General features: G+C 61.0%; 49 protein-coding genes and 8 pseudogenes (2 of these 57 cut by a window edge). 33 read left to right on the top strand and 24 right to left on the bottom strand.

Annotated elements, in window-relative coordinates; genetic code table 11:
* The 6 genes from WDB91_RS16660 to WDB91_RS16635 all read right to left on the bottom strand — a co-directional run.
* On the bottom strand, positions 1 to 291 hold the beginning of the coding sequence (locus WDB91_RS16660; protein WP_339114738.1) for a hydantoinase/oxoprolinase family protein. 1731 nt of this gene lie to the left of the window's left edge; the window shows 291 of its 2022 coding nt (coding positions 1-291); the start codon lies at positions 289 to 291; its stop codon lies beyond the left edge, outside the window.
* 21 nt (positions 292 to 312) lie between these two features.
* Positions 313 to 1605, bottom strand: a complete 1293-nt coding sequence (locus WDB91_RS16655) for a TRAP transporter large permease (RefSeq protein ID WP_339114737.1) — start codon at positions 1603 to 1605, stop codon at positions 313 to 315.
* Positions 1602 to 2108 carry a TRAP transporter small permease subunit gene (locus WDB91_RS16650; protein WP_339114736.1) on the bottom strand — a complete coding sequence of 169 codons (507 nt, stop codon included), beginning with the start codon at positions 2106 to 2108 and terminating at the stop codon, positions 1602 to 1604. The genes WDB91_RS16655 and WDB91_RS16650 overlap by 4 nt, the downstream gene beginning before the upstream one ends.
* Before the next feature lie 67 nt (positions 2109 to 2175).
* Entirely contained in the window at positions 2176 to 3168 is a 993-nt protein-coding gene (locus WDB91_RS16645; protein WP_339114735.1) for a TRAP transporter substrate-binding protein, read from the bottom strand.
* Positions 3169 to 3196: 28 nt separating this feature from the next.
* A complete protein-coding gene (locus tag WDB91_RS16640) occupies positions 3197 to 4306 on the bottom strand; it encodes an FAD-dependent oxidoreductase (RefSeq protein ID WP_339114734.1) in 1110 nt (369 codons plus the stop codon).
* A gap of 93 nt (positions 4307 to 4399) precedes the next feature.
* Positions 4400 to 5200 (bottom strand): IclR family transcriptional regulator, encoded by an 801-nt coding sequence (locus WDB91_RS16635; protein ID WP_339114733.1) that lies wholly within the window; start codon positions 5198 to 5200, stop codon positions 4400 to 4402.
* An 87-nt stretch (positions 5201 to 5287) separates the two neighbouring features.
* Here WDB91_RS16635 and WDB91_RS16630 point away from each other — a divergent pair, with 87 nt between their 5' ends.
* Positions 5288 to 7417, top strand: coding sequence for a malate synthase G (locus WDB91_RS16630; protein ID WP_339114732.1), 2130 nt, complete (start codon positions 5288 to 5290; stop codon positions 7415 to 7417).
* A 15-nt stretch (positions 7418 to 7432) separates the two neighbouring features.
* Positions 7433 to 7858 carry a heme-binding protein gene (locus tag WDB91_RS16625; RefSeq protein ID WP_339114731.1) on the top strand — a complete coding sequence of 142 codons (426 nt, stop codon included), beginning with the start codon at positions 7433 to 7435 and terminating at the stop codon, positions 7856 to 7858.
* A gap of 27 nt (positions 7859 to 7885) precedes the next feature.
* Here WDB91_RS16625 and WDB91_RS16620 read toward each other — a convergent pair whose 3' ends face one another.
* Positions 7886 to 8812 carry a LysR substrate-binding domain-containing protein gene (locus WDB91_RS16620; RefSeq protein WP_339114730.1) on the bottom strand — a complete coding sequence of 309 codons (927 nt, stop codon included), beginning with the start codon at positions 8810 to 8812 and terminating at the stop codon, positions 7886 to 7888.
* A gap of 110 nt (positions 8813 to 8922) precedes the next feature.
* Between WDB91_RS16620 and WDB91_RS16615 the strand changes: the two genes are divergently transcribed.
* The 10 genes and pseudogenes from WDB91_RS16615 (at position 8923) to WDB91_RS16570 (ending at position 18316) form a co-directional block, all read left to right on the top strand.
* Positions 8923 to 9954 (top strand): ABC transporter substrate-binding protein, encoded by a 1032-nt coding sequence (locus WDB91_RS16615; RefSeq protein ID WP_339114729.1) that lies wholly within the window; start codon positions 8923 to 8925, stop codon positions 9952 to 9954.
* A gap of 104 nt (positions 9955 to 10058) precedes the next feature.
* Complete coding sequence (locus WDB91_RS16610) at positions 10059 to 11135, top strand: ABC transporter ATP-binding protein (protein WP_339114728.1); 1077 nt, start codon at positions 10059 to 10061, stop codon at positions 11133 to 11135.
* The gene (locus tag WDB91_RS16605) at positions 11132 to 11992 is read left to right on the top strand and encodes an ABC transporter permease (RefSeq protein ID WP_339114727.1); all 861 of its coding nucleotides are present in this window, start codon (positions 11132 to 11134) and stop codon (positions 11990 to 11992) included. Before WDB91_RS16610 ends, WDB91_RS16605 begins: the two co-directional genes overlap by 4 nt.
* Positions 11989 to 12789 (top strand): ABC transporter permease, encoded by an 801-nt coding sequence (locus WDB91_RS16600; RefSeq protein WP_339114726.1) that lies wholly within the window; start codon positions 11989 to 11991, stop codon positions 12787 to 12789. Before WDB91_RS16605 ends, WDB91_RS16600 begins: the two co-directional genes overlap by 4 nt.
* Positions 12786 to 13925, top strand: coding sequence for an FAD-dependent oxidoreductase (locus WDB91_RS16595; RefSeq protein WP_339114725.1), 1140 nt, complete (start codon positions 12786 to 12788; stop codon positions 13923 to 13925). The genes WDB91_RS16600 and WDB91_RS16595 overlap by 4 nt, the downstream gene beginning before the upstream one ends.
* Positions 13897 to 14199: a (2Fe-2S)-binding protein gene (locus WDB91_RS16590; RefSeq protein WP_339114724.1), complete on the top strand. Its 303-nt coding sequence runs from the start codon at positions 13897 to 13899 to the stop codon at positions 14197 to 14199. The genes WDB91_RS16595 and WDB91_RS16590 overlap by 29 nt, the downstream gene beginning before the upstream one ends.
* Positions 14196 to 15593 (top strand): (2Fe-2S)-binding protein, encoded by a 1398-nt coding sequence (locus WDB91_RS16585; protein ID WP_339114723.1) that lies wholly within the window; start codon positions 14196 to 14198, stop codon positions 15591 to 15593. Before WDB91_RS16590 ends, WDB91_RS16585 begins: the two co-directional genes overlap by 4 nt.
* Positions 15590 to 16711 carry an FAD-dependent oxidoreductase gene (locus tag WDB91_RS16580; protein ID WP_339114722.1) on the top strand — a complete coding sequence of 374 codons (1122 nt, stop codon included), beginning with the start codon at positions 15590 to 15592 and terminating at the stop codon, positions 16709 to 16711. Before WDB91_RS16585 ends, WDB91_RS16580 begins: the two co-directional genes overlap by 4 nt.
* Positions 16712 to 16752: 41 nt before the next feature.
* A complete protein-coding gene (locus tag WDB91_RS16575) occupies positions 16753 to 17103 on the top strand; it encodes a RidA family protein (protein ID WP_339114721.1) in 351 nt (116 codons plus the stop codon).
* A 112-nt stretch (positions 17104 to 17215) separates the two neighbouring features.
* Positions 17216 to 18316, top strand: a pseudogene (locus tag WDB91_RS16570) (IS3 family transposase).
* Here the strand turns inward: WDB91_RS16570 and WDB91_RS16565 are convergent.
* The 6 genes and pseudogenes from WDB91_RS16565 to WDB91_RS16540 all read right to left on the bottom strand — a co-directional run bounded on the left by WDB91_RS16565 (position 18284) and on the right by WDB91_RS16540 (position 25761).
* Positions 18284 to 19006: pseudogene (locus tag WDB91_RS16565) on the bottom strand (bile acid:sodium symporter). The pseudogenes WDB91_RS16570 and WDB91_RS16565 overlap by 33 nt on opposite strands.
* A gap of 213 nt (positions 19007 to 19219) precedes the next feature.
* The gene (locus tag WDB91_RS16560) at positions 19220 to 20812 is read right to left on the bottom strand and encodes a gamma-glutamyltransferase family protein (protein WP_339114720.1); all 1593 of its coding nucleotides are present in this window, start codon (positions 20810 to 20812) and stop codon (positions 19220 to 19222) included.
* A complete protein-coding gene (locus tag WDB91_RS16555; RefSeq protein WP_339115114.1) occupies positions 20812 to 21807 on the bottom strand; it encodes a TRAP transporter substrate-binding protein in 996 nt (331 codons plus the stop codon). Before WDB91_RS16555 ends, WDB91_RS16560 begins: the two co-directional genes overlap by 1 nt.
* A 63-nt stretch (positions 21808 to 21870) precedes the next feature.
* Positions 21871 to 23715: a TRAP transporter large permease subunit gene (locus tag WDB91_RS16550; RefSeq protein ID WP_339114719.1), complete on the bottom strand. Its 1845-nt coding sequence runs from the start codon at positions 23713 to 23715 to the stop codon at positions 21871 to 21873.
* Positions 23716 to 23725: 10 nt separating this feature from the next.
* Positions 23726 to 24865, bottom strand: coding sequence for an LLM class flavin-dependent oxidoreductase (locus WDB91_RS16545; protein WP_339114718.1), 1140 nt, complete (start codon positions 24863 to 24865; stop codon positions 23726 to 23728).
* Positions 24866 to 24906: 41 nt separating this feature from the next.
* Positions 24907 to 25761: an ABC transporter substrate-binding protein gene (locus tag WDB91_RS16540; RefSeq protein WP_339114717.1), complete on the bottom strand. Its 855-nt coding sequence runs from the start codon at positions 25759 to 25761 to the stop codon at positions 24907 to 24909.
* Positions 25762 to 26044: 283 nt separating this feature from the next.
* Here WDB91_RS16540 and WDB91_RS16535 point away from each other — a divergent pair, with 283 nt between their 5' ends.
* Positions 26045 to 26407, top strand: coding sequence for a metalloregulator ArsR/SmtB family transcription factor (locus WDB91_RS16535; RefSeq protein ID WP_339114716.1), 363 nt, complete (start codon positions 26045 to 26047; stop codon positions 26405 to 26407).
* A gap of 596 nt (positions 26408 to 27003) precedes the next feature.
* On the opposite strand, the pseudogene WDB91_RS16530 reads toward WDB91_RS16535, so the two are convergent.
* Positions 27004 to 27685 (bottom strand): annotated as a pseudogene (locus WDB91_RS16530) (integrase core domain-containing protein); the annotation flags it as partial.
* A gap of 450 nt (positions 27686 to 28135) precedes the next feature.
* Between WDB91_RS16530 and tnpB the strand changes: the two are divergent.
* Complete coding sequence (gene tnpB / locus WDB91_RS16525) at positions 28136 to 28453, top strand: IS66 family insertion sequence element accessory protein TnpB (protein ID WP_339115113.1); 318 nt, start codon at positions 28136 to 28138, stop codon at positions 28451 to 28453.
* Between the two features lie 180 nt (positions 28454 to 28633).
* On the opposite strand, the pseudogene WDB91_RS16520 reads toward tnpB, so the two are convergent.
* A pseudogene (locus tag WDB91_RS16520) lies at positions 28634 to 29655 on the bottom strand (IS110 family transposase).
* Positions 29656 to 29921: 266 nt separating this feature from the next.
* On the opposite strand from WDB91_RS16520, the gene WDB91_RS16515 reads away from it, so the two are divergent.
* A complete protein-coding gene (locus tag WDB91_RS16515) occupies positions 29922 to 31403 on the top strand; it encodes an IS66 family transposase (RefSeq protein WP_339115112.1) in 1482 nt (493 codons plus the stop codon).
* 28 nt (positions 31404 to 31431) lie between these two features.
* Here the strand turns inward: WDB91_RS16515 and WDB91_RS16510 are convergent.
* A pseudogene (locus WDB91_RS16510) lies at positions 31432 to 31857 on the bottom strand (transposase); the annotation flags it as partial.
* A 142-nt stretch (positions 31858 to 31999) separates the two neighbouring features.
* On the opposite strand from WDB91_RS16510, the pseudogene WDB91_RS16505 reads away from it, so the two are divergent.
* Positions 32000 to 32573: pseudogene (locus tag WDB91_RS16505) on the top strand (integrase core domain-containing protein); the annotation flags it as partial.
* Positions 32574 to 33436: 863 nt separating this feature from the next.
* Complete coding sequence (locus WDB91_RS16500) at positions 33437 to 33697, top strand: PepSY domain-containing protein (protein ID WP_339114715.1); 261 nt, start codon at positions 33437 to 33439, stop codon at positions 33695 to 33697.
* An 808-nt stretch (positions 33698 to 34505) separates the two neighbouring features.
* Here the strand turns inward: WDB91_RS16500 and WDB91_RS16495 are convergent.
* The 5 genes and pseudogenes from WDB91_RS16495 to WDB91_RS16475 form a co-directional block, all read right to left on the bottom strand.
* Complete coding sequence (locus WDB91_RS16495; protein WP_339114714.1) at positions 34506 to 35804, bottom strand: SLC13 family permease; 1299 nt, start codon at positions 35802 to 35804, stop codon at positions 34506 to 34508.
* A 24-nt stretch (positions 35805 to 35828) separates the two neighbouring features.
* A complete protein-coding gene (locus WDB91_RS16490; RefSeq protein ID WP_339114713.1) occupies positions 35829 to 36656 on the bottom strand; it encodes an amidohydrolase family protein in 828 nt (275 codons plus the stop codon).
* A gap of 77 nt (positions 36657 to 36733) precedes the next feature.
* Positions 36734 to 37465 (bottom strand): GntR family transcriptional regulator, encoded by a 732-nt coding sequence (locus WDB91_RS16485; RefSeq protein ID WP_339114712.1) that lies wholly within the window; start codon positions 37463 to 37465, stop codon positions 36734 to 36736.
* 284 nt (positions 37466 to 37749) lie between these two features.
* A pseudogene (locus WDB91_RS16480) lies at positions 37750 to 38515 on the bottom strand (transposase); the annotation flags it as partial.
* 80 nt (positions 38516 to 38595) lie between these two features.
* The gene (locus tag WDB91_RS16475; protein ID WP_339114711.1) at positions 38596 to 39513 is read right to left on the bottom strand and encodes a LysR substrate-binding domain-containing protein; all 918 of its coding nucleotides are present in this window, start codon (positions 39511 to 39513) and stop codon (positions 38596 to 38598) included.
* Between the two features lie 239 nt (positions 39514 to 39752).
* Between WDB91_RS16475 and WDB91_RS16470 the strand changes: the two genes are divergently transcribed.
* The 10 genes and pseudogenes from WDB91_RS16470 to WDB91_RS16425 form a co-directional block, all read left to right on the top strand.
* A complete protein-coding gene (locus WDB91_RS16470; protein WP_339115111.1) occupies positions 39753 to 40586 on the top strand; it encodes a transporter substrate-binding domain-containing protein in 834 nt (277 codons plus the stop codon).
* A 93-nt stretch (positions 40587 to 40679) separates the two neighbouring features.
* The gene (locus WDB91_RS16465; RefSeq protein WP_339114710.1) at positions 40680 to 41342 is read left to right on the top strand and encodes an amino acid ABC transporter permease; all 663 of its coding nucleotides are present in this window, start codon (positions 40680 to 40682) and stop codon (positions 41340 to 41342) included.
* Positions 41342 to 42145 carry an amino acid ABC transporter ATP-binding protein gene (locus WDB91_RS16460; protein WP_339114709.1) on the top strand — a complete coding sequence of 268 codons (804 nt, stop codon included), beginning with the start codon at positions 41342 to 41344 and terminating at the stop codon, positions 42143 to 42145. The genes WDB91_RS16465 and WDB91_RS16460 overlap by 1 nt, the downstream gene beginning before the upstream one ends.
* A 3-nt stretch (positions 42146 to 42148) precedes the next feature.
* Complete coding sequence (locus WDB91_RS16455) at positions 42149 to 43312, top strand: enolase C-terminal domain-like protein (RefSeq protein WP_339114708.1); 1164 nt, start codon at positions 42149 to 42151, stop codon at positions 43310 to 43312.
* Positions 43313 to 43418: 106 nt separating this feature from the next.
* Positions 43419 to 44681 carry an FAD-dependent oxidoreductase gene (locus WDB91_RS16450; RefSeq protein WP_339114707.1) on the top strand — a complete coding sequence of 421 codons (1263 nt, stop codon included), beginning with the start codon at positions 43419 to 43421 and terminating at the stop codon, positions 44679 to 44681.
* 82 nt (positions 44682 to 44763) lie between these two features.
* Positions 44764 to 45759, top strand: a complete 996-nt coding sequence (locus WDB91_RS16445; protein ID WP_339114706.1) for a D-2-hydroxyacid dehydrogenase — start codon at positions 44764 to 44766, stop codon at positions 45757 to 45759.
* 10 nt (positions 45760 to 45769) lie between these two features.
* A complete protein-coding gene (locus WDB91_RS16440; RefSeq protein WP_339114705.1) occupies positions 45770 to 46996 on the top strand; it encodes a pyridoxal phosphate-dependent aminotransferase in 1227 nt (408 codons plus the stop codon).
* Positions 46993 to 48345 (top strand): hypothetical protein, encoded by a 1353-nt coding sequence (locus WDB91_RS16435; RefSeq protein WP_339114704.1) that lies wholly within the window; start codon positions 46993 to 46995, stop codon positions 48343 to 48345. The genes WDB91_RS16440 and WDB91_RS16435 overlap by 4 nt, the downstream gene beginning before the upstream one ends.
* Before the next feature lie 19 nt (positions 48346 to 48364).
* Entirely contained in the window at positions 48365 to 50011 is a 1647-nt protein-coding gene (locus WDB91_RS16430) for an NAD(P)/FAD-dependent oxidoreductase (RefSeq protein ID WP_339114703.1), read from the top strand.
* A 33-nt stretch (positions 50012 to 50044) separates the two neighbouring features.
* A pseudogene (locus WDB91_RS16425) lies at positions 50045 to 50265 on the top strand (transposase); the annotation flags it as partial.
* A gap of 3 nt (positions 50266 to 50268) precedes the next feature.
* On the opposite strand, the gene WDB91_RS16420 reads toward WDB91_RS16425, so the two are convergent.
* The 3 genes from WDB91_RS16420 to WDB91_RS16410 are packed head-to-tail and all read right to left on the bottom strand — an operon-like array spanning position 50269 to position 51678.
* Positions 50269 to 50760, bottom strand: coding sequence for a nitronate monooxygenase (locus tag WDB91_RS16420; protein ID WP_339114702.1), 492 nt, complete (start codon positions 50758 to 50760; stop codon positions 50269 to 50271).
* 29 nt (positions 50761 to 50789) lie between these two features.
* Positions 50790 to 50915, bottom strand: a complete 126-nt coding sequence (locus WDB91_RS16415) for a hypothetical protein (RefSeq protein ID WP_339114701.1) — start codon at positions 50913 to 50915, stop codon at positions 50790 to 50792.
* A gap of 28 nt (positions 50916 to 50943) precedes the next feature.
* Positions 50944 to 51678, bottom strand: a complete 735-nt coding sequence (locus WDB91_RS16410) for a class II aldolase/adducin family protein (protein ID WP_339114700.1) — start codon at positions 51676 to 51678, stop codon at positions 50944 to 50946.
* A 176-nt stretch (positions 51679 to 51854) separates the two neighbouring features.
* On the opposite strand from WDB91_RS16410, the gene WDB91_RS16405 reads away from it, so the two are divergent.
* The 6 genes from WDB91_RS16405 to WDB91_RS16380 form a co-directional block, all read left to right on the top strand.
* Positions 51855 to 52235 carry a hypothetical protein gene (locus tag WDB91_RS16405; RefSeq protein ID WP_339114699.1) on the top strand — a complete coding sequence of 127 codons (381 nt, stop codon included), beginning with the start codon at positions 51855 to 51857 and terminating at the stop codon, positions 52233 to 52235.
* On the top strand, positions 52232 to 53089 hold the full coding sequence (locus tag WDB91_RS16400) for an alpha/beta hydrolase (RefSeq protein WP_339114698.1): 858 nt from the start codon (positions 52232 to 52234) through the stop codon (positions 53087 to 53089). The genes WDB91_RS16405 and WDB91_RS16400 overlap by 4 nt, the downstream gene beginning before the upstream one ends.
* 11 nt (positions 53090 to 53100) lie before the next feature.
* A complete protein-coding gene (locus WDB91_RS16395; RefSeq protein ID WP_339114697.1) occupies positions 53101 to 54246 on the top strand; it encodes a muconate/chloromuconate family cycloisomerase in 1146 nt (381 codons plus the stop codon).
* Between the two features lie 458 nt (positions 54247 to 54704).
* Positions 54705 to 55163 (top strand): type II 3-dehydroquinate dehydratase, encoded by a 459-nt coding sequence (locus tag WDB91_RS16390; protein WP_339114696.1) that lies wholly within the window; start codon positions 54705 to 54707, stop codon positions 55161 to 55163.
* A complete protein-coding gene (locus tag WDB91_RS16385; protein WP_339114695.1) occupies positions 55156 to 55983 on the top strand; it encodes an amidohydrolase family protein in 828 nt (275 codons plus the stop codon). The genes WDB91_RS16390 and WDB91_RS16385 overlap by 8 nt, the downstream gene beginning before the upstream one ends.
* 127 nt (positions 55984 to 56110) lie before the next feature.
* Positions 56111 to 57043: the 5' portion of an MFS transporter gene (locus WDB91_RS16380; protein ID WP_339114694.1), read on the top strand. 399 nt of this gene lie beyond the right edge of the window; the window shows 933 of its 1332 coding nt (coding positions 1-933); the start codon lies at positions 56111 to 56113; the stop codon falls past the right edge of the window.

Below are 57043 nucleotides of genomic sequence, written 5' to 3'. Positions count from 1 at the left end.
GCGCCCGATCTCCAGCACGTCTCGCGCGCCTTTGGTGGTAATCAGGCCGGTGGGCACGCCGCGACGCTCGATCACCATATTGGTGGCGACCGTCGTGCCATGGCCCACGAACTCAAACTCGGTCGCGGGGATGCCCAGATCCTCGACGAAATGGCGAAGCCCGGTTTCGATAGCCTCCGACGGGTCATGCGGTGTCGAGGAGGTCTTGAAATGGGTGGCTGCGCCGCTGGCCGTGTCGATTGCGGTGAAATCGGTGAAGGTTCCGCCGACATCAAAGCCGATACGATACATGAGAGTGCGTCCTTATATTACTTACTTCTGCGCCACAGGCATCAGGAGATCTGGCAGGAAGAGGGTGATTTGCGGGATGAAAGCGACCAGGATCGCGGCCACGATCATCGCAAGATAGAAGGGCAGGAGCGAGCGCACGAGTTCGCCCATCCTGATCTTGGCGACATTCATCACCGTATAGAGCACAAGGCCCACAGGCGGGGTGATTGTGCCGATCATCATGGTCACGACAACCATCACGCCCAGATGCACAGTATCGATCTCGAAACTATGTGCGATATTGAGAAGGGTGGGGGTCAGAAGCACCAATGCGGCCAGCACCTCCATGAACATCCCCACGATCAGCAGGATGATGATGATCAACGCAATGGCGGCCTCTTTCGAGACAAACATCCCCTGCATCGCATCAACCAGTTGAACGGGGATCTGCTGGATCGAGATGATCCAACCGAAGACGGCCGAGACCGCGATGATGAACAGCGTCGAAGCTGTAGTGCGCGCGGTATCTTCCAGCGACTTGAGGATGGTCCTGAGATCAAACCCCAGCGAAATGGAGCCGATAATCAGGATATAGATCACCACAACCACGGAGGCCTCGGTCGGTGTGAATATTCCCGCAAGGATGCCGCCCAGCAAGATGACAGGCGCCATCAGCGCGGGCAGGGCACGGAGGAAGGCGGTGCCCACCTCGCCTGCCGAGGCCCGCGGCAGCCGCGGCGCGCTCTCACGGCCGGTCTTCACGAGCACATAAACGATGCCCATCAGCGCCAGCCCAACCAGAAGACCGGGGAGCGCGCCACCAAGAAACAGCCTGCCGACGGATTCCTCGGACAGAAACCCATAGACCACCAGCGTAATCGAGGGCGGGATGATTGGCCCGATGGTGGCGGAAGCGGCGGTGACCGCGGCCGAGAAGCGCGTGGAATAGCCGTTCTGCTCCATCGCCTTGATCTCGACCGCGCCAAGCCCGCCGGCATCGGCGACAGCCGAACCGGACATGCCCGCGAAGAGGATTGAGGCCACCACATTCACATGGCCAAGGCCGCCTGTTACATGGCGCACCAAAACACCCGCAAAGTTGAAGATCCGTTCGGTAACGCCCAGGCCGTTCATCAGGTTGCCGGCAAAAAGAAACATCGGGATCGCTAGCAGCGAGAAGCTTTCGACCCCGCCCGAGGCCCGCAATGTCAGCTGCAGGTCGGGCAGGCCCGCGATCAGCATATAGACCGCCGAGGTCACCAGCATTGTATAGGCCACCGGAAGACCCAGCCCCAGAAGTCCGAAGAAAAGCATGAGGAAAATGATCGTGGTCATTCGGCAGTTCCTTTCACCGGCAGGGCTTTGCCCGTGATCTCGCGCCAGATCCCTTCCAGCGCAAAAAGAATGGTCAGGCCCGCGCCCACGCCGAATGGTAGCAGGATCAGGGTGAATTTCGTGGTCCATAAGGTTTTGGGCACTGTTCCCACCTCAAGGCGCGACATCAGCGGATAGAGGTGCTGGACGTGGAAGAGCACTTCCACCATCACGGCCACCACCAGCACATGCTGACTGATATGGACGGCGCGGCGGATCGCGGCGTTCTTCATACTGGCGATGATTTCCACGCCGATATGGCCTTTGTCACGATAGACGATGGCTGCGCCCATGAAGGTCAGCCAGACCAGCGAGATTTCGGCGATATCATCGGTCATATGCACCGGTGCGTTGAACACGTAGCGCGAGACGATCTGCACCGAGAGCGCGCCGATGATTACGACCACCAGAGCGCAGCACAGCACCAGCAAGACGCGCTGAAGCAGGGTAAGAAGGGTTGTCACAGCGGGTCCCGTTCAATGGTCAAAGGGAAGGCGAGGGCGCATCCGCCCGCCGCCTGTTATCTGTGGCTTATTGCATCGCCTGGATCTTATCCCACCAGCCTTTGGGGATCAGGCCATTGGCCTCGAATTCAGGTACCGCGACGGAGACTTTTTCCTGAAATGCTGCGCGTGCCTCGGGGGAGAGTTCGCAGAATGTGACACCCGCATCCTTCATCTTCTGGCGATTAGGCGCATCCGCCTCCTGCACCAGTTTGACAAAGTAATCGCCCGCATCCTCGGCCGCTTTGGTGACAATCGTCTTGTCTTCATCCGACAGCTGTTCGTAGGAGCTTTCGGCGATATAGACCGAGTTTTGCGGATACATCATCTGTGCATCGGTTACATAGGGAAGAACTTCGTAGAATTTCGAGGAGTAGACTTGCTCGCCAGCGCTTTCGGTCATGTCTGCTAGACCCTGCTTCAGGGCCATATAGGTTTCGCCATAAGAAACGGTGACCGGCACGGTGCCGATGGCCTTCCAGCCTTCGACAAACATCGGCAGGTTCGGCGCGCGCGAGCGTTTGCCCGCAATATCTTCGGGGCCGGTGACGCAGGCATCTTTGGTCAGGAAGACACGCGGCTCGCGGAACCAATTGGTTGCGAGAATGCGGACGTTATATTCCGCCTGCAATTTCTCGTTCAGCCCCTTGGCAATGTCCGAGTCCATGAACTTCAGGAAGTGTTCTTTACTTTTGAACAGGAACGGCGTGTCGATAACGCCATATTCTTTTACGAGGTTCGAGGCGTTAGAGCCGGAGGAGATATAACCGTCCTGTGCGCCCACGGCCATCGCCTCGATCTGCTGCGGGCCAGAGCCCAGCTGCGAGCCCTCGTAGAAATCGACATGCACGCGACCTTCAGTGCGTTTGTCGACCTCTTCCGCGAACCATTTCGAGGCTTTCGTGACTGGGGCATCAGGGGGATTGATACCGCCAAATTTCAACGTCACATCAGCGGCATAGGCACCGCTTGTAAAGGTGGCAAGGGCCAATGCGGATGCAAGGGTAAGGCTGCCTTTCATATCATTCTCCTGTTGGGTCTTTGTTTTTTTATTTATTGAAACGCTGCGCCCCGAAGGACGCGAATTCGGGCGGTTTCTGGCCGTTCAGGATCCATTGCGCCAGAGGTCCACGATGGGCGGGGGCCAATGTGACAGCGGAATGGGTGGTAGCCACGAAAACGCCGGAATGGGTGGGGGATTCGTCATAGACGGGAAGGCCGTCAAAGCTCAAAACCCGTAGCGCCCCCCATGAGCGCACGATACGTAGCTTGCCGATCTCGGGCAGGGCATCGGTTGCACGGCGGGCAAGCTGCATCATCGAGGGCGCGGTCGAGCGGTCATCCAGTCCGACCTCTTCCTTTGTGTCGCCGATCAGGATCGTGCCTTCGGAGGTCTGGCGTAGCCATGAGGTGACACAGGGCAGCATCGGTTTGGCGCGTTCGGTCACAAGGATCTGGCCACGCTGCGGACGTACCATGGGCGGAAAGCCGAAAGGGGCGGCCAGTTCGTTATTGGCCACGCCCGTCGCCAGTAGGATCTTGGTGGCGCGCAACCTGCGTACGCCCGCGATGACCTCATAGCCGTCATCTAACGGATGGATCGCCGTGACCGGCGTATTGGGGAAGAGTTTCGCGCCTTTGGCCTGTGCCCCCTCGCTCAGGCCGCGATAAAGCGAAAGCGATTGGCAGGCGCCATCAAGCGAGGAAATCGAAGCACCATACACTTTTGGGCCGATCTGAGGCATGATCTCGGCCACCTGCTGGCGGTCGATCATACGGGTATCATCGCCTGCAATATTATGGCCCGCAACGCCTTCGATGATTTTGGCGCGGGCGTGGTATTCCTCTTCGCTCAGGCAAAGATGCAGCCCCATACCGCTTTGTAGATCGGTTTCGACGCCGGTCAGTGCGCGCAATTCGTCCTGCAGCCACGGCCATGCGGTCACAGCGCTGCGTGTCCATGTGGCGTAATCGCGGCTGTTCGCGCCCTTGCTCTGGGCCCAGACCAGCCCGAAATTGCCGCGCGATGCGCGGAAATTGATGTCACCTGCATCCAGAATGGCTACGCTCGCGCCCAAATCGGCCATGCCGAGGGCTGTGGCAGTGCCCACCAGCCCGCCGCCGATTACAGCTACATCGAATGTTCCGAGGTCTTCCACGTCGCGCGCCTTGCTTGAATGTTCTTGGGCCTATCAGGGGGCGCATCCGATCATAATGCAAATAGCAATGTATTTAGTTGATATGTGAAAATGTTATACCACTGCCTCGGGGGCTGTGCCGCCCAAAGCCTGTGTCAGCTGGTGTGCGGCCTGCCGGACAAGTTGGCCGATCTGGTCCAGATCCTGCTCGGGCAGGCGTGCGGCCAGCCCCGAGATGGAAATCGCGCAGACGGGCTCGGCCTGCGCCGACCATACCACAGAGGCCACGCAGCGCAGACCGGTGATATGTTCCTCGTTATCCACCGCATAGCCCCGCTGCCGGCAGGCCGCCAGATCCGCGAGCACCGCCTCGGGGGTGGCGAGGCTGCGGGCGGTGATCCGCGGCAGGCCCACGCGCCCGATCAGCGCGCGGATCTGGGCCTCCTCCCATGTCGACACGATCGCCTTTCCCATCCCCGAGCAGAAGACCGGCGCGGTGCCGCCGGGCGGCGAGATGGCGCGCATGATCTCGCGGCTTTCCACCTGTGAGACGGTCACCAGCCGGTCACCCTCGAGGATCCCCAGATTGGCGGTCTCGCGGGTGGCATCGCGCAGGCGGCGCAGGAAGGGCAGGGCGGGGGCCACGAAATTGCGCCTGCGCCCGAAGGTCGCGCCCACGGCAAAGGCCTCGCGCCCGACATGCCAGAGCATCGTGGCACTGTCGAATTGCGCAAATCCCGACAGCTCGAGCGTGGTCAGCAGCCGGTGCGCCGTGGAGACCGCAAGCCCCGTCTCCTTTGCCAGATCGCTGACGCGGCGGCCCTCTTCCGCGCGCGCCAGCGCCCGCATCAGATCGAGTGCCCGGGTGACGGATTGCACGCCCCCCTGTGTCTCGGATTTGGCAATCGGGCCCATCTCTTTTCCATATCGTGAAAAGTATTTTTCCATTTCTATCGCGCGCTGCGCCGGAACGCTAGTCAGGAGCAAAGACAGGAGACCCCCATGCCCTATGTGACCCGCCACGGTCTTGCCGTGGATGCCGAACTGGCCCATCTGACCGAGACCGAGATCCTCAGGGATATCACCCCCGACCGCTTCTGGGCCGGGTATGCCGCGATCCTGCGCGATCTGATGCCGGTGAATGCGGCCCTTCTGGCACGTCGTCAGGCGCTTCAGGCGCAGATCGACGCGTGGCATATCGCCCGCAAGGGCCAGCCCCACGACCAGAGTGCCTATCTGGGCTTCCTGCGCGAGATCGGCTATCTGGTCGAGCCGCCCGCGCCGTTCGAGGTGAGCACCGGGAATGTGGATGACGAGATCGCGAAGGTCTCGGGGGCGCAGCTTGTGGTGCCGATCACCAATGACCGCTTCGCGATCAATGCCGCCAATGCCCGCTGGGGCAGCCTCTATGACGCCTTCTACGGCACCGATGCGATCGAGGGGGCGCCCGAAGGCCGTGGCTTCGACGCCGTGCGCGGGGGCAAGGTGATCGCGCGGGTGCGCGCGCATCTCGATCAGGTGGCGCCGCTTGTGGGGGCTTCATGGGCCTCGGTCACCGCGCTCGAGGTGGTGGAGGGCGCGCTTGCTGTGACCACGCAGACCGGGGTCACCACGCTGGAGGATGCGGCGCAATTTGCCGGCTATAGCGAAGGCGGCGATATCGTGCTGCGCGTCAACGGTCTGCTGATCCGTATCGTGATCGATGCCTCGACGGTGATCGGCGCGGCCGATCCGGCGGGGATCTCCGATGTGATCGCCGAGAGTGCGATGACCGCCATCCAGGATTTCGAGGACAGTATCGCGGCGGTGGACGCGGCCGATAAATGCGCGGCCTATCGCAACTGGCTGGGGCTGATGAGGGGCGACCTGTCGGCCCGCTTCACCAAGGGCGGGCGCGAGATGACCCGCACCATGGCTCCCGATGTCACCTATCTGGACCCGCAGGGGCAGCCGGTTACCCATCCGGGGCGGGCGCTTTTGCTGGTGCGCAATGTGGGCCATCTGATGGATACGGACGCGGTGCTCTTCGAGGGCGCGCCCACCCCCGAAGGCATCATGGATGCGATGGTGACCGTGGCGGCGGCCCTGCATGATCTGGCCCGCGAGGGTGTCGGCAATTCGCGCAAGGGCTCCATCTATGTGGTCAAGCCCAAGATGCATGGCCCCGAAGAGGTCGCCTTTGCCAATACGCTCTATGGTCGCGTCGAAGAGGTTCTGGGGCTTGCGCCCAATACCGTGAAGCTCGGGATCATGGATGAGGAGCGCCGCAGTTCGGCCAATCTGCGCGCCTGTATCGCCGCCGTGCGCGAGCGTTGTGTGTTTATCAATACCGGCTTCCTCGACCGCACCGGCGACGAGATCCGCACCTCGACCTATGCGGGGCCGATGGTGCCCAAGGCCGAGATGAAGGCGGCCGCATGGTTCGATGTCTACGAGGCGCGCAATGTGCTGGCAGGGCTCGGCGCGGGGATGACGGGACGCGGCCAGATCGGCAAGGGCATGTGGGCCAAGCCCGATATGATGGCCGAGATGATCGCGATGAAGATCGGCCATCCGATGGCAGGGGCTACCACCGCATGGGTGCCGAGCCCGACGGCGGCCACGCTGCATGCGCTGCATTACCATCTGGTGGATGTGGCCGCGCGTCAGGCCGAGATCGCACAGACCGAGGAGCCTGCGCTCGAGACCCTGCTGACGCTGCCGCTTCTGGGCGAGCGGGTCCTGAGCGAGGCCGAGATCGGGGCCGAGCTCGACAATTCCTGCCAGTCGATTCTCGGCTATGTGGTGCGCTGGGTCGATCAGGGGATCGGCTGTTCCAAAGTGCCCGATATCCATGATGTGGGGCTGATGGAGGATCGTGCGACGCTGCGGATCTCGGCGCAGCATCTGTCGAACTGGCTGCTCCATGGCCTGCTGACGGTCGAGCAGGTGGAAGACAGCCTGCAGCGCATGGCGCTGAAGGTGGATGCCCAGAATGCGGGAGATGCGGCCTATCGCCCGATGGCGCCCGCCTATGCGGGTCCGGCCTATGATGCCGCACGCGCGTTGATCTTCGAGGGAACCTCGCAGCCCTCGGGATATACCGAGCCGCTCTTGCACCTCGCCCGCCGCGCCGCCAAGGCCGTGGCCTGACAAGGAGAAACGGATATGATTACTCTCAAACGTGTCGATATCGCGGATGCCCGCGTGCTGATCGCGGGCGCGCGCGCCAAATCCGAGGAGATCGGTGTGCCGATGTGCATCGCCATCACCGACGAGGGCGGCAATCTGGTGGCCTTCGAGCGGATGGATGGCGGCAAGGTCACCTCCTCAATCATCGCCATCGACAAGAGCTATACCGCCTCGGGTGCCAAGAAAGCCACCCATGACTATGGCACCGCCAGCCAGCCGGGCGCGCCCGCCTACGGGATCAGCTCGGCCATTGGGGGCCGGCTGATGGTGGTGGGCGGTGGCCTGCCGGTAATCGTCGATGGCGAGGTCGTGGGCGGGATCGGCGTGTCCTCGGGCACCCCCGATCAGGACCGCGCGGTCGCGCAGGCCGGCATCGACGCGTTCCTCGCAATGATCGGCTGAACCTACAGACAAGTCCCTCTGTCGCTGTTAGGAGGCGGAGGGATATTGGCGAAATATGGTCTCGACCTCGGTGATTTCCTCACGGATCTGGCCGAGAAGATGCTGCGCAAGCGCTGTCAGGGGCTCCCATGCAGATGTATAGAGCCACACCGTCATCTTGACCTCCTGCGCAAGCGGCCGGAAAACAAGCCCGTTCTTCTCCCATCCGAGGGTCGCGAGAGAAGGGACAATGGCCGCACCCTGACCATGGGCGGCCAGCATGCAGGCGGCATCGGCCATCTCCACCTTTACTGATTGCTGTGGATTGCTGCCCACGTGCGCCAGTGCCTCGTCGAGCACGCGGCGCGACAGATCATCGGTGCCCAGATTGATCATGGGTATTCCCTCGAGATCTCGTAGATCGATCAGTTGTTTTGCGGCTAACGGATGCTCGGGCGGTAGCGCGCAAACCATAGAGACATCGGCAAACGGACGGCAACGCAATCCGGGTTCGCGGGTAGGCAGCAGCGAGATTCCGAAATCCGTCATCCGTGACAGCATCGCAGTTGCAATCTCGGGCGAGTTGCGGGTCAGGAGCGTTAGATCCACCTCTGGCCGCTCCCGTAGGAACCGCGCCGCGACCCGTGGAAGCATCCGTAAGCTGAGAGCGGGAAAGGCCGCGATGGTCAGATCGCCGCGCTCGGCATCTCGGATCGCGCGGGCGGCCATCTCCACCCGTTCTACACCTGACATGAATTTCTCGGTCTCCGCAAAAAGGCGCCGCGCCTCTGGCGTGGGCGTCAGCCGCCCCTTTCCGCGCAGAAATAGGTTGAGCCCGCAGGACGCCTCGAACGCATGTACGAGTTTGCTGACCGCCGGTTGCGACAGAAACAGCACTTCGGCAGCACGTGTCACCGAACCGCCTTTCATGACTGCGTTGAAAGCTTCGATCTGCTTGATATTCGGGCGAGCCATGAAATCCTCATAACAAAATGGTATAGCCTTTGCATATAAACTCATTTGATTAACGGCAAAACCCAATGAAACATGGGTTCAATAAATATAACCAATTCAACAGGGAAATCATGGAAAATTACAAAACTGTGGCTCTGGCCGCTGCGATGTCGCTTGTCGGAAACATGGCTCTGGCCGATACACCCACCCTCACTGTGGGGGGCTATGGTGGTTCTTTCGAGACACTGATGAAACAGCTGATCATTCCGGAATTCGAGAAAACCCATAATGTGAAGATTGCCTATGTGCCGGGTAATTCGACCGAGAACCTTGCCCGACTGCAAGCGCAGAAATCGGCACAGGAACTGGATGTGGTGATCTTGGATGACGGTCCGATGTATCAAGCTGATGCCCTTGGTTTCTGCGCCCCGATGAAGGACGCGCCGGTCATGGGCGACGTCTATGACCTTGCCAAGATCAGCGGCAATTCCGTGGGTATCGGTTTTGTGGCGACAGGGTTTGCCTATAATGCCGAGCTGTTCAAGGAAAAGGGCTGGGCGCCGCCGTCGAGCTGGGAAGATCTGAAAGACCCCAAATACGACCAACTCCTGTCGATCCCGCCGATCTCAAATACCTACGGTCTGCATGCGTTGGTAATGCTTGCACGTGATGCGGGCGGTAGCGAGAGTGATATCGATCCGGGCTTCAAAGCCATGGCCGATGAGGTGGCGCCGAATGTTCTGGTCTTCGAGCCCTCTTCGGGACGGATGTCTGAGCTGTTCCAGAACCGCGAAATCGCTCTGTCGATCTGGGGGTCGGGGCGCGTCAAGTCGCTGGCAGATACCGGCTTCCCGGTAAAATTTGCCTATCCGAAGGAAGGCGCAGTGGCACTGATGTTGGCGGCGTGCCCTGTGGTGCAGAGCAATGTCCCCGATGATGCGCAGGCCTTTATCGATTATCTTCTAGACCCCGAGATTCAGGTTAAGATCGCCGATGCGATGGGCGCGGGTCCGGTGAATAAAAAGGCCGAGCTGCCGCCCGAACTTGCCGAGAGTCTGCCCTATGGCGACAAGATCAAAAGCCTTAAGACCGTGGATTGGGACGGAATCAACCCCGAGCGTCAGGCATGGACAGCACGCTGGGCGCGCGAGGTCGAGCGCTGATTTTGCCTTCGTGACCATCATCGGTGCGGCCCGACGGCTGCGCCGGTGCCTTTGCCCTGAGGGCACGTCCGCAGGGCCAACCACAAGAGAGAGGTGACAGGCCGATGGCTTTCCTCCAACTGACCAATCTCACGAAACGCTACGGGTTGATCACCGCTGTTGACAGCCTCAGCTTCTCTGTCGAGCGCGGAAGTTTCGTGTCTCTACTGGGGCCGTCGGGCTGCGGCAAGACCACCACGCTACAGATGATTGCGGGCTTCGAGGATGTCTCGGACGGCCAGATCACGCTGAATGGCCGTGATCTCGCAAGCATTCCGGCGCGCAAGCGCGGGCTCGGCATCGTGTTCCAGACTTATGCGCTGTTCATGCATATGACCGTGGCAGAGAATGTGGCCTTCGGTCTGGATATGCGCAAAACTCCGAAACCCGAGATCAAACGTCGTGTGACGGCCGCGCTTGATCTTGTGCATCTGAGCCATCTGGCTGATCGGTATCCTCGCGCCATGTCGGGCGGACAGCGCCAGCGGGTGGCACTGGCGCGTGCGCTGGTGATCGAGCCGGAACTGCTGCTGCTTGACGAGCCTTTGTCCAACCTTGATGCCAAACTGCGCGAGGAGATGCAGCTAGAACTGCGCCGCATCCAGCGCGAGGCAGGCGTGACCACACTGATGGTGACGCATGACCAGTCCGAGGCGTTGGCACTTTCGGATAAGGTGATCGTGATGGAAAAGGGAAAGCTGAAACAGGATGCCGCGCCTTTTGATGTCTACGAACATCCGAAGAATTCCTTCGTGTCGTCTTTTATCGGCAAAAGCAACAATCTACCGGCCAAGTTGATTTCAACCTCAGAGAAGGGATCGGTACTGGACTGTGGTGGCCTTACGCTGCACGGGCCTGCCGTCAATCTCATGACCGGCCCTGTTGAAATCGCTATGCGCCCAGAGCGGATCACTCTAGGGCCTCAGGATGGCAAGCTCTCCGGCACAGTGATCGAACGGATTTTCCTTGGTGATCAATGGTTGATGCGGGTCGAGACAATGATCGGCGCGCTGATGGTGCTGCGCCCCAACTCCGGCCAGCCCGTGGCCGATCTGGGCGAGACCGTGCATCTGGACTGGGAAGAGGCGCATCTGCGCATTCTGCCAGCCGAGGGCCGGCCGGTTACGGGGCTAAGCCTATGAGCCATAGCCCCACCCGTCGCGCATGGGCGCTAAGCGCACCGGCGCTTTTGCTCTTTGGCACGATGCTGCTTGTGCCGCTGATCATGACTTTCACTCTCAGCCTGCACAGTTTCGATTTCTACAAAGGCATCGGATCTGATTACAGTCTGCATAACTACGTCGCCGTCTTCGGTGACAGCTATTACTGGGAGATCTTCGGGCGCACTTTTGCCATCGCGCTGGTAACGACGCTGATCTGCGCGGTGATCGGCGTCCCTATGGCCTATTTCATGAGCCGGATGGGGTCAAGGATGCGCTCTGTGATGATCCTTGTCGTGCTTGGGCCGCTCCTGATCTCGGTAGTGGTGCGCACGCTCGGTTGGGCGATCCTGCTGGGCAATCGTGGCGTCATCAACACCGCCCTGAAAGACTGGGGGCTGATCGATATGCCGATCAAGATGATGTATACGTCCGGCGGCATCGTGCTGGCGCTGGTGCATGTAATGGTGCCTTTCATGATCCTTGCGGTCTGGGCCGCGCTGCAACGGCGAGATCCTTCGACAGAAGCCGCCGCCGAGAGCCTGGGCGCCAGCGCATGGACCACCTTCCGCCGCGTGGTGCTACCACAGGCAATGCCGGGGGTCCTGTCGGGCTCGCTTATCGTTTTTTCTCTCTCTGCCTCGTCTTTTGCCACACCGGCCATTCTTGGCGGGCGGCGCATGAAGGTAGTGGCGACCGTGGTCTATGACGAGTTCATGAACACGCTCAACTGGCCGCTGGGCGCGGCAATTGCGATTGTGCTTCTGGTGTCGGTGCTGGTGATCATGGTCAGCTGGAACCGCTTGATCGAGGCCCGTCTTGGAAAGGCCCACGCATGAGACATAATGGTATCTTCGCCAAGGTCTTCATGGGGCTCTTTGCGCTGTTCATGCTGGCCCCGATTATTGTGGTGATTGGCGTGTCGCTGACGCCCGAGGGCTTTCTGGAGTTCCCGCCCTCGGGGCTATCGCTACGCTGGTTCCGCGCCATCTGGGACAATCCCGATTTCATCGCTGCCGCATGGATCAGCCTCAAGCTGGGTTTCTGGGCCGCAACAGTGGCCACTGTCGTTGCCGTACCTGCAGCTTTGGCGATTGGGCGGCAGAAGTTCAAGGGCCGCGAGGCGCTTCTGGCCTTCTTCATGTCGCCCTTGATGGTGCCCACCGTCATCCTTGGCATCGCATTCCTGCGCTTCATGTCGATGATCGGTATTTCGGGGACATTCTTCGGACTGACGCTATGCCATGTGATTGTGATAACTCCCTACATCCTGCGGCTGGTGTTGGCTTCGGTGACGGGGCTTGATGGCGACGCAGAGAAAGCCGCAGCGGCACTTGGCGCCAGCGATTGGACGATTTTCCGGCGGATCATTCTGCCCTCGATTGTGCCGGGTATCGTTGGTGGTTGGGTGCTGGCCTTTATCACCAGTTTCGACGAGCTGACCGTTACGATTTTCATCGTGAACCCGTCCACCACCACACTGCCTGTGCGCCTGTTCTCCTATATCGCGCAGACGACAGATCCGCTGGTGGCCTCGGTCTCGACCGTCACCATTATCTTTACCGTGGTCCTGATGATCATCGTCGATCGCATCTACGGGCTTGACCGGTTGTTGATCGGAGAGGGAAAGAAATGACTATCGAAGATAAGTCCGTCGACACCATCGTCATCGGTGGCGGGTTAGTTGGCGCGGCTATGACTTACGGGCTTTTGCGGGCGGGCCAACGCGTGATCATGCTTGATGAAGGTGATGTGGCGTTACGTGCTTCCCGCGGGAATTTCGGCCTGGTCTGGGTGTCCTCCAAGGGCGAGTTTATGCCCGAATACGCCCGCTGGTCGCGCCGTTCGGCCGATGTCTGGGCCGAGTTTGCAGGTGAGTTGGAACAAGATAGCGGGATTTCGCCCGCCTATCACAAACCGGGCGGGCTGAGTTTTTGCCTTTCCGAGGATGAACTGGCCCGCAAGCGTGAACAGATCGAACGGATGAGCGGTTATAACGGCAATCTGGGCTATGGCGCCGAGATGCTAGACCGCCAGCAGATGGATGAGATCTTTCCGGGCCTAGGGCCTGATGTGCTGGGCGGGGCCTATTCCCCGCATGACGGCCACGCCAGCCCCCTGCACCTGTTACGCGCGCTGCACAAGGCGATTCAGATTAGGGGTGGGCGCTATGTCAATGAGGCCACTGCGCAGACCATCGAAAAGGACGGCACAGGCTACGCGGTTTCCACTGCCAAGGGGAGTTTCCGTGGCGCGCAGGTCGTGCTTGCGGCAGGTCATGGCAATCGCTGGCTGGCGCCGATGGTGGGGCTTGATCTGCCATTGATCCCCGAAAAGGGCGAAATCCTCGTGACAGAGCGCGCCCGATCGCTGATGCCGATGCCCACCCATCTTCTACGCCAGACAGCCGAAGGCACGATCATGATGGGCGATAGTCACGAGGATACCGGCTATTCCACCGCAAGTCGTACCAGCGTGATGAGCGATCTGGCCCGCCATGCCATCCGCTGTTTTCCGGCTCTGGCGCAGCTGCGCATCGTGCGTAGCTGGGGGGCGGTGCGTATCCTTACCCCCGATGGATGCCCGATTTACCAGCAATCGCAGACACATCCGGGCGTGTTTTCCGTCAATTGCCATTCTGGCGTAACCCTCGCGGGAGCGCATGCGTTGGCGCTGGCTCCTGCACTTGCACAAGGGGCGCTCGGCCCCGAATTCGACGCTTTCCATTCAAGGAGATTTGCCAATGGCACCGTCCACGCCTCGGCGCATTGAAACCGGCCGCCTCGTGACCTTTACCTTTGAGGGACAGCCCGTCGAGGGGCAGGTTGGTGAAAGCGTGGCCGCCGCGCTGACCGCCGCCGGTATCCGCAACCTGCGTGATAGTGTTGTCTCGGGCGCGCCGCGAGGGATCTATTGCATGATGGGGGCCTGTTTCGACTGTCTGGTCCAAATCGATGGCATTCCCAACCGGCTGGCTTGCATGACCGAAGTGCGCGAGGGTCTAGAGGTCCGCCGTCAGGCGGGTGCTGCGGAGGTGACGCTATGAGCGCCGTTTCTGTCGATCTCGCCGTCATTGGTGCAGGCCCTGCTGGCATGGCTGCCGCAACCGAAGCTGCAAAGGCCGGCCTCTCGGTCGTGGTGCTGGATGAGCAGCCCCGTCCGGGTGGTCAAATCTATCGCGGTATCGAAACCGTAACGCCCAAGCGCGAGGCGATCTTAGGCGCAGATTACAGCGCGGGCCGGTCTTTGGCCGAGGCATTCCGCGCCAGTTCTACCGCCTATCGCGCCGGCGCATCTGTCTGGAATATTGGCACCGATCTGATGATTGATGTCTCGCAAGAGGGGACCTCCTCGCAGATACGTCCACGGGCGATTCTTTCCGCGACTGGTGCGCTTGAACGCCCGATGCCTATGCGCGGCTGGACCCTGCCCGGTGTCACCACTATAGGCGCGCTGCAAATCCTGCTGAAATCGGCTGGTGTGGTGCAGCCCGATGCGGTGCTGGCAGGCTCAGGGCCGCTATTGTGGCTACTGGCGCAGCAGATGGTGGCGGCAGGCTGCCCGCCCAAAGCGGTGGTCGAAAATATCCCCAAGGGCCGGATGCTCTCGGCGGCCAAGCATCTGCCCAAGGCTCTGAAAGCGCGCACCTATCTGACCAAGGGCTTACGTCTGATGCAGGCCGTGCGCGCGGCGGGCGTGCCCATCTATCGCCATGCGCAGGATCTTGCGATCATGGGAAGCGGTGCCGCCGAGGCGCTGGAATTCACCTCTGGCGGCAAGAGCCACCGCATCGATAGCGGCACGATCGCGCTGCATCAGGGTGTTGTGCCCAACCAGCAGATCACGCGGCTCTTGCGCGCCGCGCACCACTGGGATGCGTCGCAGCATTGCTTCCGCCCGACGCTCGATGCGGCGGGCCAGACAAGTGTCGCGGGGCTCTATGTGGCAGGCGATGGTGCAGGGATTGCGGGGGCGGCTTCGGCCGCACTTCAAGGTCGTCTGGTGGCGCTTGAGATCGCGCGTTCCTTGGGCCGTGAGGTGAAAGGCGGCCGGTTGACCCGCCTGCGCGCAGCGCTGGAACGTGACGGCGCAGTGCGGCCGCTTCTGGAAACTCTTTATGCCCCCGCGCCGGAGGTGTTGGCCCCAGCCGATGATGTGCTTCTGTGTCGCTGTGAAGAAGTGACCGCAGGCAGTGTCCGCGAGACCGTGCGTCTGGGCGCCCCCGGCCCCAATCAGGTAAAATCGCTTTTGCGCACGGGCATGGGCCCCTGTCAGGGTCGGATCTGCGGGCTGGCCGTGGCGGGTGTGATCGCGGCCACCAAGGGCGAAAGCCCCTCTGTCACCGATTATTACCGTATCCGCCCGCCGCTGAAACCGCTGCAACTGTCGGAACTGGCGGGCTTTGCCCCCGAACCTGACACGCCCGAGGTAGTGAGATGACCCCTCATACTGGCCGGACAGCCGATCTGGTGGTGGTGGGCGGCGGGTTGCATGGCTGCGCGGCGGCGCTTTTTGCGGCCAAGCGCGGGCTGGATGTGATCGTAATCGAGAAAGACAGCGTGGCGCGCCATGCCTCGGGGGTGAATGCAGGTGGCGTGCGCCGGCTTGGGCGCCATTATGCCGAGGTGCCGATCTCGCAGCATTCGATGGGGATCTGGCACGGCATCGGCGATCTACTGGACGATGATACCGGCTTTCAGGTGGCGCCCCAGATCAAGGTCGCCGAGACGGAGGTCGAGTTGAACCGGCTGCGCACCCGTGTCGCCGATCTGAACGGCATGGGCTTTACCCATGAAACCATCCTGTCGCGCTCCGAGCTGCGCCATTATCTTCCGGCGGTGGCCGATCATGCAGTGGGGGGACTTGCCTCACTCACCGATGGGTTTGCCCAGCCTTACTGGACCACCTTTGCCTTTCGCCAGAAAGCCGCAAAGCTGGGGGTGCGTTTTCATGAGGGCCTCACCGTCACTGATGTCACGCGCGATGCCGGGGACTGGGTGGCTCTGACAGATGCGGGAGCGTTTCGCGCGCCGAAGCTTCTTAATAGTGCGGGCGCGTGGGCGGGGGCTCTGGCGGCCCGATTGGGAGAGCATGCCCCCGTCGAAGCGATAGCGCCGATGATGATCGTGACCGCCCGCCTGCCGCATTTTTGCGATGCTGTGGTAGGGGCTGCGGGACGGCCCCTGTCATTCAAGCAAATGCCGAATGGCACCGTGGTTATCGGTGGCGGACGGCGCGGGCGCGCCGATGCCACAAAAAATCAGTCCGAGATCCTTTTCCCCGAGTTGCGCCGCACCGCCGAGACGGCGATGGACCTGTTCCCGATCATGCGGCAGGCCACCATTGTGCGTAGCTGGTCGGGTGTCGAGGGGCGCATGCCTGACGATATTCCCGTCATCGGCCCCTCGGCCCGCCACGAAGGTCTGTTCCACGCGTTCGGCTTTTCGGCCCACGGGTTCCAGATGGGGCCAGGGGTGGGCGATATCATGGCCGAACTGATCGCCACCGGCCACACACAGGCCCCGATTTCTCCGTTTTCCATCGCGCGTTTTGCCTGAGGCAGTGCCGCGCATTCATGCTCCATAGGAAGGATATCTGCATGACCACCATTACCCGCCATATGAAAACCCGCATTAACCACCGCATCGTCGAAGTGGATGGAATGCTGCATTTCGGTGGATTGATCGCCGATGATCTAGGTCTCGATATGCAAGGCCAGACCGCCCAGATCTGCGCCAAGATCGACGCGCTTCTGGCAGAAGTCGGCTCTTCCAAGGAGAAGCTCGTCACTGCCATGCTTTATATTACCGATTTCGACCAGAAAGAGGGGATGAACGCGGCATGGCTCGACTGGCTCGCGGCCGACGACCTGCCCACCCGCGCCACCATTGGTGTGGCTAATTTAGGTAAGGATGTGTTGATCGAGGTCGTGGTCTCAGCAGTCTGTTGAACGCTCACGAGCATATCAGGGGTGCGCGGCAAAGCCGCCTTGCCGCGCAGAGGTGGTCCCGGGATTTCGGACCAGGTGCTAAGCTGTAGCGCCTGAGGAAGAACGCACAGAAATGACCAAACGGAAACGCTATTCGGCAGAGTTCAAGACGCAGGTGGCTCTGGAAGCCATCCGCGAGGAACTGACGACGGCCGAACTCGCCAAGAAGTATGACATCCACCCCACGATGATCAGCGGCTGGAAACGGACCGCGATTGAGAACATGCCACAGGGCTTCAACGGCCAGGCGTTCGCGGAGCCGACGATATCGGCAGCAGAGGTCGAAAAGCTGTAACCCAAATCGGCCAGCTGGTCGTGGAACGGGATTTTTTGTCGGAAGCCTCAAGTCTCATCCTCGGCACTGGAGGCAAAAAGCGGTGAAGAAAGACCGTCCCGATCTCAGTGTCCGGCGGCCATGCAGCCTGCTGTCACTGGCGCGCTCAACCCTCTTCTGACCTGCCGCACGGAGAAAGCGCCGAGAACCGGAAGTTCATGGAAATCATCGACCGGCAGTTTCTCGAGACGCCGTGGTAAGGAGCCCGAAAAATGGCCCGGCACCTGGCTCGCGAGGGACACAAGTGCGGGCGGCATCGTGTGCGGCGACTGATGAAGCTCATACGTTTGGTGCCGATCTGACCGGGAACCGAAGACCAGCACGGAACACCCGGAGCACAAGATATATCCATATCTTCTGAAAGACTTACCCATCACCCGGCCCAACCAAGTCTGGTGTGCTGACATCAGTTATATTCCCATGCGCCGAGGATTTCTCTATCTCGTGGCCATCATGGACTGGCACAGCCGGAAGGTGCTGAGCTGGCGACTCTCGAACAGCATGGACGCGGGGTTCTGCGTCGAGGCTTTAAAAGAAGCGCTGGCCGGATACGGCACCCCGGAGATAGTCAACACCGATCAAGGTTCGCAATTCACCAGCATCGATTTCACTGACGTGCTGCGCAATGCGAAGGTCAAAATTTCGATGGATGGTCGGGAGCGCTGGATCGACAACCGGAGGATCGAGCGGCTCTGGCGATCCCTGAAATACGAATGCATCTACTTGAACGCCTTCGAAACCGGTTCCGAGGCCCAGGACGGGATCGGTGACGGGATCTGCTACCACAACGAAAGACGCCCGCACTCATCACATGGGATCATGACGCCGGACGAGGCCTAAGATAGACGATCTCCGAAACTGAAGGTTGCCGCCTGAAATCAAACCAATTCTATAGCTTAGCACCGCGGCAAACTGGTCGAATTTCCAAGACGACCTGTGCCCGCTCGCGAGGCTCTTGTGGGACCGCAAAAGATCAGGGCGAGGAAAACGAGAACGATCATTCCCAGCGCGATCAGGCTGCGCCAGCAGGTTCTGTGCCCACAGGCCACCGACGGTGCCCGCGCTGAAGGCCGCGTAGACGATCAGAAGGATGGCTCCCCGATCGACCAGCATCGCGGACATCCGGTGCCGCGTCACGAATGCACCGACGAAGGGACGCAGAATCTGGCCGAGCGCGAATGGCGCGATGATCTGGCGGCCTATCTTGAAAATCGCGTCGAGGGATGCGCCTTCGCCGCCCTAATGGATGACGACGGCGGCGAGCATCGGTGTCAGGATGACGCCGACGATGTTCGACACCGATGCCGCACAAATTGCGGCAGCCACGTTGCCGTGGGCCATCGAGGTGAAGGCGATGGAGCTTTGAACCGTCGAAGGAAGGATCGAGAGGAACAGGAGGCCTATCTGCAATTCGGGGCTCAGGACCGATCCGAAGATTGCGACGACCAGAAGGCTCAGCACCGGGAAGGCAAGGTAGGTCGCCGCGTAGGTAGGACCCTGCAATCGCCAGTTCAGGAAACCCGCACGCACCGCTTTGGTGCCGAGTTTCGTGCCGTAGAGGAAGAACAGCAGGGCGACCGCTCAGAAGCTGATGGTGCCACGCTATTTTGCTGCCGCGCCTCGCGCAGGTGGGAAGGCCCCCGCGAGTGCTATGCCGAACAGCAGCATGTAGGCATCGATGGCGATGCGTTTGAGATGTCGCATTGTCCGTATCCTTTGCCCGTTCAAGTGCAATCCTTGAATTCAAATCGCCGAGACCGCTCCATCCGAGCGGGGGTCGGTTGCCCCGCGAAGTACTCCGTCGGGTTGGCGCAGGATGGCGCCCGCGTGACCCATGAAGTCCTCGAATGGGCCTGTCACCTCGACATCGTGGCCCGCTTCGCGCAGGGCGGTGATGACGTCGTCGTCGAATCGGCTCTCGATCTTGAGGCTCAGCGATCCCTCGCCCCAGGTCTTGCCCAGCAACCAGCGCGGGGCCGTCACGGCCTCTTGGAGTGGCAGTCCGAAACGGGCGAGCCGCGTGAAAATCGCGGCCTGCGTCTGCGGCTGGCCCTCGCCGCCCATAGTGCCATAGGTCAACTGACGGCCGTCCCGGAACGCGGCCATTGCCGGATTGAGCGTCGTGAAGGGCTGGCGGCCCGGCGCGAGTATGTTCCAGTTTCCTGACAGCCGGAAAGAGGCACCCCTGTTCTGCAGCGTGATGCCGGTCTGTGGCGAGACGAGGCCAGAGCCGAATTCGTAATAGAGCGACTGGATGAAGCTTACGGTGCGCCCGGCATGATCCGTGACGCCCATCCAGATCGTGTCGCCAGGATGCGTCTGCTCGCCCCAAGTCGCGGCGCGGGCGGTGTCGATCAGGCGCCTTTCTCGGTCCAGAAACTCGCACGCGAGAAACTGTTCGGGTGCGGGCACGGTCGTGCGGTCGGCGATGTGGCGGTCACGCACAGCGAATGCACGTTTGCTGGCTTCGACAAGACAGTGAACATGTCGGAACGAACTTTCCACCCCCAGATCGAGACGGTCGGCGATGCCGAGGATCATGAGCGAGACCAGCCCTTGGGTCGGCGGGCGCGTGTTCCAGACCGTAGCGCCTGCGTGCGGCAACTCGAGGGCCAAGGGCTCGAGCCACTCGGCCTTATGCGTGGCGAGATCCTCAGCGGTCACCGGGCTGCCCGTGGCCTCGAGATCGGCGGCAAGCTGGGCCGCGACCTCGCCCTCGTAGAAATCGCGAAGGCCGTTGCGAGCCAATTGGCGCAGGGTGCGGGCAAGGGCGGGCTGGCGGAAAATCTCGCCTTCTTCCGGCGGCCTGCCTTCGGGCATGAAGACATCGGAAAATCCCGGAACATCGACCAGTTCCGCACGTTTGGCTGTGCAAAGACGGGCCTGACTGCGGGTGACGGGAAACCCCGCTTCGGCATAGTGGATCGCGGGTTCGAGCAACCGTTCAAGTGGCAAAGGCGGCTGCCATTGTGCGGAGAGCGCGAGGGCAGCCTCCCATCCGGATACAGTTCCCGGAACGGTCAGGGCGGCGAGGGGGCCACGCCATGGCACCGAATTCAGACCGTTTTCCTCGTAGAGTCCCGGAACGGCCTTTCGCCCAGCCCGTCCCGTCGCGTGCAGGCTGCGCGGAGGCTCGGAACCGCCGCGGCCAATCAGCCAAAACCCATCCCCGCCAAGCCCCGTCATATGCGGATAGACCACCGCAAGTGCCGCGGCAGTAGCGACCGCGGCCTCGATCGCCGTGCCGCCATCGCGCAGGACATCCCGCCCGACATGGGCGGCAAGGTGGTGGGGGGCAGTGACCATGCCCCCCAGGCTCATCGGTGTTTCGAGCATCAGGCGAGCCCGTAGAGCATTTCGATCTTCTCCATGCCGCCCACTGTGGGGGCGAGGTCTTCCCAGACGGGCCGCGCTCCGGCGACCCAGGCCTTCACCTCGGTCGGCTGGACCACTTCGCCACCGGCTGCGGTGACCTGCTCCATCGAACTCGTTTCGTCAGCGACGATGAGATCGTTGAAATAGGCCGCTCCTTCGACTGCAGCGGCCGCTAGAACCTCTTGGGCCTCGGGCGATAGCGTGCTCCAGAACATCTGCGAGTAATAGACCACGCCGGTCGCCCAGATGTGGGAGGTTTCGGTGAGATAGGGCACGACTTCGTAGAGTTTGAAGCCGGCATAGGCACTTTTGGTGAGGTCCATCGCATCGACGACGCCGGTCTGAAGCGCGTTGTAGGTCTCGACGATCGGGATACCGGTCGGGTTCGCCCCGTAGGATTGCCAAAGTTTGGTATGCAGCGGGCTCTGGATCACGCGCATGTTCATGCCCGCGAGAGGTGCGGGGTCCGCGACCGGGGTTTTGGTCAGCAAGTGACGCGCGCCGTAGTTGATGAAGGCAGGCACCACGAAACCTTCGCCCGCGAGCTTTTCCTTGAGCTCGTCGCCGACGCTGCTTTCGCTGGCGGCCTGGACGTGGGCTGCATCACGGAACAGGAACGGCAGGTCGAAGATCTGGGTTTCCGGCACCCAGTTCGACATGAGCGAGATGGTCGAGAGTGAGGCCTGCACGGAGCCGAGTTTGGCAGACTGCGCGACTTCCTGTTCTGCGCCGAGGGCTGCGTTCGGCACGATGTTGAAGGCGAAGGCACCGGGCATCGCTTCTTCGACGATTTCGGCGATCTTGTGCCAGATCAGGGTTTCAGGCTTTTCCTCTGCCATGAGCGAGGCCACCGTGATCTGCTGCGCGGCAAAGGCCCGGCGGACATAGGCAGGGACCGCGAGCGCCCCTGCAACGGCGTAAGCTCCGCCTTTGAGAAGGCCACGGCGGTCGATCAAGGATTTGGTCACTAGGAGGTCTCCATTTGGGCTGGTTAATTGATGCGTGCGTGCCTTGTGGGCTCAGAAGAGGCCTGCCTGCACGAGTGCGAAGAGGCAGATGGCAAAGAGGGCGAGGGCGAGGGTCAGGACATGGGGCAGGGCTGACCTGAACAGTGCGGCAGTCGGGATGCGGGTCACGCCTGCGACGACGAAAATCAGTACACCGAAAGGAGGCGTGAGGCCGCCGATCATAAGGTTCACGACTATGATGACGCCGAAGATAACCGGATCGAGGCCCGTGGCCGTGGCGAGCGGCAGAAGGAGCGGCGCGAACAGCAGAATGGCGGCGCCAATATCGAGGACGAGGCCCGCAATTAACAGGATGGCGACCGAGAGAGCGAGGACCGCGACGGGGCCGCTGCCGAGCAGATCTGCGACGGCGCCGATTGCTCCGGATATGTCGTCGACTGCAAGAAGGAACGCGAAGGGCGCGGCGGACGCGATGAGAAGCGCGATCGCCGCCGCTTCGGTGCCGGCTTGGCGGAAAGCATCGTACAGGCCGCGCGTTTTCAGGCCGTAGAACAGGCTCAACAGAAAGGTGTAGAAGGCAGCGGCAGCTGCGGCCTCGGTCGTGGTAACGAAGCCGAGGCGGATGCCGAAGACCACGATGATCCCCAGTCCGAAGGCCGGAATGGCCCGCAGTCCCAGCGTGACGCGGGTCCGCCCGTCGCTGCGCGCGCTCACCGGCGTGTCGTGGCAGGTGAGACGGATGACGACGAACAGCGCGATCGCCAGCAGCAATCCGGCCCACAGCCCGCCAAACAGCAGTTTTCCGACTGACAGGTTGGTAGCAGTCGCCATGATGAGAAAGGCGATCGAGGGCGGGATAACATTGTCTATCACCGAGGTTGCAGCGATGATCGCTCCGGCCTTTTCTGGAGCATATCCGCGGGCTTGAAGTTCGGGCTGGAACATCTTTGCGCCGAAGGCAGCGGAAGCGATCGAGGAGCCAGAAGCGCCTGCAAAGAGCAGGTTTGTGAGGAGGGTCGTTTGGGCAAGACCGCCGCGATGGTGTCCGACGAGCGCATCCGCGAACTGCACCAGTCGTCCGGCGACGCCCGATTTCGTCAGCAGAATGCCTGCAAGCAGAAAGAACGGGATTGCGAGAAGCAGGAACTTCATCATGCCGGACAGCGCCGAGTTTACGAGCGCGGGTTCGGGTAAGGCACTACCGAGCGGGATGACGAGGTAGGCTGCCGCAAAGAAGGCGTGCGGGAGCGGAGCCGCGACCACGAGGCCCAGGACGACGATCAACCCCATCGCGAGGCTGGGGGCGAGGGGCAGCGACAGGAGAAAGCCCTGTTGCCCGCACCAGAACAGGACGCTCGCCAATGCGGCAGCGCCGATCAGGATTTCGGGACGGCCCTTGGCGATCAGGTCCAGCGCGACGAAAAGCATGACGAGTGCGCCGCCGATGCCGAACACCACGAAGGGCACCCACTGTGGCAGACCGAGCGCTGCGTTGGTGCCGCCCATGATCCGCGCGGCAGTGCTGCTGCCATGTGCGAGAATGAGGCCCGACAGCAGGGTTAGCGCTTCGGCGACGACATCCGCGACCATCCGCGGACGGTCGGCGAGACGCACGTGGATGATGTCGAGACGCATGGCGAGGGCCGAACGAAGCGCCAAAGGCGCCCCGACGGCCGTGATCGCCACATAAAGCCAGTTGCCGGCATCCTCGGCACCCAGAATAGAAGACGAGAACCCGTAGCGCATCACGAAGCCTGCAAGCACGAGAGCCAGCAGAAGGGCGAGCCCGAAGGCGACCACTCCTCCGAAAACATGTTCGAGGATCGCGAGGAGGCGACGTGCCGGTTTGGCCAGCCCCAATGAAAGGCTATCGCTCGAAATCAGGCTCGATCCCATGTGACTCTCCTTACGCGTTCTGCTTGACTTTTGCGTCAAGATCGCGATCGAACAGCGTGTTCCAGGTGAACTGCTTGCGCGCGGGCTTCGGGTCTTCGCGACTGACGTCGAGTTTCGGCAGGACCAGCTCGCCGAAGCGGTAGGCTTCCTCGAGAAGCGGCATCCCGGACAGTATGAAAGTGTCGATGCCGGCTTTCCTGTATTCCTCGAGCGTGCGGATCACAGTGTCGGGGCTACCAACGATCGCACTCCCGGGGCCGGGGCGCACCAGACCAATACCGGCCCAGATGTTGGGGGCAACCTCGAGGTCACGCAGATTGTCCGGTTTTATCCCGCCATGCATGGCGCTCATCCGGCGCTGGCCGATGGAGTCTGTGCCGCCCACGAATTTCTGGTTACCCGCAATCGAGGCGGCATCCATCTGGTCGTACATGTCGGCCGCTGCGGCCCATGCTTCTTCGTCTGTCCGGCGCACGATCACGTACAAGCGCACGCCATAGGTCAGTTCGCGGCCATATTCGGCGGCCTTGGCGCGCACCTTTTCGACCTTCTCCTTCATCTGCTCGGGCGTCTCGCCCCAGCTCAAGTAGGTCTCGACGTGTTTGGCCGCGACATCGATGGCCTTGTCGGACGACCCGCCGAACCACAGCGGCGGTGCGGTGTCCCCGCTCACGGGAAGCGCGAGTTTCGCGCCGACCGTCGGGAAATATCGGCCATCCTGCGTGACGCTCTCGCCCTTCATCAGCCGGTTGTAGATGGTGAGATATTCGTCCGCCATCTCGTAGCGCTCGTCGTGGCTCATGGTGAGGCCATAGGCGCCCATCATCTTGGCGTCGCCCGAGACGATATTGAGAAGCGTCCGTCCTTCGGAGAATTCCTGAAGGGTCGCTGCCATCTTGGCCAGAAGCGTGGGGGCGACGACGCCCGGGTGGACCGCACACAAAAGCTTCAGCCGCTCGGTGGCGGCCATCATCGCAGATGCGAGGACCCAGACGTCATGCGCGCCCGTGGCAAACAGCGCGCCCGTGTAGCCGAGGTGGTCATAGGCCTGCGCAAGTTGCTTATAATATCCGTAGTCTACGGTTCGCGATCCTTCTGGTTTCCACGGGTAGTGCCCGTCGGGGGCGCACATGTACCAAAGCACATTCATATTTGTCTCCAATTTTACAGTCTTGCCCTTCTGCCCGCCGTTCAGACGGTCGTAGCCATCGGGCGGAATTTCTCGATCTCGATCCGGGTGCTGAAATCACCGTGAGCGTGCAAGGTGTCTGCTTCCTGCTGCTGCTCGACGACAAGGCATTGGGTCGCGGGGACGATCGTCCAGTCGCGGCCGACGATGACGCTTTTCCAAGTCGCGACAGCCTTGCCGTCGGCTTGCTCGCCCGCCAACAGGGATGCTGCGTGTTCCGGATCGGCCGCGATGTTCTTGCCCAGTTGGACGAGACCCGCGACGAAAGCTTCGAGCTCGGCATCTGTGGCCTCGCTGTCCCTGAGGGTCCAGAAAACCGAGCGGTTCGGGATCGTCGCGCCGCAAAGGGACAGGAGCTTCGCTTCGCCGCTTTCGATCGACTGTTCGATCATCGGCGCCATGGCGATCCAGACATCCACGTCGCCTTTCATTAGAGCCTTGCGAGAGTCCTGAGGCGACATTTCACAGCGTATGACGTCCTTGAGGCCGAGCTCTGCCTGTTCGAGCGAGCGCGCAAGCAAATAGGTGTGGAACGAGCCGTCGATCAGGGCCACGCGCTTGCCTTTCAGATCGGCCATTGCGGCGATTTCGCTGTCGGGCGCGACGAGAAGTGCGCCGTTCGCGGGGCGGGGCGCCGAGGCGGCAAGGTAGATGACGGGCTTGCCTTCGGACTGGGCGATGAGAGGCGGGGTGGAGCCGGTGCCGCCGACCGCGATCGTATTCTTCGCGATCAGTTCGCCCGTGTCCCGGCCTTCGACGTAGCTGTGGAACTCGACGCTCGCGCCATCGAACAGCCCGGGCCAGAGTTGCGCGAGCCTCAGGTGCAGGTTCATAGGGTGCACGCCGATTTTCAGCATAGTTCCGCTCCTTCAAGGATCAAGTCGGGTAGGGGTGATTTAGAATAATAGTTTATCTTTTTATTAATTGATTAGGTGTGCGATCCATTGTCAAACTTAGCCTCTGCAATCCGGGTTACTGTAGAGGAAAATACGATATCCGGTTAAGTTTTCAGCAAATCAGGACTCTAATCTGTAGTGCGTGCTCTAAAATTTCGCTTTTTTGAACGCGCCGGCAAGGCTATGATGGAGAGGGGCGGATACTTGCCTCATCAGTCATTCTATAATTTCTGAAAGAAATATCTTGAGTAAACGCAAGCCTGAAAGAGTCTGTCACAGTGTCGAGGAAGCCAGCGAGCTTGTGAAGCACCTCGCCAACCCCAACCGGCTGGCTGTGATGTGCCACTTGATGGACGCGCCGCGCAGCGTCACTGAACTCGAGGAGGATCTCGGTATTCCCCAGCCTACTTTGTCCCAACAACTGTCGATCCTGAGGGATGCGGATCTCATTGTCGGCATGCGGCAAGCCCGTTCCGTGATCTACCGTATCGAGGACGCAAGGGTTCTGCCGCTGATCCAGGCGCTTCGCCTGATCTTTGCCGAGCTTAACGACCTTCTCATGCAGAAGCGCTCCAATTTTCCCGGCGATATGGATATGTTCGACTAGGACACTCGGCCCAACGGGTTGGCGGGGCCAAGGGTCCTCCGAACCGATGGCCTATATATTCGCTTGAAATGGCAAGGTCCTGAAGACCTCGGAGCTGTGCCATTCAAGGGAGCGCTTGTGATCAGCTGTCAGGGCCAAATTGGTCGAAGTATGCATGCTGAAACGTGCCTGCTCACCAAGTTGATCCGATTATACCGGGACTCCGTCATCCTCGAAAGCGAAAAGGCCGCTGTCGAACGCGGCGTCCCATAACGCGGACGGGAGTAACCCGTTGTGGACGTTCGGACGTGTCCACATTCTTGGCGGGTCGCGCAGAATGGGGGGGCTCGAACATCATTGAAATAGCCACACTCTGGGAAACGGAAGGTCCAGTTCCTTCTCAACCTCACTGGCCACCCTCATGATTCTATGCAGGTCCAACCCATCGAAGGCCCCTTGGTATTGGTCGAGGTAATTTTCGCTTCGCGGTGAGACGCCTGTTCCCTTGGCGACGAGATAAGCAACTGTCTCGGCTTCGACCCTGTGACCTGCCCCCTGCCGGACACTCATTCATAACGAGAATCCGCAGGTTGGATTTGGGTATTCTGGTTCCCCGTCCGGCGCGCTTTCTGTGGCGTCTGGTTGGCCAGGGACGAATGCGGGCGGTCCGTATTGTGGTCGTAGCGCTAGAGCGCCGGCTTCCTCCGTGTGTCGTCCAGGCTGTCGAAGATCTCCTCGTTGAGCAACTCGTCCCGCAGGCTGCCGTTGACGCTTACCCGGATCGATGTAGCACCAAGACACGCTATTCTCGTCGGCCTATTTCAAGTTCGCCCGACTCGTGAACTCGGTCTCGTTTTCGCTGACAATGCAGCCGGGCTTGCCGTAGACCCGGATAAGGGCGCTGAGCTCTCGGGCAACCCTTGCCCCAGTGAGGCAGGTGTCTGCCGCGAGGCACAGGCATTCGCGCGTGCAATCATCGATCACGGCGAGGATCCCGAACTTCCGCGAGGCACCGAAGCTGTCGGATACAAAGTCCAACGACCAGCGCGCGTTGACGCCCGCGGCCGATGGCATCGGGGTCCCTGCGCCACGCGCTCGCTTGCGGCCGCGTCGCCTTTTCACGGACAGCTCTTCCTCGCGATAGATCCGGCAGAGCTTCTTGTGGTTCATGCTCATGCCTTTGCGCTCAAACAGGACGCCAATCCGGCGATAGCCGAACCTGCGCCGCGTGGCGGCGATCCCCTGCATCTCCTTGCGGATATCTGCGCAGTCCGGCGGGCGTTCACGCCGGACTGTCTGTAAGCGGTGTCGCCGCCCCACATTGCTGACGGGACCAGTGATTGCGAGTTGATACGCATCCGAAGAAAAGGAGTGCGTTTCGCAATGCTCGCAAAGAGTTCGTTCCTCACGGCGCTGGGTGTTGAAGTCTTCGCCTCCGGCCAGAGGCGTCGGCTGGATCATGTTAAGGCGCAGGCCGTCTCCGAGACCTTGGAGCTTGGGGTGACGGTGTTCGGGTGTCGCGGCGCGCTACGAGATCAATGAGCCGGTTTTCGCTCCTCTGGTCGTCCGGGAAGAGACCACGGCTGCTTCTGAGCCGGAGCGGCCCCGTGCCGAGGCGCCAGTCCGGATTGTCCGGGGCTCGATCCTCATTGAACTCGGCCAGGATGTGCGAGACGCCCGAATTGCGGAGATCGTTCACGCGCTGGAGGCGCAGTCATGCTGATGCCCTCGTAGGGTGTGCGGATCTTGGTGGCGACGAAGCCGGTCGACTTCCGCAAAGGCCATGACGGCCTTGCGGCGCTGGTCCAGTCTACACTGGCGGAAGATCCGTTCACTGGAACGGTCTTCGTCTTCCGCTCGAAGCGGGCCGACCGGCTGAAGATCCTGTTCTGGGACGGCAGCGGCCTAGTCATGGCCTACAAGCGCTTGGAGGAAAGCACCTTCACCTGGCCGTTCGCCATCGTCGCTCGGACCGTGTATGGATGGCCCCTTGGCAAGAGCTTTGTTTGGGTCTGGCATTCCGGTCGGTCGCGGCCATGTATACGGCGTCAATTTGCAGCATCATAGCTGCGCGCCTTGATGAAGTCAGCCGGCGGACAGGTCCCGATCAATGGCACGCGCTCAAAGGCGCTTCGGTCCGAACTGGGTGTTCCGTTCCGCTGTTACCGTCCCTATGCCATCACCTCACGCTGCGCCTCACCATCTCCTGGGCTACCCGCTCAGTGCGGGTGGCCGGTCTTGATCATTTCATGCCAAACTCGCCCGATAGCTGTCACCGCGTTGGATCAGCGCCCAGATCGTGCGTGCCATACGGTTGGCTAGGGCGATTGCGACCACCTTCACCGGTTTGCGGTCGAGCATTCGGTCCAGCCAGTCGGGCGTAGCATTCGTGGGTGTCGTTCGCCGGACGCGCCGCGCACTAATCCTAGCCATAGCTCCCAAGTATAGCAGCCGTCGCAGATATCGATTGCCGGCCTTTGATATCCGCCCGAGTCGTTCCTTGCCGCCGCTGGAATGTGCGCGTGGGGTCAGGCCTAGCCAAGCCGCATAATCTCGGCCACTGCGGAACGCACTCACATCTGGCGTCGTCGCGGCAAAGGCACTGGAAGAGATAGCTCCTACTCCGGGCACCGCTGCCAAACGCCGAGCCAGCGGATCATCAGCTTGGCTCTCAGCAATCCGTGCCGTGACCGCATCGATCCGATGCCTCACGTGCCCTGAAGCTGTTCGGCCATCATATCCACGGCAGCTCGTGCGGCTTCCGGCATGTTTCGAGCGGCAGCGATCAGACGCTCAACGTTTTGGATGCCCTTTGCCACCACAATGCCGAACTCGCCAATATGCGCCCGGATCGCGTTGATGATCTGCGTAGGCTGCCGTACGAGGAAATCCCGCGTCTTATGGTCAAGCAGAGCGGCTTGGGTCTCGGCCGATTTCACTGGCACAAAGCGCATCGTCGGGCGCGTGACCGCTTCGCAGATGGCTTCCGCGTCCACCGCGTCTGTCTTGCCTCGCTTCACATAAGGCTTGACGTAAGCGGGTGGCATGAGACGGACCTCACACCCCAGCGCGGCAATTTCCCGCCCCCAGTAATGCGCCCCGGCGCAGGCTTCCATGCCCACAACACACGGTTCAAGCCGCGAGAAAAACAGCAGCAGTTGCGCCCGCCGCAACTGGCGGCGACAGACAACTTTGCCGGTCGTGTCGACCCCAGGAACCTGAAAGACATTCTTGGCCAGATCGAGGCCGATCGTGATAGGCTGTTCCATGGATGGCTCCTTTCGGTGGCTGTACTCAGACCCACCCTGGCACATCGCGATGCCGTTTGGTGTGGCCATCCACACCATCATTGGCGGACAATGGCTCACTCCGCGACGGGGCCATGACACTGAACAAGGCACAATTCGAAGCCCTGTTTGCCGGCCTGGACAGGCGCCGTGTGCGGTCACTGGAGGTGCGCCGACCGGCTGTGGCAGAGTGACTCAGCCTGCTGAATGACAGGGCCTTGGCGCATTTGGTGCAGTATAATCCGCCCATGTCCAGCGCCCCGCCCATCGACCTGTCCGTGATCCCCGAGAGCCAGCGCTCCGCCGTTCTGGCGGTGATGCAGGAGAATGGCGCCCTAAAGGAAGCGAACCGGCGGCTGGAGCATCTCGTGCATGGCAAGCGGTCCGAGAAGCTGAGCGAGGACGATCGGCAGCTGGCCTTTGAAGACCTGGAAACAGCCGTGGCCGAGGTCGAGACCCGCAAGGAACAGGCTGCGCCATCCACCACGACGCCGCGCCGGTCACGACAGCGCAACCTCGGCCATCTACCTGCAGGTTTGCCGCGCATCGAGCGCGTCCTTGAGCCTGCGAGCCTTGATTGGTCGCCATTGTCGCGCCATCGGTCCAAGCGACGATGGCGACGTGGTTGCGGCCGGATGCACCGGATCGGCGAGGACCGCACCGAGCGCTTGGACATCATTCCGGCGCAGCTTCGGGTTTTGGTCGACATCCGCCCGAAATATGCCTGTCGGATCTGCCCGGACGGGGTCACGCAAGCTGTTGCGGCGCCCCGGCTGATCGAAGCTGGGCTGCCGACCGAGCGGGCCATCGCGCATATCCTGGTCTCGAAGTTTGCGGACCACCTGCCATTTTACAGACAAAGCCAGATCCTTGCCCGCTCCGGCATCCAGATCGAGCGCAGCACCCTAGCTGATTGGGCCGGGACGGTTGCGTTCCACCTTGGCCCTGTGATCGATCGGCTGACCGAGCATCTCAAATCCTCCGAAAAGCTGTTCATGGATGATACCACGGCTCCGGTTCTCCACCCCGGACGCGGCCGAACCAAGATAGGACACCTCTGGGCCTTGGCCCGTGACGACTGCGGATGGGGCGGAGAAGACCCGCCCGGTGTCGTCTTCACCTATCAGCCCAGCCGAGCCGGCGCCCACGCGGAACAGATCCTTCAGGGCTTCGACGGTATCCTGCAGCTCGACGGCTACACCGGTTATGACCGGCTGACGCACCCGTCCCGCAGGGGCGGCGCGCCGATCACGGTTGCCCACTGCTGGGCACACGCACGCAGGAAGCTGAAGGAAGTCTTCGACCGCGACGGCTCGGAGATCGCCGCTGAAGGCCTTCATCGTATCGCCAAGCTCTACCGCATTGAGGCCGAGATCCGGGGTATGAGCCCGGGCCAAGGTCTGTCGGCCCGTCAGGCCCGCAGCGCGCCCCTCGTGGCCGAGTTAGGTAATTGGCTGCAGACACGGCGCCTGCGCATCTCGGCCAAGTCGCGCCTCGGCGAAAAGCTGACCTACATCCATCGCCAGTGGGCCGGCCTGCAGACCTTCCTCCGCGACGGCCGCGTCGAGATCGACTCCAACGCCGTCGAAAACCTGATCCGCCCCATTGCCCTGACGAGAAAGAACGCACCCTTCGCCTATCTTAAGGCGGCCTTGGAAGCCATCGCCGCCGGTCACCAGGCCAACAGGACCGACGAGCTACTTCCCTGGAACTTCACCTCGTCAAGCTGATCCCGCGTTGGGCGCAGACACCGCTTACGACTGTCTTGGGGTCGACACCAACAAGCCTGCACGCCCGATGCTGCGAGATGGCATGATCCCACATCACCAAGGGCGCGCCGCATCTCGCCGATTGATCAATGTCGTCAGTTCTTTCCTAGCAGGTTTCTAAAGACGACGTTCTCCAACATGGTGTCAGCCAGCAAACGTTTGAGCTTGATATTCTCGTCCTCAAGGGCCTTTAGCCTCGCAGCCTCGCAGCCTCGCAGCCTCGCAGCCTCGCAGCCTCGCAGCCTCGCAGCCTCGCAGCCTCGGACACCTCCATGCCGCCATACTTGGCTTTCAGTTTGTAGAACGTGGCCGTGCTCAAGCCATGCCTGCGGCACACCTCCGCTGTCGGCATTCCGGCCTCCTGTTCCTTGATCATCCCGATTATCTGCGTCTCGGTGAAACGGCTCTTTCGCATGTGTCTGCTCCTCCAAGGTTGGCGCAGACTCTACGTTACGGTGAGAAATTTCGCGGGGGGCAGGTCAACTAATCACCAACCCCGCCTATGTCGTTATCAAGGGTGAGGGCCGCCCGCCATTGGTTCGAGGGCCAGCCGGAACGATGAGTTCAAAGACAGGACCACGGCGCCCAACCCGATGCGGCAAGCCGACTTTACCTACCTCAAAGTCATCGGCTGGAAACTCTGCGCCAGCATGCGGGCTGAGGATGACGAGGCCTTGTTCGCCATTGGTTCAAGAACAATGGCCGAGTGATATACTCGACATCGCGTTGGCTGCATCGGGCTGCGACAGCGCCAAGGTGCTGCACAAGCCTAGGCTGCTGAGTGGGCTCATCCTATATTGCGGGGGATCTGGCGGAATACCTCGAAGACAAAGGCGTGCAGCATATTCATGGTGCGCCGATGCATCCGCAGACCCAGAGCAGGATTGAGCCTTGGCACCAGACCCTGAAAAACCGCATCCTGCTAGAAACTACTTCATGGAGGGCGAACTTGAAGCCGCCATCGTAGCCCTCATCAATCACTACAACAATCACCGATACCACGAGAGCATCAGCAACTTGACCCCAGCCGGCGTCTCCTTCCGGCGCGGTGAAACCATCCTTGCTGAAAGGAGACGCATCAAACTGCAAACCATCCAAAACCGCCGCTTGAACCATAAACGTCAAGCAGCGTACCCTGAACCCGATGAACCCAAGCCCTCCGCTCCAGTATCAGGCCGCTTGTTCCAAATCATTCGACGACGGACAGGATGTCCTAAGTGGCCCTTTCGATCGGCGGAAGAAAAATGCGAGGGCATCGCCCCAGCGCCTTACCGCGCCCTTCTCCAGATCACCAGAGGGCTGACCGACTTGTAACAAAGATGCAAGATCTAGGCCGGACCTATGTTTTGGGCGTCGCCGCCCGGTCGATGGCCGCAACGAGATCGCGGGCGATCGCCACGGGGTTTGCGCGGGGCCGCACGGCCATATGGATCGGCTTCCATCGGGGCGCGATTTTCTGCCTGAAGCTGCCGCAGTACCTCGAAATTGTAAAACTGGCGCCCGTGGCGCATGGTGGATAAGGGCGATGGGGCTGCGGTCGGGATAGGGGGGATCGACACCTGCCGGCCGCCCCCCCCCCCTTTTCTCTCCGATCTTGGAGCGGCGCCGGATGTCGGAAATGCTCTTCAGCTCGGTCAGAAGCGCGCGATCATGCGGGCCGTGGCTGTCGCTGGCTTGGGATTTGTCCTGATGGCACTGCTTTTCATGGGCGTGGTCGGTGCTGTCGCTTCGCGGGTTGCCGCGCCGGTGATCGGGGATCACATTTCGAACTGAGGCGCCCCGCTTTCTGAGGCTGGTCTGTTTGACCCGCGCTGGTGCGGCAGGCGGCGCCGATCAGCGCGCAAGGCCTCCATCCAGCGCCTTAAAGCCGCAATCTCGGTTACCGGCGGGTTTTGCTTATGATCATAAGCAGCCGCTTACGGGCGGTCGGGGCAGCGGGCGTCAGGCATCCCCAGGCCATCCGGACGGACGGGATTTTTCGGAGGACAACCTTGATGACCAAAACGATCTTGCTTGCCACTGCCCTCATCGCAGCTCCCATGCTTGCTTGCACCATGCCCGCCATCGGCGATCATATTGGCACGACGCCGGAGGCGGCCAGTGTCGCGCTGGCGGATGCCGACTGCACCGTCACAAAATTCGGCGCGGAAGACGGGATGATCGAAGCCGAATGTGATGATGCCGACAAAGCCCATTGGGAAGTCTATATCGATCCGACCTCGGGCGATGTCGTCAAGATCAAGGAAAGCGACTGATGCCGCGGCATCAGTCTTTGGCACCCGAGATCTGGGATCCGTTGGTGTGGCTGACCCATTGGACGGTGGCCATGGCGATGATTGTCAAGGGGCTGATCTTGGGGGCTGATAGGCCCGCCCGAGGCGCGGTTTGCCAGCTGTGCGCCCAAGATCATAGAGCCGCTCGCGCCTCGCTCGATCTCCTGCGACATGAGCGACAGGAGGGTCGAGATGGTTTCGGCCCCAGCGGTGCGGCGCTGAACCGGCATGAAGTCCGGCACAATATCCAACAGGAAGTCGGCATTCGGCCCTGAGAAGCTGACCGTCCCGCCGATCAAAACCAACGCGTTCTCGCCGAGTCGGACACAGTCCTTACGGTGATCTTCAAAGAGGTGCCGTCCGTCCTGTGGCGTGAGCGCCGGGGCACCTGAGACGGCTTAATCCATCGTCCCGATAAGACAGACATCCTTGGCTTTCATCGGGTTCGGTGCGCGTTCTTCCCTCGACGTCCCGTACCTTCCCCGCTGCACGGCCACGAACTCCAACCGGTTCTTTGCCGGGAATGACAGCGCCCAAACCCAAGACGCGTTTGCCGCGTCACGCAGGCACTGACCATATCGAACCCCTCGGTCAGGGAGAGGAGCGACAGCGGGATTGGCGAGATCGGAATGGCCCTGGAAGCGATCGTCCGGGCCATCCTCTATGCTCTTGAACAACCGGCAGATGTCGAGGTTGCGAGCATCGTGGGTCCGCCAACGGCTCAGGGCCGATGCCATAGTCAGGCTGCGACACAGCACTTGCGCCGTGCCGCAGCCTGCTGAGTTTGGCCTCAGAAGGCGAAAGTCAGGATCAGGTTGCAGACCAGCGCTGCGACAAATCCCAAAGGCGCTGCACGGAGCAGAAGCCGCGTGAAGAGCGATCCGCGCGTTTCATCATCGAGAGCCGAGCCGAGGATCAGGCTACCGCCGGAGGAGAAGGGCGAAATCGACGTTGCCTGTGCGCCCACCACGATGGCGGTGAACATCAGCATCGGGCTGAGCCCCAGCGAGGCGGCCAGCGGCAGGACCATCGGGAAAAGCGCAGGTGTCACCACGCCCAGCGTCGAGGCGAAGAGCGACATGATCGCGGCCACGATGCCGAAGGCCAGCGGCACGAGATGGGCCGGAATGGTCGTCGAGATCCAGCCGGCAAGCTGGTCGATTGTGCCCGCCTTGATCGCCACCGAGATCAGCATGCCCATGCCGCAGATCATGATCAGCGTGCCCCACGGCAGCGAGGCGATCGCCTTACGTTCGTCTCCCAGCTTCATCAGCAGCGCGATGACCGAGAAGATACTGGCAATCAGCCCGATATCGATCTTGGAGTTGATATAGGTGACCATTGTCGAGGACGGGAAGGCCAGATGCGCAAGCGGCGCGGCCAGCACGATGGCCATCATGGCAAGCGTCAGCCACAGGGTCGCGCGCTGCCGGCTGTCGAGCGGCTCGGGGCGGGTGAAGGCATCGCCCGTTCCGCCAATCACGCGGTGGCGGCCGGTCAGGAAAAGCAGCACCGTAATCACCACCAGCGGCAATACGAAGGTTGCCCCGAAGATGGCTGCGGCATTGATAAAGGCGCTGTTATCGTCCAGACCCGCATTGGTCATCAGGCCGCGGAAGATGATGCCCGACTGGCTCGACATGAAATTGGCACCGCCAAGCGCGCCATAATTCACCGCCATGCCGCCAAGGATCAGGTCCATTCCGGTGCGGCGGCACAAGATCAGGGTGATCGGCGCCATGAAGGCCAGAACCGTGTAATAGCCCGCGCCCATAGCTGCGATGACCGTCGCGGTCAGATAGATGGCATAGGGCAGCAGCCACGGCATGCCACGGCAGGCCCAGAGCAGATGGCCCGCAAGCTTCTCGAGCGTGCCATTGATCATGGCAAAACTGTAGAACAGGCAGACAGAGAAAATTACGAAGAAGATTTTCAGCGGCCACATCGCGATGATGTCGCTGGGCTTCATGCCCATGGCGAAGCTGCCGATCAGATAGGCGAAGGCGATGGCGAAGAGGCCGATATTGATGCGGGTTTTATATCCCAAGGCAATAGCGGCCACGATGGCCAATACGACAACGAGGCTCATGGTTCCTCCCTCTCTCGTCGATGGTTACTTGCTAAAGCGGAACAGGTCCGCGGGTGTTGTGATCAGGATGCGCGCGCGGTCATCCGCGTCGGGGACGAGCGCGGCAAACCGCGTCATCTGGTCGTCATAGCTGACAGCGGTTTCGTGCTGCGTATGAGGCCAGTCGCTGCCCCAGCAAAAGCGTGCCACACCGCCACAGGCCTCGCGTAATGCTTCGAAGGACCGGTGGGCGGCAACATCATCCTGCGCGCTGCGATAAGGCGCCGAAAGTTTCACATAGGCGTTCGGATGGGCGCGCAGCATTTCGAGCACTGCGCGATGCGCGGCATCCTCGGGGCGGATACCGCCTTTGGGCAAGCCGAAATGGTCGATCATCACCGCCACGCCCGATGTCGCGATGGGCGGGACGATGGTGGCGAAATCCTCGAAGGCGCGCTGGATCTCGACCTGCCAGCCCAGATCGGCAAGACGCCGGAAAAATCGCTGCCATTGCGCGCTGTCATAGGCCTCGAGCGGCCGGCCGACGAGGTTGAGCCGCGCGCCCACGAACCCCTGCGCATCAAGCCGCGCCAGAGCGCTTTCGGACATCTCGGGATCCACCACCGCCACACCGCGAAGATGATGCGGATGCTGGCTGATGGCCTCGGCGATCAGCCCGTTATCGGTCCCGAGGAAGCTGGGTTGGATCAGGACACCATGGCTGAGGCCGTGATCGGCCATATGTGCCAGCCAGTCTTCCAGCCTTGCGGTGTAATCGGGGGTGTAGCGGCGTCCCTCGGCCATGGGTTGGTCGGGAGAGAAAATATGCGCATGGGTGTCGATACCGGTGATGTCGGGCGTCTTGTCTGGCATTTGTCATCTCTTCGCTTGGAACAGCAGGCATCCGCCTGCGAGATCAGGGCGGGGTGGGAAGGGGGATCTCGGGTGGGTCAGCTGATCCGGCTTCGGTAGCGGAAACGATCGGCCGCGCCGCAGGCCAAGCGCCATTCCAGCGCCTGCCCATCCAGCGCAAAGGCCGTGCGCTCGATCAGGGCAACAGGTGCGGCCGCAGGCAGGTTCAACCGTTCGGCGGCAATTTCCGTCGCTTTTCCAAACCGAACCTCATCCTCGGCGCGGGCAATGAACTGGCCATAGCGGCCAAGGTAGAAGGGGTAGAGAAGCGGTCCGATCTCCATCTCGGGTACTGCTTCGATCCCGTCAAAGCGGGCGCGCGGCAGCCAGATGTCTTCTGACAGCCACGGGATGTCTTGCAACAGGCGTACCCGCTCGATCCTGACACAGTCACTGGTGCCCAGGATGCGGGCGACCGCTTCGGGCGCGGTGGCGCGGGTCCGTGCGATCAGACGGCTGACAGGGATAGTCGACGGCCCCTCCCCATCGCGCAGGGCAAAAAAGCGGAACAGGCTGCTGTCGAAGGCGGGTTTGCGCAAAAACGTGCCCGCGCCCTGACGGCGCTCCAGAAGACCCTCGTCAACCAGTTGTTGCACGGCCTTTCGCACCGTCCCGACCGACAGGCCGCTCTCGCGGGTCAGTGCGTTTTCCGAGGGCAGCATTTCTGATGCGTCCCATTCCCCCGCCGCAATACGCGCCGCCAATTCATCGCGCAGGCGCAAATAAGCCGGCAGACGGCGATCTGCGGTATTTGGCATTTTATCGGACATAATACTCTCTCCCAGTGTCGCTCTACGCTGGATGTGACCGAGAGTCAATTACTTCTATATAGAACTATAGGAGTTAGCCATCCTGCACCTGCCGCGGCGCCTGATGACGGGCGAGCAGCACCGGCCATCGCCTCGAAAGTTGGATGGGGCCCATAAGATCGTCGATTGCTGGTGGTGGGGGCTCAAGCGCCGCAATGAGCCCACGAGCGTGCCCAGACCGAAAAGAGCCCGCACGGCAACACTGTCGCGCGGGCTCTTGACACGTATCACCAGCACCGCCCCTAGGTGAATTCATCGACGATATTGAGCATGTGGTAAGCCCGCCCGTCTGCCGTCCGGTCCTGCACGAAATCATAGGACCAGACGCGGTTCGGTCGCTCGGCCCGCAGCCAGACGCAAGAGCCATCCGCCAGCCAGAGCCGCTCCCGTTTCTTCTGCTTTTGCGGGACTTCAAACCCTTCATGTCGCCAAATGCGCTCGACCCGCTTGTGGTTGGCGTGACCCGCCCGCCTGAACCAGTGCGTATTGTCATGATATCGCCCATATTGCCGTGCCAGTTCGGTGATATCGGCGGTCAGAGAGCTTCGTCCTGACGACCGAGCGGGATCTTGCGCTGGGTCGACCGGTGCTGCCCAAGGGCCAGACCAAGCACGGCGTTCGGAGCTGCCGAGTTCCCGCCGGACATGGTCGATGCACTGACGACGACGCGAAGGACTCCGAAGGGCTGCGCGTTCGGGGCTACAAACCCTCCACTGGAGGGTTTGCTACACGCCCCTCATCCTTGCCGCCTCCGTAAGGAACAGCTTGTCGAGCGTCAGATACGACACCGCGCGCCTGAGCCGCGTATTCTCCTGCTCGAGTTCTTTCAGTCGCTTGAGCTGATCGCGGTTCATCCCGCCAAACTCACGTCGCCAACGGTAATAGGTCCGCTTCGGGTCACACCAATCTGACGCACGGCATCCGCCAGATTCGCGCCTTGGCCCTGGCACAGACCTCAACCTGACGCAGCTTCATGACAATAGCTTCCGGCTTCTCGCATTTGCCTGCCATCCAAGTCGTCCTCCATCATACGGGATAAACTATCCCAAAAGGTGGACCACTTCAGTGGGGAAAGACCAGGGTAGACGAACTCAATGACTCTGAGCCCTATTTCGGCCTTCACGTTTGACGTAATTCAATATCCACTGGCGAAATAGCTGAACGCGAGTGTCGTCCCATTTTCTTTCGGGAACGGTAACCCAATATCCGGTACCGGAAGAGCAGGCATCGCCGAATGGTGCTGCAAGGGTGCCTTCAGAGAGCTCATTATAGATGTAATGTTCAGGTATTACCGCAAAGCCGAGACCTTTTTGCGCAGCTGTTATCAGCATGTCGCTATTGGCGAAGCGATGCCCCTGAATGGTTCCAGTCATGTCTGTACCGCTCAGTCTGAGCCAATGAAGCCATAAGCTTGACCTTGATGCATTCTGAAGGGCGGGCATAGTGTCAAAGTCGAATATACGGGTATGTGCTATCGTCTTGAGCATATCTGGCGCGCAGACGACGATGAGTTGTTCAGGAAATAACTCGATCGCACGCGTATTCCGCCACTGGCCGGCGCCGCGTAATATGCTGACATCGATCTTCGTTTCAGCAAAGTCCTCGGCGTCATTGATAATACGTAGTTCAACCTTGATATCGGGATGGTGTTGTAGGAATTCCGGCAATCTTGGCATGAGCCAGCGGGTCATCATCGTGGGCGTGGCGCCTATCTGCAACGCTTCTTGGGCGCGGCGTCCTCTGACGACATCGATGGATACTTCTTCGAGGTGATCTAGGATCTTCGGGATATCAGAATAGTACCTTGAGCCAAGTTCTGTAAGAACAAGGCGTGGTCCTGCCCGATTAAAGAGCGCGGAACCCAGATACTTTTCCAGATTGCCAATATTACGACTGATGGCGCTTTGGGTGACGCCCAGTTCGTCGGACGCCTTAGTGAAGCTAAGATTACGCGCAGCCGCTTCGAAGGCCTGCAAGTCGGCAAGGGATGGGATGAACCGTCTAACCATTTTCCATCATGAGTAAAGATCATACGAAAGCCAGAATTACGAAATTTAACTCCAGTAGAATTCGATGTAACTCGTATAGTGCAGGGTAAACAATAAGACTCTTGCTTAAAAAACAGACTATAACTTCTATGTGCTCCAGCTTTCGGTCATATCTTCATCTTTAGTGGCATTTTTTGCCCTCTATTTAATCATGATCAAAAGCCATGGGAATTGTCACCAACAGGACAAGGAACGACGAGATGATGAATCGACGGAGATTTGCGACCGTGCTTGGCGCAAGCGCGGCCGGTGCTCTGGTTGCCGGTAAGGGTGCGTTTGCTCAAGGGCAAAGTTCGCTCGAGCGAGTTAAGGCATCGGGCGTGCTGCGTATCGGCGGGATTGCCGACGGAGCGCCCTATTATCAAAAGGGCGTCACTGACGGAAAATGGCGCGGTTTCTATATCGATATCTGTCAAAAGCTTGCGGATGATCTGGGTCTAAAGCTCGATATCACCGAGACGACATGGGGCAATTCGGTATTGGAACTCCAAGCCAACAAACTTGACGTCTTCTTCGGCCTTAACCCGACCCCCGAGCGTCAGAAGGTGATCGATTTTTCGGGACCTGTTTTCAAGAACGCGTTTTCGCTGGTGACGAAAAAGGGTGTCGAGGGCAAAACCTGGAAAGACTTCGACAAGGCTGAACTGTCGATTGCAGTGGATGCAGGCTCCTCGCATGATGCGGCTGTTACCCGCCATCTGCCCGATGCAAACGTCGTTCGCTTGAAAACGCAATCCGATGCGACTGCCGCCGTCATGACCGGTCGTGCCGATGCCCAATGTCTGGTGCTTATTCTGGCACTGGCACTGGTGTCGAAAAATCCCTCGATCGGCACCTTGGTGATCCCTGATCCGGTCGATTCCACGACGTCGAATGCAGGTTACCGCCGCGAAGATGATACCTCGTGGCAGGACTTCGTGAATGCGTGGATCGAAGAACATCGCGAGAATGGCTTCGTCAAGGACGCGATCATCAAGAACATGGGTCTTGTTGGTGTCACCGAGAAAGACTTCCCGCCCGGCTTCAGCATCTAAGCATAATTGTTCTTCCCGTCGCATCTGGCGGGAAGAACACGGCCGCGTCGTGGTCAAACGCCTGTCTGTCAACGGGCTTTATCGGAGAATGACATGTATCAGTGGGATTTCAGCATTCTATGGACCTACCGCTGGCTCTTTCTGGAAGGTCTTGGCATTACCTGCGCCCTGACGGTTGCCGTGGTGGCCGGAGGCCTTCTGGTCGGATTGCTGGGTGCGGGCGGAATGCTGCTCAAAAACCGCTTTGTAAACGGTGTGTCTATCGCAGTGATCGAGCTGTTTCGCTGCACGCCCATCCTTGTGCAACTGATCTGGTGCTATTACGCATTGCCGATCCTGACGGGCTTGGAGCTGACCCCGATTACGGCCTCGATCCTTGCTTTGTCCTGCTATGGCGGTTCGTTCTATTCCGAAATTATCCGCGGCGGGGTGCTTTCGATCGATACGGGGCAGACGGAGGCAGGGCTTGCACTTGGCATGACGCCCGCCCGCACGATGCGGCGGATCATCCTGCCGCAGGCGATCCGGCGTATGGTGCCCGCGCTCATGAACCAGTCGATCCTGCAGTTCAAGAATACGTCTTTGGTATCTGTTCTGGCTGTGCCCGACCTTGTCTATCAGGGGCAGATCGCGGCGCATGACAGCTTCCGCCCGCTGGAAACCTATACAGCCGTGGCCGCCGGTTACTTCATGATCCTGCTGCCGCTGACCATCTATGTCCGCCACCGCGAGAAGAAATTCGGGAGTAATCGCTGATGACCGCGTATAGCCGTGTTGCCGCTTCGGGCGACGAGCCGATGATCGATGTCCGCGCCCTGCGCAAAAGCTTCGGGGATCTGGAGGTCTTGCGCAATATCAACTTTACCGTCGAGCCGGGGGGGGTGGTTGCGCTGATCGGGCCATCGGGTTCAGGAAAATCGACCCTGCTGCGCTGTATCAACCTGTTGGTGATCCCCGATGATGGTGCCATCCGCGTTGGCGAGACCGCGTTCAGCTTCGGCCAGGGCGCACGTGTTCCCCGTGCCAAAGCCCTTGCGGCGTTTCGGGCACGCACGGGCATGGTCTTCCAGAGCTTCAACCTGTTCGGTCACCTGACCGTGCTGGAGAATATCATCGAGGCCCCGATGCAGGTGCGCAAGATGTCGCGTGACCAAGCCGAAAAGCTGGCGATGGCCCAGCTTGAGAAGGTAGGGCTTGCAGATCGGGCCCGGCAGATGCCTAACACCCTGTCCGGTGGTCAAAAGCAGCGCGTCGCCATTGCCCGCGCCCTTGCGATGGAGCCGGAGGTGATGCTCTTTGACGAGGCAACATCGGCGCTAGATCCCGAACTGGTAGGTGAGGTTTTGGCCACCATGAAGGAACTGGCGCGTGAAGGTATGACGATGGTGATCGTCACCCACGAGATCGCCTTTGCACGGGAGGTGGCGGATCGCGTCGTCTTCATGCGTGACGGGGTTGTTGTCGAAGACGGGCCTGCGCGGCAGGTGATCGATACGCCGCGGGAAGAGGCGACCCGTAATTTCCTTTCGCATTTTCATGCAGAACAAAAGAAAGACTGACCGATGACGGTTCTGGAACAGATGATGGCGCCCGATACGCGCTCCGACGATACGATTGCGACGTTGAACCTTTATCTGATCGAAAGCCCGATCATGATGGCGCGCCAGCAGGGCGTGGGGGATGTGAAAGGCACTGTCAAACGTGTGCTGCTGCGTCTGGTCTCGAAGGACGGAATCGAAGGCTGGGGCGAGGCTGCGCCGTGGGAAGTGTTCACCGGCACATCCGAGGCGGCCTTCGCCGCAATAGACGTTTATCTGCGCGAGCTTGTGATCGGCTGGCCGCTGTCGAATATCCGTGGACTGATGGCTGCGATGGACCGTCGGATTATCGGTCATGGCGAGGCAAAGCTGGCCATCGAGATGGCGATGTTCGACATTCTCGGCAAGCGCTCGGGCCTGTCGGTGGCAGAGCTTCTCGGTGGACGGGTGCGGGATACGATCCCGCTATCCTTCTCGATTGCGGATCCAGATTTCGATGCGGATATGGAGCGCATGAAGAAGATGGTGCCCGAGGGAAACACGATCTTCAAGGTCAAGACCGGCGTGAAACCACATGCCGTCGATATGGCGCATCTTGAGGCGATGCGCTCGGAATTTGGGGACAGGATTGACCTGCGGCTTGACTATAATCAGGCGCTTGCGCCCTTTGGTGCCATGGCGACCCTGCGCGATGTCGCGCAATTCGCCCCGACGTTTATCGAGCAGCCCGTTCCAAGAGACGCCTTGGCGGCGATGGCCAGCTTCCGTGACAAGCTTGATGCGCCGATCCTTGCGGATGAAAGCTGTTTCGATGCGCACGATCTTCTCGAGGTCATACGCATGAAAGCCGCCGATGCGATTTCGGTCAAGCTGATGAAAGCGGGTGGCCTCTTGAAGGGGCAGGGGATCATGGCGATTGCCGATGCCCACCGACTGCCCGGCTATGGCGGCACTTTGTGGGAAGGCGGCATCGCTCTTGCGGCTGGGACGCAGTTTATCGCCGCGACGCCCGGCATGTCATTGGGGTGCGAATTCTACATGCCCCATCACGTTCTGACCGAGGATGTGCTGGAAGAGCGTATCCCCAATCAGGCAGGTGCGGTGGTCGTCCCCAAAGCTCCGGGGCTTGGGATCAAGGTGACCGACGCATCGGTTCACGCCAATGCGCGCGTGCTCGCGACGGCCTGACGCACGGAACATTGCATTTATACCGGGATCCGGTGGCCAGTGCCGCCGGATAACGACACCGGCTGCCTGAAGGCAGGCGCGTCATTCAAGAAGGATCGCTCGTGCGATGGAACATCAAAAGCATATCGTCGTCATCGGAGGTGGGATTATCGGAGCCTGCACTGCGCTTGAACTGGTCGAGCGCGGCCACCGCGTAACGATCCTCGAGCCGGATCAGCCTGGCGGTCCGCAAGCCGCAAGCTATGGCAACGGTGCCTTCATCTCGCCTGCATCCATCATTCCGATGTCGGTTCCGGGCCTGTGGCGCAAAGTGCCGGGGTATCTTTTCGACCGCAACGGCCCGTTGTCTATTGAACCGCTTTCCCTGCCGCGTCTGATGCCATGGCTGTGGCGCTTCCTGAATGCGGGTCGTACGCAGGCAAAGTTACGCTACACCGCCCGCGCGCTGAATGCTTTGCTGCAGAATGGTGTCGCGCGGCATCAGGCTCTCGCCCAGAAGATCGGTCATGCCGATCTGATCCGGCAGGACGGTCTGCTGTATGTCTTTCCCGACCGCGCAGCCTTCGAGGCCGAAACAACGACATGGTCCTTGCGCCGCGAATTGGGCGTGAACTGCCGCGAACTCGGGCATGCCGAGCTCAAAGAGCTGGAGCCGACCCTGTCCGACCATTACCGCTTTGGTGTTCTGGTCGCTGAGGGGGGGCAATGTACCGATCCGGGCCGGTATACGGCGTCGATAATCGCCTATGCACGCAAGCTGGGTGCAGACTATGTCACGCGTCGCGCAACCGGTATCGTGCAGGAAGGCGGACAGGTGACGGGAGTCCGTCACGAAGGTGGGGTCCTGGCCTGCGATATGGCCGTCGTGGCAGCGGGCATCCATTCCGCCGACATCGCGCGAAGCGTGGGCGACAAGGTCCCTCTCGAGGCCGAAAGGGGCTATCATATTGAGGTCGTCGATCCGAATGTGACCCCGTCCCGTCCGGTGATGCCGAGTGATGGCAAAATGGCTAACACAATGGTGGCGGGCCGGCTGCGTGCCTCTGGGCAGGTCGAGCTGTCATCGACGGAGGCGCCGCCCAATTGGCACCGTGCGGATGTGCTACTCGGGCATCTGAAGGCGACCTATCCCGACCTCAAGGTGACGGAAGGCGCATTGAGGCGCTGGCAGGGCAACCGCCCGTCGACGCCCGACGGTCTGCCGGTGATCGGTCCCTCGCGACGCTGTTCAGGGCTTTTTCATGCCTTCGGTCATGGCCATGTCGGGTTGAATACCGCACCAGCGACGGCCCGATTGCTGGGCGATCTCCTTGAAAACAAGCGGCCCGAAATAGACGCCGCTCCCTATTCCATCAGCCGCTTCGGCTAATACCCAAACCAAAAACAAACCTCCCAACAGGCTACGCGCGTCGTGGCCCGATCTCTCGCACCTTTCTGAATGGAGTTCTGCAATGACGGACCATAGCCCCATCACCGCTCTCATCCCGCCGATGGACCAGATCAAAATCTGTTTTGCCCATGGCGCCTATGACATGAAACCGATCTTTGCCCGTCAGGCGCCGGGGATCGAGACCGTTCAGGTCAGCACCTATGACGACCTGCTGAAAGTGATCCCCGACGTCGATGTTCTGGTGACCTCGATGATGTGGAAAAACGACATGCTTCCCCATGCCAAACGATTGAAATATCTGCAGTCTGTCAGCTCGGGCACCAATCAGTATGACAAGGCGGGTTTTGCCGCGCAGGGCATTCGTCTGGCCTCGGGGCAGGGCGTGAATATGAATGCAGTCTCCGAACATGCCATTGGCTTGATGCTGTCTTTGACCCGCCGCCTGGCCACAGCGCGCGACAACCAGCACAAGGCTTTCTGGCGCCCCGAGCAACGCGACCCGATGCTGCGGGAGGACGAGCTTCCGGGAAAAACCATGGTGATCGTCGGCACCGGCGGCATCGGTGACCGGATTGCCAAGATCGCAAAAGCTTTCGATATGAAGGTCATCGGCGTTCGTCGTGATCCGGCCAAGGGCCGTGGCCATGCCGATGAGGTCCATGCTTTCACCGACCTGAAGAGTGTTTTGCCACAGGCGGATGTGCTGGTGCTCAGCTGTCCGCTGACCGAAGAGACCGCCAATATCATTGATGCCGAGGCGCTAGCGCTTCTGAAATCCACGGCGCTTCTGATCAATGTGGCACGGGGCGGCTGTGTCGATGAGGCGGCGCTGACCAAAGCACTTGCCGAGGGCAAGATCGCTGGGGCGGGGCTGGATGTTTTTGCCGCAGAGCCGCTGGCCGCCGAGAGCGCGCTCTGGAAGATGGAAAACGTTGTGGTCACGCCGCATACCGCAGGCGAAACCCGCCGCTACGAGCTGAATGTGCTGTCGCTTCTTGAACAGAACCTTGAACGGCTCTGGGATGGTCGCAGCGACCTGGTCAACCAGATCGTCTGAGGATTGCTCGATGCTTGATACAGAACCCACCTTCCGCCCCGCCAAACGGCTGGCCGCGCAGAAAGTCTCGGAAATTCTTCAGATCGGCGCAAGGGCTACCGAGCTGAAGGCCCAAGGCCATCCGGTCATCGTGCTGGGCGCGGGCGAGCCCGATTTCGCCACGCCCGACAACGTCATTGAGGCCGCCCATCGCGCGGCCCTTGCCGGCCAGACGGTCTACACCCCCCTTGCCGGCACCCCCGCCCTGCGTGCAGCCATCGCGCAAAAGTTCAAACGCGAGAACGGGCTCGATTACAGCCCCGCCGAGGTGATCGCCACCGCAGGCGCCAAGCAGGTAATCTTCAACGCCTTCATGGCAACCCTCGATGCGGGCGACGAGGTGGTGATCCCCACGCCCTATTGGACCACCTATTCCGCGATGGTCGATATCTGCGGCGGCGTGCCGGTGACGGTGCAATGCTCGGGCGAGACTGGCTTCAAGCTGACGCCCGAACAGCTGGAGGCGGCAATCACGCCCAAAACCCGCTGGCTGATGCTGAACTCGCCCTCCAATCCGACAGGCGCCGCCTATAGCGTGGACGAGACGCTGAAGCTCTTGGAAGTGCTCGAACGTCATCCGCATGTCTGGCTGCTCTCGGACGAGATCTACGAGCATATTGTCTATGATGATTTCGCCTTTGTCAGCCCCGCCGCCCTGTCACCCGCGATCAAGGCGCGCACGCTGATCGTGAATGGCGTGTCCAAAGCTTATGCGATGACCGGCTGGCGGTTGGGCTATGGCGCAGGCCCCGAGGCGCTGATCCGTGCAATGACCGTGGTGCAGAGCCAGTCTACCTCGAACCCATGCTCTATCGCACAGGCGGCGGCGCTCGAGGCACTGACCGGCCCGCAAGACCTTTTAGCCGAACGCTGCGCAAGCTTCCGCGCCCGCCGCGATCTGGTGGTTGATGCGATCAATGCGATCGAGGGGCTTTACTGCCGCAAACCCGAAGGCGCCTTCTACGCCTTTGCCAGCTGTGAAGGGCTGCTTGGCTCTACCACGCCCGAAGGCAAAACGCTGGAAAGCGACCGCGATTTTTGTGCGTGGCTTCTGGAAGCCGCCCATGTCGCCATGGTGCCCGGTGCGGCCTTCGGCCTGTCACCCTACTTCCGGATCTCCTATGCGACCTCCGAGGCCGAGCTGACCGAGGCCATGGCCCGCATCACCAAAGCCTGTGCGGGGCTGGTCCGGCCATGAGTATCGCGCGCCCTGCAACCCTCGGGCTTGGGGTCTGGCTGCAACTGGGGCTTCTGGGCACGCTAATTGCGGGTGCGGTCTTGGGGTTGTCGCAGCTCAAGGCGCTTTCGGGGGCCTTGGCCGTGCTGTGGATTGCCACCCAATGGGGGCGGCTTCTGCCTCTGGCGCGGGTCTTTGCAGGGCTTGCCGGTGCGGCTTTGCTGTGCGTAAGCCTGCTTACCCCAGAACGGGCACCTGCGCTTTACACGGCGGTGATCCAAGGCACGGGCTTCGCCGCGCTGATGATGGTGCTGGGGCTTTTGCGCCAGCCTGTCAAACGTGCCGCGATCACGCAGGCCGCCGCGCGGACGCTGCTTTCGGTGCCGCCCAAGCGCCGCTATGGAGCGCTTCTGGTGGGCGCGCAATTCATGGCGCTGATGTTCAACGTCGGCATTATCGCGATGATCGGCGATCTGACGCGCCGGTCCGAGAAGGACGCGGACGGGGCTGCGGCTATGGTGATTGCCGCCATGCGCGGCGCGGCGCTGGTGTCGATTTGGTCGCCCATGTCCTTGGGTTTTGCCATTGTCACCGCAGGGGTGGCGAATGTCCCTGCGCTGCCCCTTGTCGGTCTGGCCTTCTGTTTTACGGTCGCTGTGATGGCAGTGACCACACGCTTCCCGCTTCTGCCCGCAGCCGCGCGCTTGGGCGGCGCTTCCACCGACACCCGAGACCCGCGAGCCATAGCCGCTGTTCTGGCTATTGCCGCAGCGCTTCTGGGGGCCTCTATCGCGCTGCACCATACCAGCGGCCTCAGTTTCACGCTTTGCGCGGTGATCGTGCTGCCCTGTTTCGCATTTCTCTGGCTTGCGCTCGAGACGGAGGCGGGACCGCAGCGCTTTACCCAGGCCCTGGGTGCCCTTGGCGATCTGCGCAATGAGGGCGCGCTGTTTCTTTCGGCCAATGTCATCGGAGCGGCACTGTCGCTGGCGATCCAGTCGAGCCCGCTTTGGGCCGTTCTGTCCGGCGCCGGTTTTGCCAGCCTGCCCACGCTGCTGATCCTGCTGGTGCTGATCCCGCTGGCTGCCGCCCTCTATCTGCCCAATTCGATCATGGTGGTGCTGGCGGCACAAATCTTCGGTGCATCGGCGCTCGGTCAGGCGCATCCGCTTGCGCTTGGTCTGACACTGTGTATCGGTTGGGCACTGGCGATCTGCGTCAACCCGATCAGCGCGATGAACCTGATCGTCGCGCGGTTCTGCAATGTCTCGGCCGCGCATGTGGCCCATCGCTGGAACCTGCGGTTTGTGCTGGTTTGTGGCGCGATGGGGGCTTGCCTGATCGCCCTTGTCTATTCCCTTGGCGGCTAAAACCCGAACGGAGATCTTCATGAAAACCCTCAGTGCTTTCGGACCCGATTTCCCCTTTGCCTATGACAGCTGGATCAGCCATCCCGCAGGGCTGGGCAGCCTGCCCGAGGCAAGCCTTGGCGCGGAAGTCGCCGTGATCGGCGCAGGCGCTGCGGGGATCATTGCAGCCTATGAGCTGATGAAACTGGGCCTGAAACCGGTGATCTATGAGTCCGCGCAATTCGGCGGGCGGCTCCGCTCGCAGGTCTTCGAGGGCAGCGATGGTGTGGTGGCCGAACTGGGCGGGATGCGCTTTCCGGTCTCCTCGCGCGCTTTCTACCATTATCTGGACCTCATGGGGTGCGAAACCGCCCCCTTCCCGAACCCGCTGACCGATGCTGCCGGTTCGACCGTGATCGATCTTGAAGGCGAGACGCATTTTGCGCGCTCCCTCGACGATCTACCACAGATCTACCGCGAGATCGCGCAGGCCTATACCAAGGCGCTGGAAGACCAGTCGGATTTCAAGGCCCTGCAAGAGGCCGTGCGACAGCGCGATACCGCCGCGATCAAGGCGCTCTGGGATCCGCTGGTTGCGCAATGGGACGAGCGCACCTTCTATGATTTCGTCACCCATTCCGAAGCCTTCCGTGCGCTTGATTTCCGCCATCGCGAGATGTTCGGTCAGGTGGGTTTCGGCACTGGTGGCTGGGATAGCGATTTCCCCAATTCGATGCTGGAGATCTTGCGGGTGAACCTTCTGGCGCTCGATGACCACCAGCGTTATGTGGTGGGTGGGGTCGAGCAGCTATTGCACAGGCTCTGGCGGGCCACGCCTGAATGCGCGCATTGGCCGGAGGGCACCTCGCTATCCTCGCTTAATGGCGGCGCGACCCGCTCGCGCGTGACCGCGCTGTCGCGGGCGGGCAAGGACATCCTGCTGCGAGATCAATGGGGCAACGAGACGCTTTATGCTGCGGTGCTCAGCACTTGCCAGACCCATCTTCTGACCACCGCGATCGAGGTCGAGGAGAGCCTCTTTGACCAGAAGCTATGGATGGCGCTCGACCGCACCCGCTATATGCAGGCGGCCAAGACCTTCGTGATGGTGGACCGTCCCTTCTGGAACGATACAGATGCGACGGGCAGGCCCGTCATGTCGATGACCCTGACCGACCGTCATACCCGTGGCACCTATTTCTTCGATAACGGGCCGGATAAGCCCGCCGTAATCTGCCTGAGCTATTCGTGGATGACCGACGCGCTGAAGGTGCTGCCGCTTCCGGCCGAAAAACGGGTGGATCTGGCGCTGAAGGCGTTGGCCAAGATCTATCCCGATGTCGATATCGCCTCCCATATCCGCGGCGCGCCGATCTGCGTCAGCTGGGAGGCGGACGAGAACTTCCTCGGCGCTTTCAAGGGCGCTTTGCCCGGTCATTACCGCTATAACCACCGCATCTATGGCCATTTCATGCAGGAGCATATGCCCGAAGCCCAACGCGGGCTGTTTCTGGCCGGCGACGGTGTCAGCTGGACGCCCGCATGGGTTGAAGGTGCTGTCCAGACCGCGCTGAATGCGGTCTGGGGCATCATGACGCATATGGGAGGTCAAACCCTTGTCACCAACCTCGGGCCGGGAGACCTTTATCCCCAACTTGGTCCTGCCAAGCTACCCGACGCGCCATGAGGAGACAATTTGCGAAGATTGCTATTTTTTCAGGGATCGCCTTGGAAAAACGGCTATGAACAGAGCTTCAACGCCAGGCTTCACGACGAACTGCTGGATGGGGAGGTGTTCTGTTCGGTTCAAGAGAGACCCAGATCCTAATCGAACGCTGGCGCCAGCATTACAACACGCTGCGCCCGCAGAGTTCCCAAGGCGATCGCCCACCAGCGCCCGAAAGCGTTGTGCCCATAGATCAAAGGCCCACGATGCACTAACTTTCAAACCGGACCGCCCAAGTGGCGCAGACCATTCTGCGCCTCTCGTGCAGCTGGTCCTGAAACAAGGGGCCGGTAGGCTTCGAACTCACTGCCCCCGGCCTCTTCCCTTTCAAGGATTCGACCGACCGTGGCGTTCATCATGACTCGGCGGTGGTGATTGAAAATGCGGTGGATGATCCGTGTGTCGCTGCCGTCGCTGTCAATCACGCGCTGCTTCAGCCCGGGATGCAGAACGGATTCCCTCGCCGCCATCATGCGCGTTCCGACAAGCCTCCCCGCTGCGCCGAGTGCGAGGGCGGTAAGTATTTGGCTTCCATGCCCTATGCCGCCGCCCATGATCACGGCAACCGGAAGAGCGCGGAGTGCCGCGGCCGTTTGGACAAACCTTCCCATAAGCTCGGTGCCCGGATGGCCGGCGGCCTCGGCGCCGATCAGAATGACGGCGTCCGCCCCGATGCGCGCGGCCGAGAGCGCATGGCGTGTGGTGGGCACCTTATGTAAGACCTTAACTCCCGCAGGTTTCAGGAGCTCCAGCAATTCGGCAGGTCTGCCGCCACCAGTTCGGCGCGGCCCAGTCCCATCATGCCGCCCATAAGGATAGGGTAGGTCAGGGACAGTTCCTGCGTGAGCCAGCTCCGGTAGTGCATTGCGATCTCTCCGGTCAGGGTGCGCGCCTTAGAGGCGGTAATCCGTGCCCCTGCCTTCGATCGAGCGCAGATGGGCGTCCCATTCAAGGGGCAGATCACCGTCCTCCTCCAGCATCTGCACGGTCTGCTGATAGACGCGATCGGCCATCGCATCATCGATGAGGCGCAACGGGCGCCCCGACGAGGTGGCCGCGATCTGGATCTCGCAGGCGCGCTCGAGATAGAACATGTTGGAGAACATCTCGGCGGCCGAGCGCCCCGTAGCGATCAGCCCGTGATTGCGCAGCACCAGAACCGGATGGGTGCCGAAATCCTGCACGATCCGCTCACGTTCCGCCAGATCCAGCGCAATGCCCTCGAAATCATGATAGGCGATACGGTTGTGGAATTGCAGCGAGATCTGGTTGAGCGGCATCAGCCCCTCTTCCATGCAGGACACCGCGACGCCTGCGCGGGTATGGGTATGCATGATCCATGCGGCATCATGGCGGTTCATATGCACCGCCGAATGGATGGTGAACCCCGCCGGATTGACCCGGTGCGGGCTGCCATCGACCTTGTTGCCCTCGGTGTCGATCTTCACCAGCGAGGAGGCGGTGATCTCTTCCCAGAGCCAGCCATAGGGGTTGATCAGGAAATGCCCCTCCTCGCCCGGCACACGGGCGGTGATATGGGTATAGATATGGTCAGTCAGCCGGTGCTTGGCGGCCAGCCGGTAACAGGCGGCCAGATCCTCGCGGGTCTTTTTCTCTTCGGGGGACATGGAGCCTGTCCTTACTCTTATGGGCATTGGTAGGGTGGCCAGTTTTAGGCCCCTATGGCCGATCTGCAAGTGTGGTGGTTGCCTCGATGTCGCGGTATCAGTCGATACCCCCGCCGGTATTGTCCGCTGTCCCGTTATCCCCGAACCTGTGGCCCAAGCACTTTCGAGGAGGGGATATGATAGAGACTCTGCAAGATATGGCGCGGCGGCACAACGCCAGCCCCCATCTGATGCGCTTGGGCGCACTGTTTTCGGAAACCGTCCTGCTAGAGGTGGAAGGTGAGGAGTTCTACCTGAGCTTCGAGAAGGGCTCTTTGGTCAAGATCCAGCCGGGGCCCTCGAAGAAAATCCCCTATCGCTTCGCGTTCAGCACCGATCGCGCGGCGCTGGATGAATTCTGGAAGGCCCGCCCTGCGCCCGGATTCCACGATATTTTCGGTCTGGTGAAGATCGGTCGTGGCCGGATCACCGGCGATATTCTGGCGCTGGTAAAGAATCTGCGGTTCTTCAAGGAATTCATGGCGCTACCGCGCCCCACCGAGGGAATAAAGCTATGAGCATCGAAGCCATCACTGGCCGTTATGTGACGGTCACACTCTCGGACGGGACTAACCGCCGGATCTATTTCGAAGAGGCAGGGAAGGGGGTGCCCGTGCTCTGTCTACACACGGCGGGCGCGGACACCCGCCAATGGCACCATATCATGAATGATGCCGAGATCACACGCGATCACCGCATTATCGCGTTTGACATGCCGTGGCATGGTAAATCGCTGCCGCCCGAAGGCTTCCAGACCGAGGAATATCTTCTTACGACGGAAGCCTATATCGAGACCATTCTCAAGGTCGTCGAAGCCTTGGGGCTGGAGCGGCCCGTGTTGGCGGGCACCTCGATGGGCGGGCGGATCGCTTTACAGCTGGCGGCGCTCCATGCCGATACCTTCGCGGGCTTCATCGCCATTGAAGCCTCGGATTTCCAGCCGGCATGGTATGATATCGACTGGTTCCACCGCCCCGATGCGCATGGTGGCGAGATGGGAGCTGCGCTGGTCTCGACCAATATCAGCCCCTTCGCACCGCTCAACGAGCGCTGGAATACGCTCTGGATGTTCCAGCAATCGGGGCCGGGCGTGTTCCGTGGCGATCTGAGCTTCTACACCAGGGATGACAGTCTGATCGGGCGGTTGAAGGATATCGATACCGAGAGGACACCGGTGCATATCATTGTCGGTGCCTATGATCTGACCTGCACCCCCGAAGATGCCAAGCGCACCGCCGCTGCTATCAAGGGTGCGACGCTTGCCGTCATGCCCGAGGTCGGCCATTTTCCGATGTCCGAACATCCCGATGGCTTCCGTCCGTTCTTTGTCGAGGGTCTGGCCAAAATGCGCCAGCCGGTGCCTGCGCAATAAGGAGAGGCTTGATGGTAACGATCGACAAGATCACCACCCGCATTCTGGATATTCCGACCATCCGCGGCCATGTGCTGTCGGTCACGACCATGCTCTCGCAGGCGCTTGTGCTGGTCGAGATGCGGTTCTCCGACGGGTCTGTGGGCATTGGCGAGGGGACGACGATCGGCGGGTTGAACTATTGCGCCGAAAGCCCCGAAAGCATCCGCTCGGCCATCGATACCTATCTGGCACCCGCGCTGATCGGGCTCGATGCCGACAACCTGAATGCGGCGCGGGTCCTGATGGAAAAGGTTGCCAAGGGAAACCCGATCGCCCATTGCGCGCTGGAGATGGCGCTGTGGGACGGGTTCGCGCGCAGGCGTGATATGGCGGTGCACGAGATGCTGGGTGGTGCGCAGCACAAGGCGCTTCCCTGCGCGTGGACGCTTGCTTCGGGCAATAGCGAGATGGATATCGCCGAGGCCGAGGAAATGCTGGCAACCCGCCGCCACCGGATCTTCAAACTGAAGATCGGCAAGCGCGACGTGGCAGGGGACGTGGCCCATGTCGCGGCCATTGCCAGAGCGGTGGGCGACCGTGGCGAGGTGCGTGTCGATGTCAATCAGGCATGGAGCCTGCAAGACGCCCGCTATGGCTGCCGTGCCCTGCAGGAGGCTGGTGTGACACTTATCGAACAACCGCTGCGGATGACGGATGTAGAGGGAATGGCAAAGCTGACCGAGGGCTTCGAGGTGGCGATCATGGCCGACGAGGTGCTGCAAGGGCCGCTTGATGCCATGCGTGTCGCGCGGGCAGGGGCGGCCGATGTCTTCGCGATCAAGATCGGACAATCGGGCGGGCTGTTGCGCGCCTCCGAGGTGATGTCCATCGCGCAGGCTGCCGGCATCGCGCTTTACGGGGGCACCATGCTCGAAGCGGGGGTCTCGACCGCCGCGGCCATGCAGCTCTTCTCGACCGTCGAGCAGATGCGCTGGGGGACGGAACTGTTCGGGCCGCTTCTGCTGACCGACGAGATCCTGCAGACGCCGATCGAGTATAAGGATTTCATGATCCATCTGCCGCAGGGCAAGGGGCTCGGTGTCGATCTCGACCCCGAGCAGGTCGCGAAATATGACCGTGACAATGGTCGGACCGCTTTGCGCGTCTCTGGCTGAGTCCCATTCCTCATGGTTATGGAGGCCCCACGCTTTTCCAGCGCGGGGCCTTTGCCGTTAGATAGACCGTTTGTCTCACTTAACTGTGAATTCCAGTCATATATTGGCAAGCCTGTTCCCTCTGCATATTGGACAAGCTCTTAAAACTTTATAATCAAATCAATCCTTCGCTTGCAGGATGCTCCAAATGTCTCTCGGCTAGGCTGAAGTAAGTATAACTTGTGGGTTATGATCTCGGGGGCATTCGGTATTTGTATGCCCGAGATGTGCCAAATATAGCTGGGTTGCCCGACAGAGGAACGGGCTCTTTCGGGACGGGAAGAACGTGGCGCTGGAGGGCGCTTACAGATGGAGGAGGGTGCGCCGCGACGCGGCGGATCATTGGGAGGAGCAGGGCTGTAGGCGGGGAAACCCGCCGCGAGAGCTTCTCCCGCCGGATAACCGGCGAAGGAGGTATTATGCCCAAGGCAATTCATATTCAGGTGCTCAACGGGCCCAATCTCAATCTGTTGGGCATGCGCCAGCCGGAATATTACGGCCATGACACACTTGCCGATATCGAGGCGAATTGCACCGCATTGGCGCAGACCGCTGGCGCGCGGATCGGGTTCTTGCAGTCGAATTATGAAGGCGCGCTGATCGATGCGATCCATGAGGCGCGCGGGGTATCGGAGGCCATTGTCATCAATCCCGGCGCCTATAGCCACAGCTCGGTGGGCATTCTCGACGCCCTCAATGCCTTCGAGGGTCTGGTCCTAGAATGTCATATATCGAATATCCACCAGCGCGAGAGCTTCCGCCATCATTCCTTCATCAGCCAGCGTGCCGATGGCGTAATTGCGGGCTTCGGCATTCAGGGCTACGAGCTATGCGTCCTGCGTGCGATGGCGGTGCTGGGGGCCAGGGTTGATGCCTGAGGCCGGATTGATCGACTGCCATCTGCACATTCTTGACCCCGCGCGTTTTCCCTATCATCCGCAGGCGCCCTATCATCCCGAAGGTGCCGAGGTCGGCACGCTTGCGCAATTGCGCGCGGTCTTTGCGGCCCATGGTGTCGAACGCGCGCTTCTGGTGCAGCCTACTTCGGGCTATTTCACCGATAATAGCGCGCTGCTGGAGGCGATCGCGCAATCGGGCGGGCTCTGGCGCGGAATTGCGATGGTATCGCCCGATATGTCGAGCGAGGATCTCGCCGTGCTTAAGGCGCAAGGCGTGGCGGGCGTGGCCTGCATGATGGCGATGGGGCCGGTGGATGTGCCCGCATGGTGCGCCATGGCCAGCCGTCTGGCCGATCTCGATATGGTGCTCGATATCCAGTTTGCGGGCGAGGGTATTTTCGATGCGCTGCCGATCATCGCGGCAAGCCCCGCGCAGGTGGTGATCGATCATTGCGGTCGCCCCGATCTGGATGCGGGGCTCGATGCGCCAGCGTTCAGGGCCCTTCTGGGGTTGGCCGCGCGCGAACGGACTGCCATCAAGATCTCGGGCCAACATAAGTTTGCGCCGTTTCCATGGCCGTTTGAAGCTGCTGATCCGTTCATCGGGGCACTGATCGCGGCCTTCGGGCCGGAGCGCTGCGTCTGGGGGTCGGACTGGCCGTTCCTGCGGGTGCCGGAGCGGGTGGATTACGGCCCCCTGCGGCCCTTGGTGGAACGCTATTTCCCCGATGAAACGGCGCGTCGCCAGGTGCTGCGCGACACTGCATTACAGCTTTTCTGGGGTAATTCGCAGCTTTGACCGCGAACCGCTGCCGTCACTTGCGTCGGAGGCGGTTGTGACGGGTGGCCGATAGGAATATGCGCGGAGCTGACCGACCCGCCCGGCACTGTGCAGGCACATCCGCCACAGGTCCAAGGAGGAGAGAATGGATACAACAACCAATATAGAGGTAGAGGCGCCCGCGCCCGCATCCGCCAATTCCCGAAAATCCGCAGTCGCGGCATGGATCGGATCAGCGCTCGAATATTATGACTTCTTCATTTATGGCAGTGCGGCGGCACTGGTGTTCAACCATATCATCTTTGCGTCCGATGATCCCGCGCTGGCCACGATCCTGTCGCTGGCAACATTCGCCATCGCCTATATCGCTCGCCCGCTCGGGTCGTTCATGATGGGCTATATCGGCGATGTCTTCGGGCGTAAGACGGTCATGCTGCTGACGCTCATGGGGATGGGGGTCTGCACGTTCCTTATCGGGCTGCTGCCGACCTATGAACAGGTGGGTGGCTGGGCGCCGGTCGCTCTGGTCTTCCTGCGCCTGTGTCAGGGGCTTGCGGTCGCGGGCGAAGGGGCAGGGGCGAGCTCCATGACGCTCGAGCATGCGCCGCATGGACGCCGTGCCTTCTTCTCCAGTTCGACAATGGCGGGGACGCAGGCGGGTCAGGTGCTCGCGGTGGCAGTGTTCCTGCCGATCTCGGCGCTGCCCGAAGAGGCGCTGTTCAGCTGGGGCTGGCGGGTGCCGTTCCTGCTGAGCGTCGTCGTGATGGCCATCGCATGGTGGATCCGTCGCGCCGTGCCCGAGCCGGAAGTGTTCGAGGACCGGCAGACCGGGAGCGGAAAGACGGAAAACCCGCTGCGGGTGCTGATCCGTCTGGGCTATCTGCCGGATGTGCTCAAGGTGCTCTTCGCCGCTTTCGCCTCGATCACCTCCACCCTTTCGGCCATCTATGGCCTCAATTTCGCGGTGCAGACCATGGGGGTCGAGCGTTCGACGATGCTCTGGGTGATCGTGCTGGCCAATATTGTTGCCATCGTCGCGATCCCGCTCTGGGCGCGTCTGGCCGACCGTATCGGACGG

The sequence above is a fragment of the Thioclava sp. GXIMD2076 genome (genome assembly GCF_037949795.1).
In the GTDB taxonomy this organism is placed as follows: domain Bacteria; phylum Pseudomonadota; class Alphaproteobacteria; order Rhodobacterales; family Rhodobacteraceae; genus Thioclava; species Thioclava kandeliae.
Note: the sequence above shows the minus strand (reverse complement) of the source record. Positions and strands in the feature narration are given on the sequence as shown.

Excerpts from the sequence above, each read along its gene's own strand:
- WDB91_RS16445 (WP_339114706.1), top strand. The coding sequence starts at position 44,764 with ATGACGGACCATAGCCCCATCACCGCTCTCATCCCGCCGATGGACCAG.
- WDB91_RS16475 (WP_339114711.1), bottom strand. The coding sequence starts at position 39,513 with ATGGTTAGACGGTTCATCCCATCCCTTGCCGACTTGCAGGCCTTCGAA.
- WDB91_RS16390 (WP_339114696.1), top strand. The coding sequence starts at position 54,705 with ATGCCCAAGGCAATTCATATTCAGGTGCTCAACGGGCCCAATCTCAAT.
- WDB91_RS16395 (WP_339114697.1), top strand. The coding sequence starts at position 53,101 with ATGGTAACGATCGACAAGATCACCACCCGCATTCTGGATATTCCGACC.
- WDB91_RS16410 (WP_339114700.1), bottom strand. The coding sequence starts at position 51,678 with ATGTCCCCCGAAGAGAAAAAGACCCGCGAGGATCTGGCCGCCTGTTAC.
- WDB91_RS16405 (WP_339114699.1), top strand. The coding sequence starts at position 51,855 with ATGATAGAGACTCTGCAAGATATGGCGCGGCGGCACAACGCCAGCCCC.
- WDB91_RS16495 (WP_339114714.1), bottom strand. The coding sequence starts at position 35,804 with ATGAGCCTCGTTGTCGTATTGGCCATCGTGGCCGCTATTGCCTTGGGA.
- WDB91_RS16630 (WP_339114732.1), top strand. The coding sequence starts at position 5,288 with ATGCCCTATGTGACCCGCCACGGTCTTGCCGTGGATGCCGAACTGGCC.
- WDB91_RS16585 (WP_339114723.1), top strand. The coding sequence starts at position 14,196 with ATGAGCGCCGTTTCTGTCGATCTCGCCGTCATTGGTGCAGGCCCTGCT.
- WDB91_RS16455 (WP_339114708.1), top strand. The coding sequence starts at position 42,149 with ATGACGGTTCTGGAACAGATGATGGCGCCCGATACGCGCTCCGACGAT.
- WDB91_RS16400 (WP_339114698.1), top strand. The coding sequence starts at position 52,232 with ATGAGCATCGAAGCCATCACTGGCCGTTATGTGACGGTCACACTCTCG.
- WDB91_RS16490 (WP_339114713.1), bottom strand. The coding sequence starts at position 36,656 with ATGCCAGACAAGACGCCCGACATCACCGGTATCGACACCCATGCGCAT.
- WDB91_RS16500 (WP_339114715.1), top strand. The coding sequence starts at position 33,437 with ATGACCAAAACGATCTTGCTTGCCACTGCCCTCATCGCAGCTCCCATG.
- WDB91_RS16600 (WP_339114726.1), top strand. The coding sequence starts at position 11,989 with ATGAGACATAATGGTATCTTCGCCAAGGTCTTCATGGGGCTCTTTGCG.
- WDB91_RS16440 (WP_339114705.1), top strand. The coding sequence starts at position 45,770 with ATGCTTGATACAGAACCCACCTTCCGCCCCGCCAAACGGCTGGCCGCG.
- WDB91_RS16575 (WP_339114721.1), top strand. The coding sequence starts at position 16,753 with ATGACCACCATTACCCGCCATATGAAAACCCGCATTAACCACCGCATC.
- WDB91_RS16595 (WP_339114725.1), top strand. The coding sequence starts at position 12,786 with ATGACTATCGAAGATAAGTCCGTCGACACCATCGTCATCGGTGGCGGG.
- WDB91_RS16645 (WP_339114735.1), bottom strand. The coding sequence starts at position 3,168 with ATGAAAGGCAGCCTTACCCTTGCATCCGCATTGGCCCTTGCCACCTTT.
- WDB91_RS16430 (WP_339114703.1), top strand. The coding sequence starts at position 48,365 with ATGAAAACCCTCAGTGCTTTCGGACCCGATTTCCCCTTTGCCTATGAC.
- WDB91_RS16655 (WP_339114737.1), bottom strand. The coding sequence starts at position 1,605 with ATGACCACGATCATTTTCCTCATGCTTTTCTTCGGACTTCTGGGGCTG.
- WDB91_RS16415 (WP_339114701.1), bottom strand. The coding sequence starts at position 50,915 with ATGCACTACCGGAGCTGGCTCACGCAGGAACTGTCCCTGACCTACCCT.
- WDB91_RS16580 (WP_339114722.1), top strand. The coding sequence starts at position 15,590 with ATGACCCCTCATACTGGCCGGACAGCCGATCTGGTGGTGGTGGGCGGC.
- WDB91_RS16610 (WP_339114728.1), top strand. The coding sequence starts at position 10,059 with ATGGCTTTCCTCCAACTGACCAATCTCACGAAACGCTACGGGTTGATC.
- WDB91_RS16540 (WP_339114717.1), bottom strand. The coding sequence starts at position 25,761 with ATGCTGAAAATCGGCGTGCACCCTATGAACCTGCACCTGAGGCTCGCG.
- WDB91_RS16515 (WP_339115112.1), top strand. The coding sequence starts at position 29,922 with ATGTCCAGCGCCCCGCCCATCGACCTGTCCGTGATCCCCGAGAGCCAG.
- WDB91_RS16450 (WP_339114707.1), top strand. The coding sequence starts at position 43,419 with ATGGAACATCAAAAGCATATCGTCGTCATCGGAGGTGGGATTATCGGA.
- WDB91_RS16485 (WP_339114712.1), bottom strand. The coding sequence starts at position 37,465 with ATGTCCGATAAAATGCCAAATACCGCAGATCGCCGTCTGCCGGCTTAT.
- WDB91_RS16545 (WP_339114718.1), bottom strand. The coding sequence starts at position 24,865 with ATGAATGTGCTTTGGTACATGTGCGCCCCCGACGGGCACTACCCGTGG.
- WDB91_RS16635 (WP_339114733.1), bottom strand. The coding sequence starts at position 5,200 with ATGGGCCCGATTGCCAAATCCGAGACACAGGGGGGCGTGCAATCCGTC.
- WDB91_RS16615 (WP_339114729.1), top strand. The coding sequence starts at position 8,923 with ATGGAAAATTACAAAACTGTGGCTCTGGCCGCTGCGATGTCGCTTGTC.
- WDB91_RS16460 (WP_339114709.1), top strand. The coding sequence starts at position 41,342 with ATGACCGCGTATAGCCGTGTTGCCGCTTCGGGCGACGAGCCGATGATC.
- WDB91_RS16435 (WP_339114704.1), top strand. The coding sequence starts at position 46,993 with ATGAGTATCGCGCGCCCTGCAACCCTCGGGCTTGGGGTCTGGCTGCAA.
- WDB91_RS16385 (WP_339114695.1), top strand. The coding sequence starts at position 55,156 with ATGCCTGAGGCCGGATTGATCGACTGCCATCTGCACATTCTTGACCCC.
- WDB91_RS16605 (WP_339114727.1), top strand. The coding sequence starts at position 11,132 with ATGAGCCATAGCCCCACCCGTCGCGCATGGGCGCTAAGCGCACCGGCG.
- WDB91_RS16470 (WP_339115111.1), top strand. The coding sequence starts at position 39,753 with ATGATGAATCGACGGAGATTTGCGACCGTGCTTGGCGCAAGCGCGGCC.
- WDB91_RS16620 (WP_339114730.1), bottom strand. The coding sequence starts at position 8,812 with ATGGCTCGCCCGAATATCAAGCAGATCGAAGCTTTCAACGCAGTCATG.
- WDB91_RS16465 (WP_339114710.1), top strand. The coding sequence starts at position 40,680 with ATGTATCAGTGGGATTTCAGCATTCTATGGACCTACCGCTGGCTCTTT.
- WDB91_RS16625 (WP_339114731.1), top strand. The coding sequence starts at position 7,433 with ATGATTACTCTCAAACGTGTCGATATCGCGGATGCCCGCGTGCTGATC.
- WDB91_RS16560 (WP_339114720.1), bottom strand. The coding sequence starts at position 20,812 with ATGCTCGAAACACCGATGAGCCTGGGGGGCATGGTCACTGCCCCCCAC.
- WDB91_RS16590 (WP_339114724.1), top strand. The coding sequence starts at position 13,897 with ATGGCACCGTCCACGCCTCGGCGCATTGAAACCGGCCGCCTCGTGACC.
- WDB91_RS16550 (WP_339114719.1), bottom strand. The coding sequence starts at position 23,715 with ATGGGATCGAGCCTGATTTCGAGCGATAGCCTTTCATTGGGGCTGGCC.